This window comes from Streptomyces sp. NPDC057623 (assembly GCF_042800355.1).
Lineage (GTDB): Bacteria > Actinomycetota > Actinomycetes > Streptomycetales > Streptomycetaceae > Streptomyces.
In genome coordinates, this window is the sequence record NZ_JBHVGZ010000045.1 from 1 (window position 1) to 56,146 (window position 56,146).

At 71.4% G+C, this 56,146-nt stretch carries 52 protein-coding genes (1 of these 52 cut by a window edge); 36 read left to right on the forward strand and 16 right to left on the reverse strand.

Annotated elements, in window-relative coordinates; genetic code table 11:
- Positions 1-630 (forward strand): ATP-dependent DNA ligase (locus tag ACFU95_RS33640; protein ID WP_383835578.1); only part of this gene is annotated, 630 nt, incomplete at its 5' end.
- Between the two features lie 64 nt (positions 631-694).
- Here ACFU95_RS33640 and ACFU95_RS33645 read toward each other — a convergent pair.
- Entirely contained in the window at positions 695-1,885 is a 1,191-nt protein-coding gene (locus ACFU95_RS33645; protein ID WP_383835581.1) for a zinc-dependent alcohol dehydrogenase, read from the reverse strand.
- A 262-nt stretch (positions 1,886-2,147) separates the two neighbouring features.
- Between ACFU95_RS33645 and ACFU95_RS33650 the strand changes: the two genes are divergently transcribed.
- On the forward strand, positions 2,148-3,110 hold the full coding sequence (locus ACFU95_RS33650) for a DUF3048 domain-containing protein (RefSeq protein WP_383835584.1): 963 nt from the start codon (positions 2,148-2,150) through the stop codon (positions 3,108-3,110).
- A 65-nt stretch (positions 3,111-3,175) separates the two neighbouring features.
- Here ACFU95_RS33650 and ACFU95_RS33655 read toward each other — a convergent pair whose 3' ends face one another.
- On the reverse strand, positions 3,176-3,640 hold the full coding sequence (locus ACFU95_RS33655) for a MarR family winged helix-turn-helix transcriptional regulator (protein ID WP_383835587.1): 465 nt from the start codon (positions 3,638-3,640) through the stop codon (positions 3,176-3,178).
- A 209-nt stretch (positions 3,641-3,849) separates the two neighbouring features.
- Between ACFU95_RS33655 and ACFU95_RS33660 the strand changes: the two genes are divergently transcribed.
- Genes ACFU95_RS33660 through pcaD form a run of 7 tightly spaced genes read left to right on the forward strand, consistent with a single transcriptional unit; the run spans position 3,850 to position 10,322 of the window.
- A complete protein-coding gene (locus tag ACFU95_RS33660; protein ID WP_383835590.1) occupies positions 3,850-4,629 on the forward strand; it encodes a CoA transferase subunit A in 780 nt (259 codons plus the stop codon).
- Between the two features lie 2 nt (positions 4,630-4,631).
- Positions 4,632-5,276, forward strand: a complete 645-nt coding sequence (locus ACFU95_RS33665) for a CoA transferase subunit B (RefSeq protein ID WP_383835593.1) — start codon at positions 4,632-4,634, stop codon at positions 5,274-5,276.
- The gene (locus ACFU95_RS33670) at positions 5,273-6,475 is read left to right on the forward strand and encodes a thiolase family protein (protein WP_383835596.1); all 1,203 of its coding nucleotides are present in this window, start codon (positions 5,273-5,275) and stop codon (positions 6,473-6,475) included. Before ACFU95_RS33665 ends, ACFU95_RS33670 begins: the two co-directional genes overlap by 4 nt.
- A gap of 18 nt (positions 6,476-6,493) precedes the next feature.
- Entirely contained in the window at positions 6,494-7,267 is a 774-nt protein-coding gene (gene pcaH / locus ACFU95_RS33675) for a protocatechuate 3,4-dioxygenase subunit beta (protein WP_383835599.1), read from the forward strand.
- Positions 7,268-7,273: 6 nt separating this feature from the next.
- Positions 7,274-7,879, forward strand: coding sequence for a protocatechuate 3,4-dioxygenase subunit alpha (gene pcaG / locus ACFU95_RS33680; protein ID WP_383835602.1), 606 nt, complete (start codon positions 7,274-7,276; stop codon positions 7,877-7,879).
- Positions 7,876-9,207, forward strand: a complete 1,332-nt coding sequence (gene pcaB / locus ACFU95_RS33685; RefSeq protein WP_383835605.1) for a 3-carboxy-cis,cis-muconate cycloisomerase — start codon at positions 7,876-7,878, stop codon at positions 9,205-9,207. Before pcaG ends, pcaB begins: the two co-directional genes overlap by 4 nt.
- The gene (gene pcaD, locus ACFU95_RS33690; protein ID WP_383835608.1) at positions 9,204-10,322 is read left to right on the forward strand and encodes a 3-oxoadipate enol-lactonase; all 1,119 of its coding nucleotides are present in this window, start codon (positions 9,204-9,206) and stop codon (positions 10,320-10,322) included. Before pcaB ends, pcaD begins: the two co-directional genes overlap by 4 nt.
- Before the next feature lie 37 nt (positions 10,323-10,359).
- Here the strand turns inward: pcaD and ACFU95_RS33695 are convergent, their stop codons facing one another.
- Positions 10,360-13,035, reverse strand: coding sequence for an ATP-binding protein (locus ACFU95_RS33695; protein ID WP_383835611.1), 2,676 nt, complete (start codon positions 13,033-13,035; stop codon positions 10,360-10,362).
- 212 nt (positions 13,036-13,247) lie between these two features.
- Between ACFU95_RS33695 and ACFU95_RS33700 the strand changes: the two genes are divergently transcribed.
- The 3 genes from ACFU95_RS33700 (at position 13,248) to ACFU95_RS33710 (ending at position 16,876) form a co-directional block, all read left to right on the forward strand.
- Positions 13,248-14,588, forward strand: a complete 1,341-nt coding sequence (locus ACFU95_RS33700; protein ID WP_383835614.1) for an MFS transporter — start codon at positions 13,248-13,250, stop codon at positions 14,586-14,588.
- Between the two features lie 4 nt (positions 14,589-14,592).
- Positions 14,593-15,747, forward strand: coding sequence for an anhydro-N-acetylmuramic acid kinase (locus tag ACFU95_RS33705; RefSeq protein WP_383835617.1), 1,155 nt, complete (start codon positions 14,593-14,595; stop codon positions 15,745-15,747).
- A gap of 94 nt (positions 15,748-15,841) precedes the next feature.
- Positions 15,842-16,876 carry a DUF2510 domain-containing protein gene (locus tag ACFU95_RS33710; RefSeq protein WP_383835620.1) on the forward strand — a complete coding sequence of 345 codons (1,035 nt, stop codon included), beginning with the start codon at positions 15,842-15,844 and terminating at the stop codon, positions 16,874-16,876.
- Between the two features lie 163 nt (positions 16,877-17,039).
- Here ACFU95_RS33710 and ACFU95_RS33715 read toward each other — a convergent pair whose 3' ends face one another.
- The gene (locus ACFU95_RS33715) at positions 17,040-17,654 is read right to left on the reverse strand and encodes a TetR/AcrR family transcriptional regulator C-terminal ligand-binding domain-containing protein (RefSeq protein ID WP_383835623.1); all 615 of its coding nucleotides are present in this window, start codon (positions 17,652-17,654) and stop codon (positions 17,040-17,042) included.
- A gap of 215 nt (positions 17,655-17,869) precedes the next feature.
- On the opposite strand from ACFU95_RS33715, the gene ACFU95_RS33720 reads away from it, so the two are divergent.
- Together ACFU95_RS33720 and ACFU95_RS33725 are read left to right on the forward strand one after the other, a co-directional pair.
- Positions 17,870-18,676, forward strand: a complete 807-nt coding sequence (locus ACFU95_RS33720; protein ID WP_383835625.1) for a phosphatase PAP2 family protein — start codon at positions 17,870-17,872, stop codon at positions 18,674-18,676.
- The gene (locus ACFU95_RS33725) at positions 18,673-19,653 is read left to right on the forward strand and encodes a hypothetical protein (protein WP_383835628.1); all 981 of its coding nucleotides are present in this window, start codon (positions 18,673-18,675) and stop codon (positions 19,651-19,653) included. Before ACFU95_RS33720 ends, ACFU95_RS33725 begins: the two co-directional genes overlap by 4 nt.
- 6 nt (positions 19,654-19,659) lie before the next feature.
- Here the strand turns inward: ACFU95_RS33725 and ACFU95_RS33730 are convergent, their stop codons facing one another.
- On the reverse strand, positions 19,660-21,711 hold the full coding sequence (locus ACFU95_RS33730) for a phosphocholine-specific phospholipase C (protein ID WP_383835631.1): 2,052 nt from the start codon (positions 21,709-21,711) through the stop codon (positions 19,660-19,662).
- 161 nt (positions 21,712-21,872) lie between these two features.
- On the opposite strand from ACFU95_RS33730, the gene ACFU95_RS33735 reads away from it, so the two are divergent.
- The 3 genes from ACFU95_RS33735 (at position 21,873) to ACFU95_RS33745 (ending at position 24,053) form a co-directional block, all read left to right on the forward strand.
- On the forward strand, positions 21,873-23,171 hold the full coding sequence (locus ACFU95_RS33735; protein ID WP_383835634.1) for an MFS transporter: 1,299 nt from the start codon (positions 21,873-21,875) through the stop codon (positions 23,169-23,171).
- An 18-nt stretch (positions 23,172-23,189) separates the two neighbouring features.
- Complete coding sequence (locus tag ACFU95_RS33740) at positions 23,190-23,774, forward strand: hypothetical protein (protein WP_383835637.1); 585 nt, start codon at positions 23,190-23,192, stop codon at positions 23,772-23,774.
- Positions 23,775-23,930: 156 nt separating this feature from the next.
- Entirely contained in the window at positions 23,931-24,053 is a 123-nt protein-coding gene (locus tag ACFU95_RS33745; RefSeq protein WP_383835640.1) for a hypothetical protein, read from the forward strand.
- A 98-nt stretch (positions 24,054-24,151) separates the two neighbouring features.
- Here ACFU95_RS33745 and ACFU95_RS33750 read toward each other — a convergent pair whose 3' ends face one another.
- The 6 genes from ACFU95_RS33750 to ACFU95_RS33775 form a co-directional block, all read right to left on the reverse strand.
- Positions 24,152-25,174, reverse strand: a complete 1,023-nt coding sequence (locus ACFU95_RS33750) for an Ldh family oxidoreductase (protein WP_383835643.1) — start codon at positions 25,172-25,174, stop codon at positions 24,152-24,154.
- A gap of 59 nt (positions 25,175-25,233) precedes the next feature.
- Positions 25,234-27,267, reverse strand: coding sequence for an FAD-dependent oxidoreductase (locus ACFU95_RS33755; protein ID WP_383835646.1), 2,034 nt, complete (start codon positions 27,265-27,267; stop codon positions 25,234-25,236).
- A 148-nt stretch (positions 27,268-27,415) separates the two neighbouring features.
- Complete coding sequence (locus ACFU95_RS33760; RefSeq protein WP_383835649.1) at positions 27,416-28,924, reverse strand: aldehyde dehydrogenase family protein; 1,509 nt, start codon at positions 28,922-28,924, stop codon at positions 27,416-27,418.
- A 14-nt stretch (positions 28,925-28,938) separates the two neighbouring features.
- Complete coding sequence (locus ACFU95_RS33765) at positions 28,939-29,838, reverse strand: dihydrodipicolinate synthase family protein (RefSeq protein WP_383835651.1); 900 nt, start codon at positions 29,836-29,838, stop codon at positions 28,939-28,941.
- An 89-nt stretch (positions 29,839-29,927) separates the two neighbouring features.
- Positions 29,928-31,316: an NAD(P)/FAD-dependent oxidoreductase gene (locus ACFU95_RS33770; RefSeq protein WP_383835654.1), complete on the reverse strand. Its 1,389-nt coding sequence runs from the start codon at positions 31,314-31,316 to the stop codon at positions 29,928-29,930.
- A gap of 142 nt (positions 31,317-31,458) precedes the next feature.
- Complete coding sequence (locus tag ACFU95_RS33775; protein ID WP_383835657.1) at positions 31,459-32,829, reverse strand: MFS transporter; 1,371 nt, start codon at positions 32,827-32,829, stop codon at positions 31,459-31,461.
- A gap of 339 nt (positions 32,830-33,168) precedes the next feature.
- Here ACFU95_RS33775 and ACFU95_RS33780 point away from each other — a divergent pair, with 339 nt between their 5' ends.
- The gene (locus ACFU95_RS33780; protein WP_383835660.1) at positions 33,169-35,019 is read left to right on the forward strand and encodes a helix-turn-helix domain-containing protein; all 1,851 of its coding nucleotides are present in this window, start codon (positions 33,169-33,171) and stop codon (positions 35,017-35,019) included.
- A gap of 50 nt (positions 35,020-35,069) precedes the next feature.
- Here the strand turns inward: ACFU95_RS33780 and ACFU95_RS33785 are convergent, their stop codons facing one another.
- Positions 35,070-35,735 carry a GntR family transcriptional regulator gene (locus tag ACFU95_RS33785; RefSeq protein ID WP_383835662.1) on the reverse strand — a complete coding sequence of 222 codons (666 nt, stop codon included), beginning with the start codon at positions 35,733-35,735 and terminating at the stop codon, positions 35,070-35,072.
- Between the two features lie 94 nt (positions 35,736-35,829).
- Here ACFU95_RS33785 and glyA point away from each other — a divergent pair, with 94 nt between their 5' ends.
- The 9 genes from glyA to ACFU95_RS33830 all read left to right on the forward strand — a co-directional run bounded on the left by glyA (position 35,830) and on the right by ACFU95_RS33830 (position 45,498).
- Positions 35,830-37,131, forward strand: coding sequence for a serine hydroxymethyltransferase (glyA, locus tag ACFU95_RS33790; protein WP_383835665.1), 1,302 nt, complete (start codon positions 35,830-35,832; stop codon positions 37,129-37,131).
- Positions 37,128-38,348, forward strand: coding sequence for a sarcosine oxidase subunit beta family protein (locus ACFU95_RS33795; protein WP_383835668.1), 1,221 nt, complete (start codon positions 37,128-37,130; stop codon positions 38,346-38,348). The genes glyA and ACFU95_RS33795 overlap by 4 nt, the downstream gene beginning before the upstream one ends.
- Before the next feature lie 24 nt (positions 38,349-38,372).
- The gene (locus ACFU95_RS33800) at positions 38,373-38,669 is read left to right on the forward strand and encodes a sarcosine oxidase subunit delta (RefSeq protein ID WP_383835671.1); all 297 of its coding nucleotides are present in this window, start codon (positions 38,373-38,375) and stop codon (positions 38,667-38,669) included.
- Positions 38,666-41,518, forward strand: a complete 2,853-nt coding sequence (locus ACFU95_RS33805) for a sarcosine oxidase subunit alpha family protein (protein WP_383835673.1) — start codon at positions 38,666-38,668, stop codon at positions 41,516-41,518. The genes ACFU95_RS33800 and ACFU95_RS33805 overlap by 4 nt, the downstream gene beginning before the upstream one ends.
- A complete protein-coding gene (locus ACFU95_RS33810; protein ID WP_383835676.1) occupies positions 41,511-42,131 on the forward strand; it encodes a sarcosine oxidase subunit gamma in 621 nt (206 codons plus the stop codon). The genes ACFU95_RS33805 and ACFU95_RS33810 overlap by 8 nt, the downstream gene beginning before the upstream one ends.
- A gap of 98 nt (positions 42,132-42,229) precedes the next feature.
- Complete coding sequence (gene purU, locus ACFU95_RS33815; RefSeq protein ID WP_383835679.1) at positions 42,230-43,114, forward strand: formyltetrahydrofolate deformylase; 885 nt, start codon at positions 42,230-42,232, stop codon at positions 43,112-43,114.
- Between the two features lie 178 nt (positions 43,115-43,292).
- On the forward strand, positions 43,293-44,363 hold the full coding sequence (locus tag ACFU95_RS33820) for a Rieske 2Fe-2S domain-containing protein (protein WP_383835682.1): 1,071 nt from the start codon (positions 43,293-43,295) through the stop codon (positions 44,361-44,363).
- The gene (locus tag ACFU95_RS33825) at positions 44,360-44,563 is read left to right on the forward strand and encodes a hypothetical protein (protein WP_383835685.1); all 204 of its coding nucleotides are present in this window, start codon (positions 44,360-44,362) and stop codon (positions 44,561-44,563) included. The genes ACFU95_RS33820 and ACFU95_RS33825 overlap by 4 nt, the downstream gene beginning before the upstream one ends.
- Positions 44,560-45,498, forward strand: coding sequence for a PDR/VanB family oxidoreductase (locus tag ACFU95_RS33830; RefSeq protein ID WP_383835688.1), 939 nt, complete (start codon positions 44,560-44,562; stop codon positions 45,496-45,498). The genes ACFU95_RS33825 and ACFU95_RS33830 overlap by 4 nt, the downstream gene beginning before the upstream one ends.
- Here the strand turns inward: ACFU95_RS33830 and ACFU95_RS33835 are convergent.
- Positions 45,413-46,264: an IclR family transcriptional regulator C-terminal domain-containing protein gene (locus tag ACFU95_RS33835; protein WP_383835775.1), complete on the reverse strand. Its 852-nt coding sequence runs from the start codon at positions 46,262-46,264 to the stop codon at positions 45,413-45,415. The two genes, ACFU95_RS33830 and ACFU95_RS33835, sit on opposite strands and share 86 nt — an antisense overlap.
- Positions 46,265-46,431: 167 nt before the next feature.
- On the opposite strand from ACFU95_RS33835, the gene ACFU95_RS33840 reads away from it, so the two are divergent.
- The 4 genes from ACFU95_RS33840 to ACFU95_RS33855 are packed head-to-tail and all read left to right on the forward strand — an operon-like array spanning position 46,432 to position 49,804.
- The gene (locus ACFU95_RS33840) at positions 46,432-47,400 is read left to right on the forward strand and encodes an ABC transporter substrate-binding protein (RefSeq protein ID WP_383835691.1); all 969 of its coding nucleotides are present in this window, start codon (positions 46,432-46,434) and stop codon (positions 47,398-47,400) included.
- Complete coding sequence (locus ACFU95_RS33845) at positions 47,397-48,170, forward strand: ABC transporter permease (protein WP_383835694.1); 774 nt, start codon at positions 47,397-47,399, stop codon at positions 48,168-48,170. Before ACFU95_RS33840 ends, ACFU95_RS33845 begins: the two co-directional genes overlap by 4 nt.
- The gene (locus ACFU95_RS33850) at positions 48,170-48,946 is read left to right on the forward strand and encodes an ABC transporter permease (RefSeq protein ID WP_383835778.1); all 777 of its coding nucleotides are present in this window, start codon (positions 48,170-48,172) and stop codon (positions 48,944-48,946) included. The genes ACFU95_RS33845 and ACFU95_RS33850 overlap by 1 nt, the downstream gene beginning before the upstream one ends.
- Before the next feature lie 24 nt (positions 48,947-48,970).
- Positions 48,971-49,804, forward strand: a complete 834-nt coding sequence (locus ACFU95_RS33855; protein ID WP_383835697.1) for an ABC transporter ATP-binding protein — start codon at positions 48,971-48,973, stop codon at positions 49,802-49,804.
- Positions 49,805-49,822: 18 nt separating this feature from the next.
- On the opposite strand, the gene ACFU95_RS33860 is transcribed toward ACFU95_RS33855, so the two are convergent.
- The gene (locus ACFU95_RS33860; protein WP_383835700.1) at positions 49,823-50,485 is read right to left on the reverse strand and encodes a hypothetical protein; all 663 of its coding nucleotides are present in this window, start codon (positions 50,483-50,485) and stop codon (positions 49,823-49,825) included.
- A gap of 223 nt (positions 50,486-50,708) precedes the next feature.
- On the opposite strand from ACFU95_RS33860, the gene ACFU95_RS33865 reads away from it, so the two are divergent.
- The 3 genes from ACFU95_RS33865 to ACFU95_RS33875 all read left to right on the forward strand — a co-directional run bounded on the left by ACFU95_RS33865 (position 50,709) and on the right by ACFU95_RS33875 (position 52,260).
- The gene (locus ACFU95_RS33865) at positions 50,709-51,359 is read left to right on the forward strand and encodes a helix-turn-helix domain-containing protein (RefSeq protein ID WP_383835703.1); all 651 of its coding nucleotides are present in this window, start codon (positions 50,709-50,711) and stop codon (positions 51,357-51,359) included.
- A gap of 39 nt (positions 51,360-51,398) precedes the next feature.
- The gene (locus ACFU95_RS33870) at positions 51,399-51,923 is read left to right on the forward strand and encodes a toxin-antitoxin system, toxin component (RefSeq protein ID WP_383835781.1); all 525 of its coding nucleotides are present in this window, start codon (positions 51,399-51,401) and stop codon (positions 51,921-51,923) included.
- 106 nt (positions 51,924-52,029) lie between these two features.
- Positions 52,030-52,260 carry a hypothetical protein gene (locus ACFU95_RS33875; protein ID WP_383835706.1) on the forward strand — a complete coding sequence of 77 codons (231 nt, stop codon included), beginning with the start codon at positions 52,030-52,032 and terminating at the stop codon, positions 52,258-52,260.
- An 18-nt stretch (positions 52,261-52,278) separates the two neighbouring features.
- On the opposite strand, the gene ACFU95_RS33880 is transcribed toward ACFU95_RS33875, so the two are convergent.
- Complete coding sequence (locus tag ACFU95_RS33880; protein ID WP_383835709.1) at positions 52,279-52,959, reverse strand: 4'-phosphopantetheinyl transferase; 681 nt, start codon at positions 52,957-52,959, stop codon at positions 52,279-52,281.
- Positions 52,956-53,816, reverse strand: a complete 861-nt coding sequence (locus ACFU95_RS33885; RefSeq protein WP_383835712.1) for a metallophosphoesterase family protein — start codon at positions 53,814-53,816, stop codon at positions 52,956-52,958. The genes ACFU95_RS33880 and ACFU95_RS33885 overlap by 4 nt, the downstream gene beginning before the upstream one ends.
- A gap of 296 nt (positions 53,817-54,112) precedes the next feature.
- Between ACFU95_RS33885 and ACFU95_RS33890 the strand changes: the two genes are divergently transcribed.
- Together ACFU95_RS33890 and ACFU95_RS33895 are read left to right on the forward strand one after the other, a co-directional pair.
- Positions 54,113-55,240, forward strand: a complete 1,128-nt coding sequence (locus ACFU95_RS33890) for an ATP-grasp domain-containing protein (protein ID WP_383835715.1) — start codon at positions 54,113-54,115, stop codon at positions 55,238-55,240.
- Between the two features lie 116 nt (positions 55,241-55,356).
- Positions 55,357-56,146: the 5' end (the start) of a carbohydrate binding domain-containing protein gene (locus tag ACFU95_RS33895; protein WP_383835718.1), read on the forward strand. 905 nt of this gene lie beyond the right edge of the window; 790 of the gene's 1,695 nt are visible here — the first part of the coding sequence; the start codon lies at positions 55,357-55,359; its stop codon lies beyond the right edge, outside the window.

A 56,146-nucleotide genomic window follows, 5' to 3' on the forward strand; every position in this document is an offset into this window, starting at 1 on the left:
GCGCCGGTCCATGTGGCGCCGGCGACCACCGACATCGACACGGCCCAGGGATGGTTCGAGCAGTACGAGGGCGCCGGTCTGGACGGTGTCATCGCCAAGCCGCTCACCTTGCGCTACCGCCAGGACGAGCGGGCCATGTTCAAGATCAAGCACGAGCGGACCGCGGACGTCGTCGTCGCGGGCTACCGCCTCCACAAGAGCGGGCCGATCGTGGGCTCCCTGCTGCTCGGTCTCTACGACGACCGGGGCGCACTCCAGCACGTGGGTGTGTCGGCGGCCTTCCCCATGAAGCGGCGTGCCGAACTGATCGAGGAGCTGGAGCCGCTGCGCATGGCGGATGTCGCGGGGCACCCGTGGGGGGCATGGGCCGACGAGGCGGCCCATGAGTCGGCCCGGCTGCCGGGCGCGCCGAGCCGCTGGTCGGGCAAGAAGGACCTGTCCTGGGTGCCGCTGCGACCGGAGTGGGTGGCCGAGGTGGCGTACGACCACATGGAGAACGGTGCCCGCTTCCGGCACACGGCCCGCTTCCGCCGCTGGCGCCCGGACCGGACCCCCGAGAGCTGCACCTACGCGCAGTTGGAGGAGCCGGTCCGCTACGACCTGGCGGAGATCTTCGCGCCGCGGACCTGACGGGCGCCGCAGACCTGACGGGCGTCCGCGTCCGCCGGGCGCGACCGGCAGAGCGGAGCGGGGCTCAGGGCTTCATCAGCACCTTGACCGCGCCCTCCTGCTTGCGCTGGAACATCTCGTACGCGTGCGGGGCGTCACTCAACGGCACGCGGTGGGTGGCGAAGTCGTCGACGCCGAGGGGGTCCTCGTCGGTCAGGAACGGCAGGATGTCGTCGGTCCAGCGGCGCACGTTGGCCTGCCCCATCCGGATCTGGATCTGCTTGTCGAACAGGGTGAGCAGCGGGATCGGGTCCGCCATGCCGCCGTACACGCCGGACAGGGAGATCGTGCCGCCGCGCCGCACCAGGTCGATGGCGGTGTGGAGGGCGGCGAGCCGGTCGACGCTGAAGCGTTCGGCGAACGGACCGCTGATCTTGCGGGGCAGCATCGCCGAGGCCGACTGGGCCAGCCTGGCGGCGGCACTGCCGTGGGCCTCGGTGCCGACCGCGTCGATCACGGCGTCGGGGCCGCGGCCGTCCGTCATGTCGCGGATGGCGGCCACGAGTTCCTTCTCGTCGTCGAAGCTCCTCAGGTCGTACGTCTCGACACCCCGCGCGCGTGCCCGTCGCAGTCGCTCGGGCACCAGGTCCACGCCGAACACCTGCTCGGCGCCCTGCAACCGGGCGACCCGGCAGGCCATGTCGCCGATGGGACCGAGGCCGAGCACGGCGACGCTGCCGCCTTCCGGGACCTCGGCGTAGCGGACCGCCTGCCAGGCGGTGGGCAGCACGTCGGAGAGGTAGACGAACCGGTCGTCGTCCGGCCCTTCCGGGATCTTGATCGGGCCGTACTGCGCCTGGGGGACGCGCAGGTACTCGGCCTGGGCGCCCGGCACCGCGCCGTACAGACGGGTGTAGCCGAACAGGGCGGCGCCCATGCCCTCGCCGGTGACCTGGGTGGTCTCGCACTGGGTCGGCAGTCCGGTCAGGCACATCCAGCAGTTGCCGCAGGCGATCTGGAACGGCACCACGACCCGGTCGCCCGCCTGAAGGTCCGGGACCCCGGCGCCGACCTCCTCGACGATGCCCATCGGCTCGTGCCCGAGGATGTCCCCCGGAGTCATGAACGGCGTCAGTACCTCGTACAAGTGCAGGTCGGAGCCGCACAGTCCGGTGGACGTGATGCGGATGACCGCGTCGGTCGGCTCCTGGATCGTCGGATCGGGCACGTTCTCCACGCGCACGTCGCGCTTGCCCTGCCAGGTCACTGCCCTCATCGCCCCGCGCTCCCTCCGTGGCGTGTGCGTCCGCTGGTGCGGTGGGCGCCGGGTACCCCCGCGCTCCCGCGCCGAATCGCTCGTACGGCCGACGGGTCGGCGGTGTGGGCCGATCGGCGGATTCACGGGGCCGGTCGTCACCGAGCGGGTATGTGCACCTATGAACAGATAAGCGCACAATTGATGACACGGACTGGGCGGGTGGCTGCGGGTGGCGACGGTGGGCAGGCGACGAGGGACGCGCACGAGACGCGCCACGACCATGGCGGGGCTGCTGGCCGCCGCACTGACGGCTTCCCTCGCAGCGGGCTGCACGACGTCCGACGGGCGGCGTGACGACGGCCGCGGCAAGACACCTGCGCCCTCGTCGTCGAACCAGAGCGGGGACAGGAACGAGAGCCGCGCGGACAGCCCCTCGGTGCTCGCCGTGAAGATCGACAACGCCCGTGCCGCCCGGTCCCACACGGGCCTGAACGCCGCCGACGTCGTGTACGTCGAGGAGGTCGAGGGCGGACTGAGCCGCCTGATGGCGGTGTACGCGACGAAGCTGCCCGAGTCCATCGGGCCGGTGCGCAGCGCACGTGAGAGCGATCTGGAGCTGCTGCGCCAGTTCAACCGGCCGACGCTCGCCTTCTCCGGGGCGCAGGGCAAGCTACTGCCCCTGATCGACAAGGCTCCTTTGCAGGCGGTGCCACCCGAGAAGGCGGCCGGCGCGTACTTCCGCGGCAAGTACCGTCCCTCGCCGCACAACCTGTATCTGCGGCCCCACCGGCTGATGGCCTCCGCCCCCGGGGCGCAGGCCCTGACGACCGGCTTCCGCTTCGGCGCCGCCCCGGCCGGCGGCAAGGCCACCACCTCGCAGACGGTGCGCTACTTCGCGGCCCGGCACACCTTCACCTGGTCCGAGAGCCGGCACCGCTGGCTCGTCGCCATGGACGGCAAGGCCGCCGAGACGACGGACGGGAAGCCGGTCGCGGCCGGGACGGTCGTCGTGCAGTACGTGAAGGTGCGCAAGTCCACCTTCCACGACTCCCTGGGCAAGAACACGCCGTACACCGAGACGGTGGGCTCCGGGAAGGCGCGGGTGCTGCGCGACGGGCGCGCCTACGACGTCGACTGGAAGCGTCCGAAGGCCACGGACGGCACGACGTTCACGACCAACGACGGGAAGCCGGTGAACTTCCAGCACGGTCAGGTGTGGGTGGTGTTCGCGAACGCGTCCTGAGCGACGGGCGCGAGCGGGCCGACGAACCGGCCGACGAACGGGCGCGTGACCGTCCGGACCGAGGATCAGGATTGTGCGACGAGGGGTTCCGAGGGGTTGCGGAGCCCCTCGGCCGCGTCCGCGACGCGCCGGATCAGATCGAAGAAGAGTGCCTGCTCATCGGTGGCGAGCGGGGCCAGGAAGACCTGGTTCATCCGAGCCGTGCGCACGGTCAGCTTCTTGTGCGTGCGCAGCCCCTCGTCCGTGAGGCGCAGCAGGAAGCGGCGGCCGTCCTGCGGATCGCGGACCTTGTCGAGCAGCCCGCGGCGGCCGAGCCGGCTGATCACCTCGGCGATCGTGGACCGGTCGAGCCCCACCCGCTCCCCCACCGTCCGCTGGTCCAGGCCCGGCTCGGCGACGAGCGCGTTGAGGACGGCGAACTGGGGCGAGGTGATCTCCTCGGAGACCATCGTGTTCCACAGCAGGTAGTGCGCCTGCTGGAGCCGCCGGGCCAGATGCCCGGGGTGGGTGGTGAGGTCCACGGCGCCCATGCGCGCTCCCTGGTCGTAATCGTCGGTGCACTGAACAATACCGGACCGAGGTGGGGCTGTCTTCGGGATGAACGGGTCATGGGTTTCGCATTTACCGAGGTCTTGACGGCTTCTCGCTCCAGTGGCAGCGTGAGGGCCAACCTCGTATAAATAATCAGTGCCCTGACTATTCCGGGTGCTGAGAGCTCGGAAGGGATGGGGCTTCTCGGATGGACAAGGTGGTCGCCACGGCCCTAGAGGCGGTGGCCGATGTGGGTGACGGCACGTCGCTGGCGGTGGGTGGTTTCGGGCTGAGCGGTGTGCCGAACGTGCTGATCCAGGCGCTGTACCAGCGCGGCGTGTCCGGGCTGTCGGTCGTCTCCAACAACTGCGGGGCGATGGAGTCCGGCCTGGCCGTGCTGCTCGCGGCAGGGCGCATCGCCCGGGTGACCGGCTCCTACATCGGCGCGAACAAGGAGTTCGCCCGCCAGTACCTGTCCGGGGAGCTGGAGGTCGAGATGATCCCGCAGGGCACGCTCGCCGAGCGGCTGCGGGCCGGCGGCGCCGGCATCCCCGCCTTCTACACCCCCGCCGGAGTGGGCACACAGGTCGCCGACGGCGGACTGCCCTGGCGCTACGACGGCTCCGGCGGGATCGCGCTCGCCTCACCGCCGAAGGAGGTACGGGAGTTCGACGGCACCGAGTACGTGCTGGAGCGCGGCATCCGTACCGACTTCGCCCTGGTGCGGGCGGCCAAGGGGGACCGGCACGGGAACCTGGTGTTCAACAAGTCCTCCCGCAACTTCAACCCCCTCGCGGCGATGGCGGGCAAGGTCACGATCGCCGAGGTCGAGGAACTCGTGGAGCCCGGTGAGATCGATCCGGACGCGGTGCATCTGCCGGGGATCTTCGTGCAGCATGTCGTCGCGCTCACCCCGGAGCAGGCGGCGGACAAGGGCATCGAACGGCGCACGGTTTCCGCGCCCGAGGCACGAGGGACGGTGGGCTAGCCATGGCGTGGACACGGGAAGAGATGGCGGCGCGGGCCGCGCGCGAACTCCAGGACGGGCAGTACGTCAATCTCGGCATCGGTCTGCCGACGCTGATCCCGAACTACCTCCCCGAGGGTGTGGAGGTGATCCTGGAGTCGGAGAACGGCATCCTGGGCACCGGCCCCTACCCCACCGAGGACCAGGTCGACCCGGACCTGATCAACGCCGGGAAGGAGACCGTCACCGTCCTGCCGGGCGCGTCCTTCTTCGACTCGGCGCTCTCCTTCTCGATGATCCGCGGCGGGCACATCGATGTCGCCGTGCTCGGCGCCATGCAGGTCTCCGCCTCCGGTGACCTGGCGAACTGGGCCATCCCCGGCAAGATGATCACCGGGATCGGCGGCGCGATGGACCTCGTGCACGGGGCCCGCACGGTCATCGTGGTGATGACCCACAACGCCAAGGACGGCTCGGCGAAGATCCTCACCGAGTGCGCGCTGCCGCTCACGGGCAAGGCGTGTGTGAACCGGGTCATCACCGACCTCGGCGTCATCGACGTGACACAGGACGGGCTGGTTCTCGTCGAGACCGCTCCAGGCGTGGCCGTTGACGAGATCATCGCCAAGACCGACGCAAAACTCACCGTCGCGGAGAATCTGCTGTGAACACCGTTTACATCGTGGACGCGGTCCGCTCCCCGATCGGACGCTACAACGGCACCCTCGCCTCCGTCCGCCCGGACGACCTGGCCGCCCACGCCCTGCGTGAACTCCTCGTCCGCACCCCCGACCTGGACCCGGCCCTCATCGAGGACGTCTACTTCGGCAACGCCAACGGCGCCGGCGAGGAGAACCGCAACGTGGGCAGGATGGCCGCGCTCCTCGCCGGCCTTCCCACCTCCGTGCCCGGCGTCACCGTCAACCGGCTGTGCGCCTCCGGCCTGGAGGCAGTCATCCAGGCGGCCCGCGCCATCGCCGCCGGCGACGCGCACATCGCCGTGGCCGGCGGCGTCGAGTCGATGACCCGGGCGCCGTACGTGCTGCCCAAGTCCGACAAGCCCTTCCCCGCCGCTCACACGGAGCTGTACTCCACCACCCTGGGCTGGCGCATGGTCAACCCGCGGATGGCACCGCAATGGACCGTCCCGCTGGGCGAGTCGGCCGAACTCATCGCCGAGAAGCACAAGATCAGCCGCGAGCAGCAGGACGAGTACGCGCTGGCCTCGCACCAGAAGGCGGCCGCGGCCCAGCAGCGGGGTCTCTTCGATGCCGAGCTCGCCCCCGTGTCCATCCCGCAGCGCAAGGGCGACCCGCTCCTCTTCGCCGCCGACGAGTCCGTACGGGCCGACGCCTCCCGCGCGGCGATGGCGAAGCTCAAGCCGTCCTTCCGCGAGGAGAACGGCACGGTCACCGCGGGCAACGCCTCGCCCCTCAACGACGGAGCCGCCGCCCTGCTCCTCGTCGACGAGGAGGGACTGAAGGCCACCGGCCGCGAACCGCTCGCCCGGATCTCCACCACCGGCGTGCACGCCCTCGACCCCGACTACTTCGGCCTCGCCCCCGTCGAAGCCGTCAACCGAGCCCTCACCAAGGCGGGCAGGACGTTCGACGACCTGTCGGTCCTGGAACTGAACGAGGCCTTCGCCGCCCAGGTGCTGGGCTGTGTCGCCGAATGGCCCGAGTTCGACCCGGCGATCCTCAACCCCCAGGGCGGTGCCATCGCCCTGGGTCACCCCCTCGGCGCCTCCGGAGCCCGCCTCGCCGGCACCGTCGCCCACCAACTAGCCCGCAAGGGCAGCGGCGTCGGCGTCGCAACCCTCTGCATCGGCGTCGGCCAGGGCCTCGCCCTCGTCCTCGAACGTTAAGGAAACGCGGGATCCCCCATGACTCTCACTCAGCACGACATCGACCAGGAGATCGCGGCCGAGCGCGCCGCCTACGAGAAGCGCGTCGCCGACGGTGGCCCCGTCGAGCACCAGCCGCGCCGCGACTACACGCCCTACCGCTCCTCGGTGCTGCGCCACCCCAAGCAGCCGCCGATCGCGATCGACGTCAGCAAGGACCCGGAGCTGGTGGAGCTGCACTCCCCCGCCTTCGGCGAGCGGGACATCACCGAGATCGACAACGACCTCACCCGGCAGCACAACGGCGAGCCGGTCGGCGAGCGCATCACCGTCGAGGGCCGGCTCCTCGACCGTGACGGCCGTCCGCTGCGCGGCCAGCTGATCGAGGTCTGGCAGGCGAACTCGGCCGGCCGCTACGCCCACCAGCGCGAGCAGCACGACGCCCCGCTGGACCCGAACTTCACGGGCGTCGGCCGCACGCTGACCGACGACAGCGGCTTCTACCGCTTCACCACCGTCCAGCCGGGCCCGTACCCGTGGCGCCAGCACGTCAACGCCTGGCGGCCGGCCCACATCCACTTCTCACTCTTCGGTACAGCGTTCACCCAGCGGCTGGTGACACAGATGTACTTCCCGAGCGACCCGCTGTTCCCGTACGACCCGATCATCCAGTCGGTGACGGACGACGCGGCCCGGCAGCGGCTGGTCGCGACGTACGACCACAGCCTGTCGGTGCCGGAGTTCTCGATGGGCTACCACTGGGACATCGTCCTCGACGGACCGACCGCCACCTGGATCGAAGAGGGACGCTGACCTGCTATGACGAAGATCGACACGAGCCGCCCGGAGACCGTGCTCCCGACCCCGTCGCACACGGTCGGCCCCTTCTACGGGCACGCCCTGCCCTTCCCCGGCGGCGGCGACATCGCGCCCCTCGGACACCCGGACGGCATCGCCCTCCAGGGCTACGTCCACGACGGCGAGGGAAACCCGCTTCCCGACGCGTTCGTGGAGCTGTGGAGCGCCGACCCCGACGGCAACGTCCCGCAGGTCGACGGCTCGATCCGGCGCGACCCGGCGACCGGCGGCTACCTGGGCCGCAACGGCGTGGAGTTCACCGGGTGGGGCCGCGTCCAGACCGACGCCAACGGGCACTGGACGGCGCGGACGCTGCGGCCGGGCGCGCGCGGGCGGAGCGCCCCGTACATCAGCGTGTGCGTGTTCGCGCGCGGCCTGCTGGTGCATCTGTACACACGGATCTACCTGCCGGGCGACGACGCGGCCCTCACCGCGGACCCGCTGCTCGCCCGGGTGCCGGCGGAGCGGCGCGACACGCTGATCGCGCGGGAGCAGCGCGATGGCACCTACCGTTTCGACATCCGCCTTCAGGGCGAAGGCGAGACGGTCTTCCTGGAGTTCCAGTGACTTCTCCCGATCCGGACACCGGCCTGCTCGCCCCCGGGTGGGCAGGCTCCCCCGCCGCCTCCGCGACCGGCGACGGCGCCTACCTCCAGGCGCTGCTGGACGCGGAGGCCGCGCTCACCCGGGCGCAGTCCGCGCTGGGCCTGGCCCCGGCCGAGGCGGCGACCGCGGTCACCGAGGCCGCCGACGCCGGCCGCTTCGCCGTACGGTCCCTCGCCGAGCGTGCGCGCTGCGGCGGCAACCCCGTCATCCCCCTGGTCGCCGATCTGACCGGGGCCGTCGGTGCGGAGTACGGCCCGTATGTCCACCGGGGTGCGACCAGCCAGGACATCCTGGACACGGCCACGATGCTGGTCGCGCGTCGCACGCTGGACGTCGTACTGGCCGACCTCGACCGCACCCAGCGGGCCCTGGCCCGGCTCGCCGCCGACCACCGCGACACCGCGATGGCGGGCCGGACGCTCACCCAGCACGCCGTACCGACGACGTTCGGGCTGAAGGCGGCCGGATGGCGGTCGCTGGTGCTGGACGCGCGGGACCGGGTGACGGCCGTACGGGACTCGCTGCCCGCCCAACTGGGCGGCGCGGCAGGGACGCTGGCCGCGTTCGGGGCGTACGGCGCGAGCGAGCCGACCGCGCTGCCGGCGGCGTACGCCCGCGAGCTCGGCCTGCGGACGCCCGAGCTGCCCTGGCACACCCTGCGGACGCCGATCGCGGATCTCGCCGGATGCCTCGCCGTCACGGCGGGCGCGCTCGGCAAGGTCGCCGTGGACGTCCTGATCCTGGCCCGCACCGAGATCGCCGAGGTCGCGGAGGGCAGCGGCGGGGGTTCGTCCGCCATGCCGCACAAGTCCAATCCCGTACGGGCCACCCTGATCGACTCCGCGGCACGGCGGGCGCCTCAGCTGGCGGCCACCCTGTACGGGTCGCTGGCCGCGCAGGACGAGCGGCCGGCCGGCGCCTGGCACGCCGAGTGGGAGCCGCTCAGGGACCTGCTGCGGCTGGCCGGCGGGGCCGCCCGGGACGCCGCGGAGCTGACCGAGGGGCTGCGGGTGAGGCCCGACGTCATGCGGGAGCACCTCGACCTCACCCACGGACTGGTCGTCTCCGAGCGGCTGTCCGCCGAGCTGGCCCCCGTGCTGGGCCGGGCCCGCGCCAAGGCCCTGCTCACGGACCTCGCCCAGCGGACCTACGCCGAAGGGCGCAGTCTGCGTGAACTGCTCGCCGAAGAGCCCGAGTTGAAGAACGTCGACCTCGACGAACTCGCCGACCCCGCCCGATACACCGGCTCCGCCGGAACCCTCACCGACCGTGCTCTGGAGCGACGTTGACCGAGAAACTCCTCAACCACCGTGCCGAGGGCTCCGCTTCCGCTCCGCCGCTGCTTCTCGGCCCCTCGCTCGGCACCTCGTACGCCCTGTGGGACAAGGTCGCGCCCGAGCTGTCGATCACCCATCGGGTGGTCCGCTGGGATCTGCCGGGGCACGGGGGTTCGGCGGCCGATCTCATCGGCGCGGGCGCGACGGTCGGCGACCTCGCCGACCTGGTCCTCGCGCTCGCCGACTCGCTCGGCATCGGGCGGTTCGCGTACGCGGGGGTGTCGCTGGGTGGTGCGGTGGGGCTGCACCTGGCCGTGCACCATCCCGAGCGGGTCTCCTCGCTGGCCGTGATCTGTTCATCGGCGCACTTCAACGGCGCCAAGCCGTGGGAGGAGCGGGCCGCGGTGGTGCGCGGTCACGGGCTGGCGAGGCTCGCCGCGGGCGCGAACGACCGCTGGTTCACCTCCGGCTTCACCGTGCCGGAGCTGGTCCGGGACCACCGCGACGCCGATCCGGACGCGTACGCCGCCTGCTGCGACGCGCTGGCCGCCTTCGACCTGCGCGAACGGCTGGCCGAGATCTCAGCGCCCACGCTGCTGATCGCGGGACGGGAGGATCCGGCGACGCCGCCGCCGCATCTGCGGGAGATCGCGGACGCCGTTCCCGGTGCCGCGCTCGTCGAGCTCCCGGGGGCCTCGCATCTGGCCCCGGCGCAGTGCCCGCAGGCCGTGCTGAGCGCCCTGCGCGCGCACCTCGGCGAGGGCGCCAAGCGGGGCATGGAGGTGCGGCGCGAGGTGCTCGGTGACGCCCACGTCGACCGGGCACAGGCCCGCCAGACGCCGTTCACGGCACGCTTCCAGGACTTCATCTCGCGCTACGCCTGGGGCGAGATCTGGACCGACCCGACGCTCAGCCGCCGCGAGCGCAGCATGATCACCCTGACGGCGCTGGTGGCCCACGGCCACTACGACGAGCTGGCCATGCATGTCCGGGCGGCCCGGCGCAACGGGCTGACCCCTGAGGAGATCGGGGCCGTACTGCTCCAGACGGCCGTGTACTGCGGGGTTCCGGCGGCGAACTCGGCCTTCGCGGCGGCCCAGCGCGTCCTTGCGGAAGAGGAAGGGTGACTCTGCCGGCCCCGTACCCGGCCTGCGAGCAGCCGTCTCACACCACGCCCGACAGCAACGCCGCCTCCGCCTGGGCAACCAGCCCGTCCGCCCCGCACGACCGCGCCAGCGTCAGCCCGCGCTGGAGTTCCGCGGTCGAGCGGGCGGCGATGCCGTACTCGACGCGGGCGGCCGCGTGTTCGTACTGGCAGGGCGATGCCTCCAGGTAGGTGACGGCCTGCTCGGCGAGGCGTACCGCACGCTGGCCGGTCTCCAGGGCGGCGGCGCAGCGCAGGGCCTCGCCGATGGCGGTGTCGGTGCCGAGCCGCTCGGCGTGCCGGCGGACGTCGGTGGCCAGCCGGGCGGCGCGCGGCGGGTCCTCGTTGGCCAGGGCACGGGCCAGGTCCACGGCCCAGGGGACCAGCACCGGGTTGTGGTGGCCCCGTACGGCGGCCGCCTTCTCCGCCGCCTCCAGCTCGTTGATGCCGTCCTTGGTGCGGCCGACAGCCAGGAGCAGGCGGCCGCGGACCGAGCGCGGGTCCGGCAGGACGATGGTGGACGGGTAGGGCGGGGCGAAGCCGTACTGCTCGGCGATCTCCCAGGCCGCGTCGACGTGCCCGCGGGCGAGCAGCGTGTCGACGAGGTTGCAGGTCGCGGACCAGTGCAGGGGCAGTCGGCGGCCGACGCGCTCGGCGAGCGCCAGCGACTTGCGCAGGGATGCCTCGGCCTCGCGGAGCCGGCCGCGCCTGCGGTGTCCCACGCCGACGTAGGCGTGGGCCAGGGCGAGGTGGCCGCCGCTCCAGCCGGCGGACTCGTAGGCGCGCAGTGCCTCGTTGTAGAGGGACTCGGCCCGGTCCAGGCGGTCGGTGAAGGCGTAGGAGTTGGCCAGCATCATCAGCAGCTCGATGCCCCACTCCGGGTCGGTCCAGCCGAGTCCGGGGGCGAGGCGGCCGTTGACGAGGGCTCGGTCGCAGAGTTCGGCGACCTCCTCGGCGCTCTCGCCGCGGGCCATGACGTCGAAGCCGCGCAGGATGAGCAGGGCGCGCTCGGAGTTGTCACGGCCGGCGCAGGTCCCGGCGAGTTCGGCGAGGCGTGCGGAGCGCTCCGGGGAGGTGGCCTCGCCCGCGTGGATGCCCTCCCACATGAACTGCACGGCCTGGAGCCGGAGCCTGGCGGGGCCGGCCTGGTGCCGGGCGGCCTCCGCCTCGACGGTGCGGACGGCCTCTTCCAGCTGGTCGTTGTGGAGCAGGGCCTGGGAGAGGCGGTAGACGGCGTCGACGCGTTCGCCGCCGTCGAGACCGGGCATGGCGAGGGCGGTCTGGAGGTGGTCGATGGTGGTGGCGGGCGCGGTGAGGAGGGTGGCGCAGCCCAGTTCGTGGAGCACGCGGGCGTGGGCCTCGGGCAGGGGCGGTTCCAGCAGGGCGCGCTCCAGACAGCGGCGGGCCGCGTCGGGGGCGCCGACGGCGAGGTGTTCGCGGGCCGCCTCGCGCAGCTGCTCGACGAGTTCCTCGTCGTTGTCCGGGTGGACCTCCAGGAGGTGGCGGGCGGCGACCGCGGCGCCGCGGCCGTTGTCGGTGACGACTCGGGCGGCGATGCCGTGCATCGCGGTGCGCAGTGCGTCGGGGATGGAGTTGTAGACGGCGGTGGCGATCAGCGGGTGGACGAACTCCAGCTCGCCGTCGTGCGGTTGGGCGCCGGCCGGGTCGGGCACGGTGAGGATGCGGGCGGTGCGCAGCAGGTCGGCGCAGCGCACTGCCTCGTCCACGCTCATGGTGGCGAGCTCGGCCACCAGGTCGACGGAGATGCCGGTGCCGAGGATCGCGGCCGCCCAGGCGAACCGGGTGGCCTCGATGCCGAGCGTCTCCAGGCGGGCGACCAGGCCGCCGCCGCGCGCCGCGCGGTTCAGGGCGCGCAGCTCGCCGGCGGCGGACTCGGTCGGCTCGAACTCGCTGTCCTGCACCTTGGCGAGGAGTTCGACGGTCTCGTACGGGTTGCCGCCGGTCACCGCCCAGACCTCGCGGCAGAAGGGGGCGTCGGCGTGCGCGCCCAGGGTGGTGCGGGTGAGACCGGCGGTGGCGTCCGGGGTGAGGGCGCTCAGGGTGGCGACGGAGCCGCCCGCGGCGGCGACCGCGTCGAGGTGGCGGGCGCTGTCGCCGCTCACCTCGCCGGGGCGGCGGGCCACCACGACCAGGACGTTCTGCTCGCCGAGGCGCTCGGCGAAGGCGGCGAGCCAGCGCAGGGTCTCCTGGTCGGCCCAGTGGGCGTCGTCGACCATCAGCACCAGCGGCCAGTCGCGCCGGGCCAGCCGGCGTACCGCCGCCACCAGCCCGTCGCACACGCCCTGCGGGTCGGCCTGGCGCTCGCCGGGTTCCGTGATGCCGAGGGCGGGTCCGGCGATGTCGTACCAGTCGCCGAGGTACTCGCGTGCCTCTTCGGGCATCAGTGACAGCAGGGCGGGCTGGAGCAGCTGCCGGACGACGTTGAAGGGAACGGAACTCAGGGTCTCGCTGCCCCGGGCGGACCACACCTGGCAGCCGCGGGCCTCCGCGATACGGCGTGTTTCGGCCAGCAGCGCGGTCTTGCCGATTCCGGCCTCGCCCCGAAGCACCAGGAGACTGCCCGAGGAGGACCTGTCCGCGCACAGGGTGTCGAGTGCCCGCTCGACGGCGGCGACTTCCTCGTCGCGCTCCCACAGGGAGGCCGAGGCGGCCTGTGTGGGCCGTACCTCCGTCATCCCGCTACCTCCCCAAGTCGCCCGAACGACGTACAGACCTCGAGCGTAGCCGTCCTATTGGCTAAGTGGAGGCGGGTCCGGGCAGCTGTTGCCGTGATGGGTGACAACGGGTGCGCGCGGGCGACGCGCAGGGCCCGCAACCAGCCCGGGCGAAACTGACTGACAGTCAAAATCCAGCCGCTCAACCGCTCTTCGAGACAGGAGCCACGGACATGGCGCCGACATTCTCCGACCGGGTCCCGGCCCGGCCCCGCAAGGCACTCGTCGCGGGTTCGGTCGGCAACTTCATCGAGTGGTACGAGTTCGGCGTCTACGGCTACTTCGCGACGATCATCGCGGCGCGCTTCTTCACACCCGAGGGCGGCAGCGAGGCCGAGGCACTGGTGAGGACGTACGCGTCGTTCGCGCTGGCGTTCTTCTTCCGGCCGGTCGGAGCGGCCGTGTTCGGCCGGCTCGGCGACCGGATCGGCCGGCGTCCGGTGCTGATCCTGGTGATCGCGCTGATGACCGGGGCGACGACACTGATCGGCGCGCTGCCCACGTACGACACGGTCGGCGCTCTCGCCCCGTGGCTGCTGACGTTCCTGAGGGCGCTCCAAGGTCTGTCGGCGGGTGGGGAGTTCGGGGGCGCGGTGTCGGTGATGACCGAGTTCGCGCCACCCGGGCGACGGGGTCTGTACGGCTCGTGGCAGTCGTTCACGGTGGCTCTGGGGCTGCTGGCCGGCGCGGGGGCGGCGGCACTGCTGGCCACGGTGCTCACCGAGGCCCAACTGGGCGACTGGGGCTGGCGGTTGCCGTTCCTGCTGACGTTGCCGCTGGGACTGGGCGCTCTGTGGCTGCGGCTGCGGCTGGACGAGACGCCGGTGTTCCGCGAGGAGCGGGCGGCCGAGCGGCCGAGGGGGTCCGAGGTCGCGGCGGCGATCGCGCTGGGCGCCGGGCGGATCATGGGATGGGCGGCGGCCGGGTACACCTTCCTGGTCGTGCTGCCGTCGTACCTCCAGTCCACGCTGGACGCGTCCTTCCAGCAGGCGCTGGTCGCCACGGTGCTGGCCAACCTCGGTTTCGCGGTGACGATCCTGCCGGCTGGGTGGCTCAGCGACCGGATCGGACGGCGGGCGGTGATGCTGACGGGGGCGGTGCTGGTGGTGGTGCTCGCGGTGCCGCTGCTCAACCTTCTCCAGGACCCCGGCGTTTCCCTCACCGTGAAGGGTGCGGCAGTGTGGGGCGCGGGTGCCGTGGTGGGGCTGATGGCGGGACCGGGTCCGGCGATGCTCGCGGAACTGTTCCCGACGAACGTCCGTCACACCGGGCTGGGACTCGCCTACGCCCTGTCCAATGCGGTGTTCTCGGGCTGTGCCGGACTCATCATCACGGAGACGGTCGAACGGACCGGGAACGTGGACATCCCCGCGTACTACGCGGCCGCGACCTGCGCGGTGAGCGTCCTCGCGCTCGCCACCGTACCGAAGGCGTGGGTGCGGGAGCCGACGGCCGCGGCCGAGGGGGCGCGGAAGGCGACGCGAGCGAAGGAAGCGAAGGGAAAGGCGGGTTGAGCGAATGCGGGTGATCGGTCTGATGTCGGGCACCTCGTACGACGCCGTCGACGCCGCGGCCGCCGATCTGAGCCTCGTCGGCGACGGCCTGGTCCTCAAGCCGCTGGGGCTGGTGAGCGAGGTGTACGACGAGGCGCTGCGGGAGGAGCTCGGGGCGGCGCTGCCGCCGGGGACGACCTCGATGGCCGAGGTGTGCCGGCTCGACACGCGGATCGGGCAGGCCCTCGCGTCGGCGGCCGTCCGCGCCGACCGTGAACTGTGCGACGGGCGCGCCGAGTTGGTCGCCTCGCACGGGCAGACGGTCTACCACTGGGCCGAGGAGGGGAAGGTCCACGGCACTCTGCAACTCGGGCAGCCCGCGTGGATCGCCGAGGCGACCGGGCTGCCCGTGGTCGCCGACTTCCGGCCACGCGACATCACGGCCGGCGGACAGGGCGCCCCGCTGGTCAGCCTGGTCGACCTGCTGTGGCTGCGCGGCCGGCCCGGCACCCCCGTCGCCCTCAACATCGGCGGGATCGCCAACCTCACCGCACCCGACGGCACGGCCTTCGACACCGGGCCGGGCTGCGCGCTGATCGACGCGGCGGCGCGGGGGTTCAGCGGCGGACGGCTGGCGTACGACGTGGACGGGGCGCTGGCCGGTCGCGGCACGGTCCATGAACCGCTGCTGCGGCGCCTTCTGGAGGAGCCCTACTACGCGCTGCCCGCCCCGAAGACGACCGGCAAGGAGCTGTTCCACCTGGGCCATCTGCGAGACGCGCTGGCCGGGTTCGCGACCCTGCCCGCCGAGGACGTCGTCGCCACGCTGACCATGCTCACCGCGTGGACGGTCGCCGACGCCGTGCGCGCGGCGGGCGCCACCGAGGTGGTCGCCTCGGGTGGCGGCACCCGTAACCCCGTCCTGATGACGATGCTCGGACAACGGCTGCCCGGGGTCGTGCTGCGCACGTCCGACGCGCTGGGGCTGCCGGCCGCGGCGAAAGAGGCGTACGCCTTCGCCGTACTGGGCTTCCTGACCGCACACGGGCTCCCCGGAACCGCACCGTCGGCCACGGGCGCCCGCCACGCGCGCGTGCTCGGCTCCATCACCCCGGGCCGGGACGGGCTGCGGCTTCCCCCGCCCGCCGAAAGGCTCCCGGTACGGCTCGTCCTGGAGTGAGCCCGGCCGAAAGCGCGGGTGCGGGGCCGGATTCCGTGGGTCCGGGGCCGGTTCCTCTCATCCGACTTTCACCGACACCTCATACGGTGGGCGCATGACGCAGGTGACTCCTCCCGGCTGGTACCCCGACCCGGGGCAGAAAAGTGATGGTCCGCCCACCGAGCGCTGGTGGGACGGCAAGGCATGGACGGACCAGGTCCGGCCCGCGGGGTCGACCGACGTATGGGGTCCTCCGGAGCAGTTGGCGGCCGGCGGGGCGTATCCGGTGCATCCCGGTTATCCCGGCCGGCCACAGTCCGGCGGGCGGCGCGGTCTGCGCACCGGGATAGCCGTGGGAGTGGCCGCGGTGGTCCTCGCGAGCATCGGCGTCGGCGTGTACGCGCTGACCGCCGACGACGGCTCGGGCGGCGGCAGCGCCAACTCCCAGCAGCAGGGGCAGGGCGGCTCGGGCGGACAAGGTGGTCAGGGCGGCCAGGGCGGGCCCGGAGGAGGTCAGGGCGGCCCCTTCGGCGACTCCGGTGGTGGCAACGGCGGCTCCGGGGGCGGCGAGGGCGGTTCCGGCGGACAGTCGCCCGCACCCGACCAGTCCGAGGCGCCGAAGGTGGACAGCGGTTCGGTGACCGACGCCGTGAGCGGGATCAGCCTCCCCATCCCGGACGGCTGGTACGGCCAGCAGATCAACTGGGGTGCGCATGTCGGGTCGGACGAGACGTACAAGTGCCCTTCCGACACCTCCCAGACCTGTATGAAGGGCGGCGCCTACTCGGCACCCGCGCTCGCGCACGGCACCAAGGGCGACACGGCCGAGGAAGTCGCCAAGGCGGACATCGCGGCCAACGCCGACGAGTCGTACGGCAAGGGGTACGGCGAGATCACCTCGCACGAGGTGCTGGCCTCGAAGGCGGTCACCGTGGCCGGTCAGAAGGGCTACATGGTCCGCTGGAAGGCGGTGACGAGCAAGGGATCCGACGGCTACGTCGAGTCGCTCGCCTTCCCCTCGCCGGTCAGTGAGCGGCAGATCGTCGTGGTCCGACTCGGCGTCGACGTGAGCGAGGGACAGTCGGTCCTCGACGAGATCGCCAAGGGCATCAAGGTGTCCACCGGCGGCGGCAACGGCCAGGACGTCTGACGCGCCCTCTGTCCCACGCACCCCGGACATGATGCGGCCGGGTGGGGCGCCTCTCCGCTCAAGAGGAACCCCACCCGGCCGGGGGGTGCGCGCCGCCCCCGTCCCCACGGTGCGGCGCGGAACAGGTCGCCGTCCAGTCATCCCGTGGACGGCGGCCTGAGTCTCAGGTGAGGCCCAGTGCCGGCAGCACGGCGGCCTCCACGAAGCGGACGAGATAGTCGGGGTCGGCGTCCTCGCCCTCCAGTACGGGCCGGGCGCGCAGCACTCCGAAGATCTGGACCGGGATGTACTCCAGCGCGGGATGATCGGCGGCGACCTCCCCGCGTTCCACCCCACGCCGGAGAACCTGGCGCAGCGCGTCGATCTCGGGGTCGACGAGGGCCTCGCGCAGCGCGCACTTGAGTTCCGGGTCCTCCATCACGGCGTGTCCCAGCGCCTGGAACAGCCGCGTGTCCTTGCCGGACCACGCCCCTGCGGCCCGCGCCGCCTCGCGCAGGTCACCGGCGAGCGTGCCGGTGTCGATGCCCTCGAAGCGGGTGAGCCGGCTCGCGCGCAGGGCCGCCGCCACGAACTGGGGCTTGGTCTTCCACTGCCGGTACAGCGTGGACTTGCTGCATCGCGTGCTGCTGGCGACGCCCTCCATGGTGACGGCGTCGTAGCCGCACGCGCGGATCTGTTCGAGCACGGCGTCGAAGAACTCCTGCTCACGCTGGGGCGTGATCTTGGAGCGGCGCGAGGCGGCGACCGTCTCCGGTCCGTCCGCGGCCTGCGACGTCATCGGCTCTCCTCCTCACTCGCTGCGGCGGCCCCGCGGTGTGTCCGAGGCCGCGCTTCCAGTGTGTCGCACGTCTATCGATACGCCACTGTACCGGAACGCCGCCGTATCGGTACAGTGGCGTATCGGTACACCAGCGTTTCGGTACCGAGACGTATCGGTACGCTGCCGTACCGATGCTCCAGCACCACCCACCGTTCAGCGAAAGGGCCGGGGGAATGAATGGCCGCACCGAGCCTTCTCAGGCGGATACCGACGCGATAGCGCGGCCTCCGCTCGTCCGGGAGCTCCTGCTCGTCGTAGGGCTCTTCCTCGTCTACAAGTTCGGCCGGCAGCTCGCCACGGGCCACACCGGCGAGGCGTTCCGCAACGCCGACCGCGTATGGGACCTGGAACGAGCCGTCCATCTGCCCGGCGAGGGCTCGGTGCAGCGCCTCCTGCTGCACGGCGACACGCTCGTACACGTCGCGAACACCTACTACGCGACCGTTCACTTCCCGGCCACCGCGGCCTTCCTGGTCTGGCTGTATCTGCGCCGCCCCGCCCACTACGTCTGGGCCCGCCGCGTCCTCGCCGCGGTCACCGCCGCCGCCCTGGTGGTGCATCTGGCGTTCCCGCTGGCCCCGCCGCGCATGCTCGCCGCGACCGGCCTGATCGACACCGGGCAGGTCTTCGGCCCCTCCGTGTACGGCTCACCCGAGACCGACCACCTCTCGAACCAGTTCGCGGCGATGCCCTCGCTGCACTTCGGCTGGGCCCTGCTGGTGGCGATCGGCCTGATCGTGGCGACCCGCTCACGGTGGCGTTGGCTGTGGCTGCTGCACCCGCTGCTGACCCTGCTGGTCATCGTCGGCACGGCCAACCACTACTGGCTCGACGCGATCGTGGCGACGGCCATGCTCGGCATCGCGCTCGCGGTGATCAACCTGCCGCGGCGCACCGCGACCACAGCCGGACGCGGCGCCGACCAGCTCGTACCGGCAGCCCGGGACGAGGAATCCGTACTCGTGGGAGCGGGCCGATGAACGCCACCCTTGTCGCCGTCGTCCTGTCCCTGTTCTCCGCCGCCGCCTACGCCGCCGCGGCCGTCGCACAGGAGCGACTGGCCGCCCGCGCACCCGGGTCGGGGCTGCGCCGGCTGGTGGGCTCCGGCGCCTGGTGGGGATCGGTCCTCCTCAACGGCTCCGGCGCCCTGCTGCACGTCGTGGCCCTGAAGTACGGTCCGCTGACCGTGGTGCAACCGCTCGGTGCGCTCACCCTGGTGGCCGCGGTGCCGCTGGGCGCGCGCATCGCGGGGCGGCGGGTCAGCGCGGTCGAGTGGCGCGGCACGGCGCTGACGCTGCTCGGCCTGGCGGCGATCCTCGTCACGGCGTCCGCGCACGCGCCCGACGAGGTACTGAGCACGTCCGAGGCCCTGGCGGTGGCCGCGGTGACGGTGATGCTGATCGGCATGCTGTCGCGGGGGGGGGGAGGGGGGGGAGGGGGGGGAGAGGAAGAGTCCGGCTTCGCCTCCGGGGTCGGCTCGGCGCTCACACAGACCGTGACGGTGGCCGTGACGGACCACTCCGCCCCGCTGCTCAGCCTCCAGGTGGCCGGGGTGGCGCTGCTGGTCGCGGCCCTCGCGGCGAGCGGACTGCTGCTGTCGCAGACCGCCTACCGGGGTGGCCTGGGCGCCCCGCTGGCCGTGGTGACGCTGGCCAACCCGCTGGCCGCCGCGGTGATCGGGCTCGTCCTGCTCGGCGAGCGGCTGCAGGGCGGCGCGGCGGGCATCCTGCTGGCGCTGGCCGGGGCGGGGCTGGCGTCCTGGGGCGTGGTGCTGCTCAGCCGGGCGACGCCCGAGCCCGGCGTCACGCACTCCCCAGTCCCGGACGTCACGCACTCCCACGCGACCGGCGACGAGCACCCGGTGGCCGCCGTACTGGCCCTGGAGCCCGAGTCGGCGGCACAGGAGCCGGCGTTGATGCCCCGCCAACCGCGGCCGGGGCATCTCACACCGCTGTGAACCCGGCTACTCCGTGATGATCGCCGGGTCGCTCACACCCGGCCGCCCGTTCTCGACGTGCCCGGCGAACCGCCGCAGGAACGCCGGGTCGGCGTCGGCGGTGACGGTCAGGTCGTACCAGCGCCGGCTCCCGGCGAGGTCGACCGTGCGGCACACGGTGGCGCCGGGCCGCACGGTCACCGTCGTGGCGCGACCGCCGTACCCGTTGGCGACCTTCAGACGAACGCTCGCCGCCCCCTTGTTGGTGAAGGTCAGCTCGACGTCGTCACCCGAGTGCCGGGCGGTGACCTCGGCGCCCGCCGCCTTGTTCGACCCCTTGAACCAGCGCACGAAGCCGGCCGGGCCGTGCACGGTCAGGTCGTACGAGCCGTTCGAGTACGCCGAGTTCCAGGTGTCCGCGATGCTCTTGCCGGCCTCCGTGGTGTACGTCCAGGGGCCGTCGGTGCGGTTGCCGGACGTGACGTGGAAGGCGGCACCGGCCTTGGCCCCCGAGGCGAAGGCGAGCGTGAACCTGCCGGCCGCGGCGTCGACGGAGCCGTCCACGTGCGGGGCGTACTTGAGCGGCCGGGTGGGGCGCGGGCCGCGCTCCTGGCGGGGCATGTCCGGGTCGGCCGGCGGTGTCGGCTTGTAGTCGGGGTGCCGCTCGCGGTCCTGCGGCTCGTACTCGTCCGTCTCCGGCAGCGCGGCGGGGCGGCTGTCCTTGCGGGAGAAGTCGAAGGCCGAGGTCAGGTCGCCGCAGATGGCCCGGCGCCAGGGCGAGATGTTCGTCTCCTTGACGCCGAAGCGGCGCTCCATGAACCGCAGGATCGAGGTGTGGTCGAGGGTCTCGGAGTTGACGTACCCGCCCTTGCTCCACGGGGAGACGACCAGCATCGGCACCCGCGGACCGAGGCCGTAGGGGCCGGCCGGGCGGTTGCTGTCGCCCTTGTAGAGGTCGAGCGAGACGTCGACGGTGGACTTGCCCCGCGAGGCGTCCTTCGGCGGGAGCGGCGGCACCACGTGGTCGAAGAATCCGTCGTTCTCGTCGAAGGTGACGAACAGGGCCGTCTTCGACCAGACCTCCGGGTTGGAGGTGAGGGCGTCCAGGACCTGGGCGATGTACCAGGCGCCGTAGTTGGAGGGCCAGTTCGAGTGCTCGGAGAAGGCCTCGGGGGCGGCGATCCAGGAGATCTTCGGCAGCTTCCCGGCCTTGACGTCGGCCTTCAGCAGGTCGAAGTAGCCGTCGCCGTTCTTGGCGTCGGTGCCGGTGCGGGCCTTGTCGTACCAGGGCTCACCGGCCTTGGCGTCGCGGTACTTGTTGAAGTACAGCAGCGAGTTGTCGCCGTAGTTGCCGCGGTAGGCGTCCTGGATCCAGCCCCAGGAGCCGGCCGCGTCCAGGCCGTCGCCGATGTCCTGGTAGATCTTCCAGGAGACGCCCGCCTGCTCCAGGCGCTCGGGGTAGGTCGTCCAGCCGTAGCCGAGCTCGTCGTTGCCGAGGACCGGGCCGCCGCCGGTACCGTCGTTGCCCGTGTGGCCCGTCCACATGTAGTAGCGGTTCGGGTCGGTCGAGCCGATGAAGGAGCAGTGGTAGGCGTCGCAGACGGTGAAGGCGTCGGCGAGGGCGTAGTGGAAGGGGATGTCCTCACGGGTCAGGTACGCCATGGTCGTGGTGCCCTTGGCGGGGATCCACTTGTCGTACTTGCCGCCGTTGTAGGCCTGCTGGCCGTCGGTCCAGCCGTGCGGGAGGCCCTCCAGGAACTGCATGCCCAGGTCGTCGGCGTCCGGGTGGAACGGCAGGATGTCCTTGGTGCCGTCCGACTGGTGCCAGTTCGACCTGCCGTTGTCCAGCTTCACCGGGCGCGGGTCACCGAAGCCGCGGACGCCGCGCAGCTTGCCGAAGTAGTGATCGAAGGAACGGTTCTCCTGCATCAGGACGACGATGTGCTCGACGTCCTCGATCGACCCCGTGCGGTGGTTCGCCGGGATGGCGGCGGCCCGCTGGATGCTGCTCGACAGAGCGGTGAACGCCGTGGTCGCGCCCGCGAGTTGGAGGAATCTGCGGCGATTGACTTCGGGCATGAGTGTGGGACCTCTTCCCATAGGGGGGATTTGACCGGCCGGCTGGTGACGGAAGCCGCGCGGAAGGAGTGTTCCAGGAGCACCAAACGTCAGGGAAGGGTCCGGTGGCGCTCGTGTGAAAGTCGTCGGTACGGGAGGTGTGCCGGGGCCGGGGTGCGGGGATGGTCGCGATCATGACAGAGACGACGCGCACGGATTCCCCGCCGACCTCACGGCCCGTACGCCAGCTCCTCGCCGCCTCGGTCGGCAACGCCGTGGAGTGGTACGACTGGTACGCCTACACCTTCCTCGCCACCTACATCGCGGCCGAGGTCTTCCCCAAGAGCGCGGACAACTCCCTGGTGCCGCTGCTGTCGACGTTCGCGGTCTTCGCGGTGGGCTTCTTCATGCGGCCGGTGGGCGGACTGCTCATGGGCGCGATCGCGGACCGCCGCGGCCGGCGCTCCGCCCTGACGGTCACCATCCTGCTGATGGGCGGCAGCAGCCTCCTGGTCGGCCTGACCCCGGCCTACGAGACGGCCGGCGTCCTCGCTCCGGTGGTCCTGGTCCTCGCGCGGCTGCTCCAAGGGCTGTCGGTGGGCGGTGAGTTCGCGGCGTCGACGACCTTCCTGGTCGAGTCGGCGGGACCGGGCCGGCGCGGGCTGTTCTCCAGCTTCCAGTACGTGTCGACGACCGTCGGGCAGCTGGTCGCGTCCGGCATCGCGACCCTGCTCGTGGACACGTTGAACGACGGGCAGATGAACGGCTGGGGCTGGCGGGTGCCGTTCGTCCTCGGTGCCGTGCTCAGCCTGGTCGGCTTCTGGATCCGCCAGGGCGCCGAGGAGACGAGGAGCACCGAGCAGCGACAGGCGCCGCGCCCCGGCCTGTTGGAGGCGCTGCGCCGCCACCCGCGCCAGTCCCTGCTGATCTGCGGCATCACCGCGGGCGGCACCATCGCGTACTACACCTGGACGTCGTACCTGCCGACCTACGCCGAACTCAACGCGGGCATCGAGAAGTCGGACGCGCTGCTCGCGGGCACGATCTCGCTGGCTTTCTTCGCCCTGCTCCAGCCCCTCGGCGGCCTCCTCTCCGACCGCTTCGGCCGCCGTCCCCTCCTGCTCTTCTTCGGCCTCGGCTTCACCCTCCTCACCGTCCCGCTGCTGCACGCCCTGCACGACTCCTTCGCGGTGCTGCTGCTCGTGCAGTGCGCGGGCATGGTGCTGCTGACCGGGTTCACCTCGGTCAGCGCGGCCGTGAACGCCGAGGTGTTCCCGCCCCGGGTGCGGGCGGCGGGCATCGGGTTCCCCTACTCGCTGACGGTCGCGATGTTCGGGGGTACGGCGCCGTACGTCGGGACGCTGTTCAAGGAGCTGGGTCACGCGGACCTCTTCCCCTGGTACGTCGCCGCACTGTGCCTGTGCTCGTCGCTGGTGTACCTGCGCCTTCCGGAGACCGCGCACAAGCCGCTTCAGCGGTGAGCCTGGCAGGATGCCCGTATGGCGCACACCCAGGCGGTTTCCGCTGTTTCCCATGTCCGGATAGCCGAAGTCCTCACCGGCCTCGGAATGATCACCGAGGACGAGGCCCGGAGCGTCCTGGACGAGGCCGCCGCCTACGCGGCCGAGCCGATCGGGCGACGTCACGAAATCGCCGAAGCCCTCGAATCCTTCGGAGTGGCCGTGTCCATCCACTCCGAGGACGTCGACTTCGCCGACGAGCACTACGAGTGGCTGCTGAACGAGGCCGCGGCGCTCACCGGCGGCAAGGTCACCGTCTCCGACTACCGCTTCGAGAAGTCCCACCCGGACGACGAGGACTGCGGCCTGGGCCGGATGCACTTCGTGTGCAACGGCAAGCAGTTCTCCTTCGGCATCGAGCAGGAGTCGAACGACTACCTCGACATGGGAGCGGCGCAGCAGGCCATCGAAGCGCTCAGCCCCGACGACGACCCCAGGGACTTCCGCTGTGTCGAGCAGGAAGGCCCGCACCTGGACGACGACTTCATGGTCCTGGCCACCGCCGAGCAGCGTGAAGGTCTCCGCCGCCACCTGGGCCTCAGCTTCGAGGCTCCTTCGGGGTGAGCCGAGGCTGAACCGAAGCCGAGCCGAACATGACCTCGCGTGGTCAGCCGTCGCGCGGCCCGGCGATGGTCCCGCGCACGACGAGCCGCGGGATGAGGACCACCCCTCGGGGCTCGGTGCGGTTCTCGTCCAGGCGCTCCACGCGGCGGCGACCGCGTGCCGGGCCTGCTCCCGGGCCTCCTGGCTGACTGTCCGCACGACCGGACCCTCACCGACGCGCTCGACATCCGCAAGGAGAACGGTCTGACCTCGGTGGAGGTCAACACCGGCGGTCGATGAAGTCGGCCTTCGAGCGGGATTCCGGCGGCCCCCTGGAGGAGTCGGCTCTCTCGGCCCCGGCGTCCGCGATGACGGCGTCCCCCACGACAACGCTCCCTTCAACCTTGGCGTGTCGCCGCGAGGAGACGCTCGGCCAGGCCGGGGGCCAGCCGGATCGTCTTCGGGGGCTGGGGAGAGGCGGTCCAAGTCGGCAGCCGCACGGAGTGCTCGTCGTGCAGGCGTTGCATGTGGTGTTCCATGCGGTCCGCGGATCCCGGGAACGTGGCCGGGGACAGGCACAGGACGAACACGCCGATGCCGGGCGGATCGGATCCATGGTCGAAGGGGGCCGCGTCGATCGAGAAGGCGGCCCCGGCCAGGGTGGCCAGCAGCTCGCCGAGCAGCGCGATGTTGCCTCCCCGGTGACCGCCGAACGGCAGCAGCGCACCCCGCAGTGCCTCGTCCGGGTCGGTGGTCGCGGCTCCGTCCGGTCCGACGGCCCAGCCCGCGGGAAGGGAAGTCCCGGCCTGTGCCGCCTGACGCACATTGACGTACGCGGTCTGGGAGGACGCCTGGTCGATGACGAACGGCCCGCGGCCGGCGCGCGGTACGGCGTAGGCGGTCGGGTTGGTCCCGAGCACCCGTGTGGCGGAGCCCCCGAGTGCCATCAACGCGGGACTGTTGGCGCACGCCACGGCGATCAGTCCCGCTTCGGCCAGCCGGCGCGGGTAGTGGCCGAGCTCTCCGCAGGTGTAGGAGTTGCGGATCCACAGAGTCGCCGTCCCGAGGCGCGCCGTCGTCTCCACCAGATCCGTGAAGGCGTCGTCGAAGGCGACCTGGGCGAGACCGTCACGGGCGTCGGCCACGAGGCAGGCCGGCGCGGGTCGGAGCACCTCCGGTGCGACACCGACGGCGATCCGACCGGCCTCGTAGGACTCGAGGTAGTCAAACAGGTGTGCGACACCGACGGCCGTGTTGCCCGCGCCCTCGGCGGCGACGGTGGCCCGGGCGAGTGCCCGTGCGGCACGCGGATCGGCGCCCGCGGCTGCCGCGGCCCGCGTGCAGAGTTCGACCAGCCGATCGTGGTCGACCGTCACGGTCTCGGCATCGCCCCGGGCGATGCCACGTGTCTGTTGTGCCATGCGCGTTCGTTTCCTTGTGATCGGCCGTGACAGACGACCCAGCCGCTCTCCGGCGGGTTTCAGATCGTCCGGCAGAGGCGGGCGGCGTCCAGCATCGCGGCGTGGACGTTTCTGCTCGCCACCGCGTCACCTATGCGGAACAGTTGGAACGAGCCGTTCTCGTCGTGCGTCACCGATTGGGGCCTGCGCGCGAGGAGGTCCGCGAGGTCGACGGCTCCCGCGTTGGTCGAGGAACCGAGCAGCTCGTCATAGAGCTCCTGGACCGGGTCGGTGCCCATCTCGGCCACGACGGCGTCGACCGTGCGCCGCTCGCGGAACCCGAAGCCGTCCAGGCCGAGTTCCACCTCCAGACCCTCCTGTGTCCTGGTGACCCCGCGCAGCCGTCGCAGGACGGTGACGGCGACGCCGTTCTCCGCCAGGGAGTTGAAGTAGCCGGACGCCGTGAGCGAGCCGACGTCGGGTGAGAGGGTTCGCTCGGGTGTGACGACCTCGACCGAGGCGCCCCCTCGGACGAGGGCCTCCACCGCGTCGAGCGCCTGGTTGCCACCGTGGTCGTCGTAGACCAGCACGCGCCCCGGCGGCCGTCGCGCCCCGGCGAGCACGTCCCAGGTGTCATGGACCAGATGTGCCCCCGGTACGCGGGGTGCCGCGGGGGTGCCGCCGGTCGCGACGATCACCACGTCCCAGGACTGCTGGAGGAGCGTTCGGCCGTCGACGTATGTGTTCAACGAGATCGGAACGCCGAGGCGGGCAAGCTCCTCGGTCCGCCAGTCGATGATGCCGCGCAGGTCGCGGCGGCGTGGGGCCAGCGAGGCCAGGAGCAGCTGGCCGCCGGCCCTGTCCGCCGCCTCGAAGAGCCGCACCTCGTGACCGCGTTCCGCGAGGACACGTGCCGCCTCCAGCCCGGCGGGTCCGGCTCCGACCACCGCCACGCGTCTGACCCGGCCGGCCCGGTCGATGCGCTGGGGCACCTCCGACTCGCGCCCGGTGGACGGGTTGTGCATACAGAACGCCGCACCCGAGGCGTAGATGCCGTCGATGCACATGTTCGCGCCGACGCACGGACGGATCCGGTCCGGGCGGCCGTCGCGGACCTTGTTGGGCAGCTCGGGGTCGGCCATCAGCGCCCTGGTCATGCCGACCAGATCGAGCAGGCCCTCGGCGATGGCGTACCGCGCGGTGGCCACGTCGCTGATGCGGGCGGCGTGCATCACGGGGACCGAGAGCTTCTGCCTGACCCGCCCGGCGAACTCCAGGTGGGGCGAGGCCGGCGTGGACATCGGCGGGATGGTGCGCGCCAGGTCGGCGTCGGTGCCGATCGAGCCCTTGATCAGGCTGATGAAGTCGATGCCGGCCTCGGTGACGTCCTCGGCGATGCGCAGGGCCTCGGGCGTCTTGAGGCCGCCCTCACGTTCCTCGTCGAAGGTCATGCGCGCGCCGATGACGAAGTCGGGGCCGACCGCTTCGCGTACGGCGCGGATGACCTGGAGCGGCCAGCGCATCCGGTTCTCGTAGGAGCCGCCGTACTCGTCGTCGCGGTGGTTCCAGAACGGCGTCCAGAACGAGTCCAGGAGATGGCCCCAGGCCATGAGCTCGATGCCGTCGAGCCCCGCTGCTCGGCAGCGTTGCGCCACGTCGACGAAGTCCCGCAGCACCCGGTCGAGGTCCCACTGCTCGGCCGCCTTCGCGAACGCCCGGTGTGCCGGTTCGCGGACGTTGCTCGCCGAGATCGCCGGGAGCCAGTTGTCGGTGTAGTTGCTGGTGCGGTGTCCGAGGTGGGTGAGCTGGGTCATCACGGCCGCGCCCTGCTCGTGGACCTCGTCGGCGAGCCGCCGCAGCCAGGGTTCCGCCTCGTCCTTCCAGAGCTGGAGATTGCCGAAGGCGGGTGCGCTGTCGCGGCTGACGAGAGCACTGCCGCCGATCATGGTCAACGCGACGCCGCCGCGGGCCTTTTCCACGTGGTAGGCGCGGTAGCGGTCCTTGGGCAGACCGTCCTCGCTGTAGGCCGGTTCGTGGGAGGTGCTCACGATGCGGTTGCGCAGCGTCAGGTTCTTCAGGACGAACGGGGTCATCAGGGGGTCGTCGGCGGTCACTGCGCGTCTCCTAGGAGGTTCTCGAGGGCTGCCGGGTCGGCCGAGGCGATGCCGTGGCCGACCGCCCGGGACTTGCGGCACTCGCGCACTGTGTCTGCCTCCTGAGCGGTCGGTGACGGTCACCCCGTGCGTCCGGGGAAGGACGGGGTCAGCGCTCGTGGTTGTGCATGACGTGCTTGGTGCGCGAGTAGTCGTCCAGCGCGTAGAGGGACAGGTCGCGTCCGTAGCCGGATCCCTTGAAGCCGCCCCAGGGGACCTCGCCGGCCAGCACCAGGTGGGAGTTGACCCAGACGGTGCCGAAGTCGAGGCGCGCCGCGATGTCGTGGCTGCGGCGGGCGTTCTCGGTCCACACCGACGCCGAGAGCCCGAGCGGGACGCCGTTGGCCCGCCGTACGGCCTCCTCCTCGTCGGAGAAGGTCTCGACCGTGATCACCGGGCCGAAGATCTCCTCACGGGCGACCTCGGCTCCTTCGGGGACGTCGACCAGCACGGTCGGGGCCACGAAGTAGCCGGGACCGTCGAGGGCCCCGCCTCCGGTCGCCACCCGGACGCCCTCCTTCGGCGCCCGCTCCAGGTAGCCCGTGACACGGTCGAAGTGCGCCTTGGAGACCATGGGGCCGACCTCGACGTCGTCACCCGCCTGGGGCTCACCGACGGACAACGCCCTTACCTCGCCGACGAGTTGCTCGACGAATCGGTCGGCGACGGATTCGTGGACGAGGACGCGGCAGGCGGCCCCGCACTCCTGGCCCGAGTTCCAGAAGCCGGCCACGCGCAGGGACGAAGCGGCAGCCGCGAGATCGGCGTCCTCGAAGATCACCACCGGCGCCTTGCCGCCGAGTTCGAGGTGTACCCGCTTGAGGCTGTCGGCGGCGCCCCGGGCGACGGCGCGACCACTGTTGACCGAGCCGGTCAGGGCGATCATGTTCACGTCCGGGTGCTCGGCGAGTCGGGCACCCGCGCCCGCGCCGTAGCCGTTCACGACGTTCAGCACGCCGGGCGGCAGGAAGTCCTCGACGAGTTCGGCGAACTTCAGGGTGCTCAGCGGGGTCTGCTCGGACGGCTTGATGACCAGGGTGTTGCCCGCGGCGAGGATGGGGGCGATCTTCCAGGCCGCCATCAGCAGGGGGTAGTTCCACGGGGTGACGACGCCGATCACGCCGAGCGGTTCCCGCAGGATGAGCGACAGGTGGTTCTCGGCGTAGTCACCGGCGGCTATGGACGTGGTCGCGCGCACGGCGCCGGCCATGAAGCGGAAGGTGTCGACGGTCATGTCGACGTCGTCCCGCGACACCGCGAGCGGCTTACCGGTGTTCGCCGACTCCAGCCTGCTGAGGAGATCGGCGTTGTCGGCCACGCGGCCGGCGATGGCGTGCAGCAGCTCGGAGCGCTTCCTGGGGGTCATCCGGCCCCACTGCCCCTTGGCCGCCACCGCGGCGGCGACCGCTCGGTCGATGTCCTCGGCGGTTCCCTCGGGAATCCGGGCGATGACGTTCTCCGTACACGGGTCGACCACGTCGATGACGCGGCCGGTCGACGGGTCCACGAAGGTTCCGTCGATGAAGTGCCGGGCCGGAGGAAGGTCGTCCTCGGTGATCAGGGACGGTGCGTCGGCCGCGCGTCGAACCGTCGTCGTGGTGCCGGCTGCGATGGTCATGATCAGTGACTCCTCTACTGTGCGGCCGACAGCTGCGGCAGCGCCTCGACAAGGGCGGAGATCCTGGCGTTCGTGGCTGCGTCGAGACCGAGCAGGGGTTCGCGGACCTCGCCGACGGGAACCCCGGCCGCGTTGAGGGCGGCCTTGACCGCCTGGATGAACGGAGCGGACATGATGGCGTCCAGCAGCGGGTGGACGCGGGCCCATTCGGCCTGTGCGCGGGCGAGGTCGCCGGAGGTCAACGCGCGGTGGATCGAGACGAGTTCGGCGGGCAGGACGTTCGCGGTGCCGGCCATGACGCCTGCGGCCCCTTCGGAGATCGCCTGGAGCAGGAGGCTGTCCCAGCCGATGAACGTGGAGATCACGTCGCCGTGACGGTGGATCAGCTGCCCGGCCTGGGCCATGTCGGCGCTGGTGTCCTTGATGTACTGGATGTTCTCGACCTCGCGGGCGAGCTGTCCGACGGTGTCCGGGTCGAGGTTGAGGCCGGTGGCCCCGGGCAGGTTGTAGAGCATGACCGGGATGCCCACGGAGCCGGCGACGGTGCGCAGGTAGTGCAGCGTCTCGTCCAGGGTGAGCGTCTCGTAGTAGGGGGCGACCACCATCAGGACCGAGGCTCCGGCGGCCTCCGCGTGGCGGGACAGCTCGACCGCCTCCTTGGCGGTCATCGCACCGGTCTGCGCGACGACCGGCACCCGTCCGGCCGTCTGGTCGAGGACGGTCTCGACGATCAGCCGCCGCTCCGCGCCGCTCATCGACGCGAACTCACCGGTGGAGCCACAGGCGACGACGCCGTCGACCCCGCCGTCGATGCTGCGGTCGACCACACGGCGCAGGATCTTCTCGTCGATCCGGCCGCCCGACGCGAAGGGTGTGGCAAGTGCGGTCAGGACGCCGCTCAGCTGTGCCGACATTCTGGAATCTCCTAGGGTTCGGGTGAAGCTGGGCCAGGTGAGGGGGTCGTGGTCCCGGAGCGGCCCGGACTCGGGACGTGGCGGTGCGGTTACGACGCCGTCCGCGCCGGTGTCCGCTCGCGCGCCGCGGCCTGGCGTTCGGTGGCCAGCAGGCTCCGCACCTCGTGCGCCGCGGACAGGCCGGTCCGGATCGCGGTCTCGGTGTAGAAGGTGCCGAGATAGTCACCGGCCAGGAACACCCGGCCGCTGCGGCGCGTCAGCGTCCGCTGGAGCTTGCCGCGGCCGGGGAAGCAGTACGGCGCGCCCGTGGGCCAGCGCTGCACCTCGGCCTCCACGACGTGGTCGGCGAAGCCGGGCAGGACCTGGTCCAGGTCGTCGAGGTAGATCCGGCGGATCTTGTCGTCGTCGTGTTCCAGCAGTTCGCGCGCCAGACTCCCCGGGGAGAAGGTCATGATGCTGCTGCCCGGGCGGCGCTCGCGCTCGTAGCCGTGCACGACGTTCGACATGTTCAGCGCGACGTTGAAGGAACGCTTCGGCGTCGCGATGCCGTAGGCGTCGTCCCAGACCTGGCGGCGGGTCTCGTCGCTGAGGAACGCGGCGCTGACGTAGGGGCCGTAGACGATCTTCGACAGGGCCTCGCGGATGTCGCTTTCGAGATCGACCGCGATCCGGTGGCTGACGGTCGCGGGCGTGGCCAGGACCACGCAGCGCGCCTCGACCTCCCGCTCGGTGCCGTCCTGCCGGTAACGGACGACGACCGAGCCGCTCTTGTGGACGATCTCGTCGACGGTCGCATTGGTCCGCACCCGGTCCGACAGGGACGCGGCGATGCTCTCGGTGAGGGTGGACGGACCGCCGAGGATGCTCTGCGAGAGGCCGCCGCCGATGCCCCAGACCAGGCTGAAGTAGCCGACGCCCGCGCCGGCCGAGAGCTGGTCGATGTCGGCGGCGGAGCGGGTCACCGTGGGCTTGAACAGGGCTTCCGCGTCCTCGGGCAGGTCGCCGATGAAGTCCTTGAAGGAGCGGTCGTTCATGAAGTCGTAGATGCGCTGCTGATGCTGCGCCGCGGACTCGCCCGCCCGCCGCTGCACGATGCGCGCGTAGCGGGCCACGTGCAGGGCGACCCTGGCACCCGCCTTGACCATGCCGACCCGCGACCGCATCGGCATCGGAATGCGGAACGGGTAGGTCTCCACCCGGCCCTTGAGCAGCAGCTTGCCGTTCATCGACAGCCCGGCCAGCGAGCCGGGCACCGGCACCGACTCGACACCGGTGTTGGTCAGCAGCCAGGACGTGGCCGAGTTCCCGCCGGCGTAGACGTGCCCGCCCCAGTTGAGCCAGTACGGTCCGCGTCGCTCCGACCGGATGCGCCCGCCGACCCGTCCCTCGGATTCGAGCAGGAGCGTGTCCCAATGCCGCAATCGCCAGCCGGCGGCCAGTCCCGCGATGCCGCCTCCGACGATCACTACATCTTTCATGGGTAACCTCCTGCGGATCCACGGGTGAGGATGTCGGCTGCTCGAAGTGCCCAGCCGTGCGATGTCCCGGACATGCCGTGCCGTACGGCAGCCGGGGCCGCCCGGGCCCCCAGCCGGTGGGGGCCCGTTTCGACGGTGACGGTCAGACAGCGGCGGGTCGGCCGGCGGGCTCCGACCTGGGTGACAGTGCGGCGGCCTCGTGCAGGGCCATGCCGCGGGTCTCGGGCGCCCACAGGACGGAGACGACGGCGCCAACGAGACTGATGGCGGCGGCCGCGAGCATGGTGCCGCCGACGCCCCAGCCGGTCAGCGCCATCGGGACGAGGTACGTGCCGACGGCGGCGCCGATACGGCTGGCGGAGGAGGCGAGGCCCACCGCGGAGCCGCGTACCTCGGTCGGGAACAGCTCGTTGGGGTAGATCCACTGGAGGATCTGGGTGCCGCCGATGATGAGCGCGTACAGGGCGAACAGGGTCATGATCACGCCCGAGGGGGCGTCGGGGAAGATGCCGAGCAGCAGCAGGGCCAGTCCCGACCAGACGAAGCTGTGGATGACCAGCGGGCGTCGGCCCATGCGGTTCACGAAGAGCAGGGCGACCACACACCCGATGAGGAACATCACCGTGATCATGGCCTCGCCGATGTTGGCCAGACCGCCCTCCAGCTTCAGGGCGTCCAGGATCTTCGGGCCGAAGGCGTAGATGGCGAAGAGGGGCACGATGGAACAGGTCCAGAAGACGGTGATGTAGAGCATCCGTCCGCCGTAGCCGGACCGCAGGATCGCCTTGATGTCGACGTTCTCGCGCTCCTCCGCCTCGTCCGGCATGTCGGCGACCGTCACGTCGGGGCCGTAGACCTTCCGCAGGACGGCGTCGGCCTCGTCGGTGCGGCCCTTGTTGGCCAGCCAGCGCGGGGACTCGGGGGTGCCGTGGCGCAGCAGCACGATGATCGTGGCGGGCAGCGTGGCGCTCGCCAGCATCCACCGCCACGCGTCGTCGCCGAGCGACGACAGCATGACCTCGCCGACGATGTACGCCGCGGCGGCGCCCACGAACCACATGACGACCAGTGCGCCCAGCAGCGGGCCCCGGTAGCGGCGCGGTGTGAACTCGGCCAGCAGCGAGGTGGCGATGGGGTAGTCCGCGCCGACCGCCATGCCGATCAGCAGGCGCAGGATGAACAGCCACACCGGGTCGGTGGCCCAGAACTGCGCGACGGAGCAGACGATGATGGCGATCAGGTCGATGGTGTAGAGGAGCTGCCGGCCGAACCTGTCGGTCAGCCAGCCGCCCACGAACGCGCCGAGGAAGATGCCGATCAAGGCGGACGCGCCGATGAGGCCCTGGGCGGAGTCGGAGAGGTCGAGCTGCGGCGAGATCTGCACCATGGCGACGCCGATGATGCTCAGGACGTAGCCGTCGAGGAACGGGCCTCCGGAGGAGTACATCGCCAGTTTCTTGTGGAAGCGCGACAGGGGCGCGTCTTCCAGTTTGTTTCCTGCGTCTTCGGTCATCACGGCCTCCGGGAGCGGGCCCGGACATACCTGTTGAGGGGATATGTCCGTTCCAGGGTCGAGGTTGATGTCTTGTCGTCGGTACCGGACGCCCGGCCGCCGTCTTGGTTCGGCGGGCCGGGCCAGGAACACTGCGTTCCGATGTGGCGAGTGCTGCCGGGTGAGCGTTGTCGGCTCGGGCTCGTGGGGAGGCGAACTCGCGGTTTCTCGGGGACACCGGCGGCATGGCCACCTGATGGCACCGAAGTATGTGAAGGCCGCCGCCGACCAACAATGCCCTCGCTGCCGCATCGACCAGGGGGGTGTGGACGAGTCAGAAGTTCGGCTACGTTTGACGGCATGGCCGGCCGTCCACGAGGCGCCGTGGTCCTCACCGAGGACGAACGGGCCGCACTCCTGCTGTTGACCCGCAGTCGCACCTGCTCCCAGGCCCGGGCGCTGCGTGCACGGATCGTGCTGGCCTGCGAGAACGAGCCCACCAACACCGCCGTGGCCGAACGCCTCGGTGTCTCCCGCGACATGGTCGGCAAGTGGCGCTCCCGCTTCCTGGCCGACCGGATGGACGGCCTGGACGAGCAGCCCCGCCCCGGCCGGCCTCCCACGGCCGACGACGACGCCGTGGCGCACGTCCTCGTCCGCACCCTCACGCCACCGCCGCCCGATGCCCGGCGGGGCTGGTCGACCCGTTCCATGGCGGCCGAGACCGGCCTGAGCCAGAGCACGGTGAGCCGGATCTGGCGGACCTACCGCACCCGGCCGGGCGAGCGGGTCACGGCCGGAGCGCGCCCGGCCTGGTCCCTGCCGGATCACGCCGACGAGGTGGTCGGCCTGTTCATCGCCCCACCGGTGTGCGTGCTCGCCGTGACGGCCAGGGCGGGACGCGGTGGTTCCGTGCGGACCTCGGGAGCAACGGCCGCGGGACGGCTGTTCGGCCAGGACCACGACTCGGCCCATGTGCTGGCCGTGGCCTCCGCCTTCGCCGCTCTGCGGGGCAAGCCGCACCTCCACGACCCGCCCGGGACCGACGACGGGGTCCTGTCCGCGTTCCTGGAGCAGGTGAGGTCGGCGACGGGCGCCGGGGCGAGCGTCCACCTGCTGGCGTACGGCGTGACGACGGAGAGCTGCGACGACTCCGGGCGACCGGACACCGCCGCGCCGCCGAGCCCGCGCTGGCACCGCGCACCGAGCCCCGAAGCGTGGACCGCCGAGGCTCGGCGCTTCCTCGCCGCCGACGACCGGCTCCCGCACGAGGCATCCGACCCGCCCCGCCTGCGTGACGCGCTGCTCAGCTGGTCCACCACCTGGACCCCGACCGCGGCACCCTTCACCCGGGTCGCCGCTCCGCGACCGTCGTACGCGACCCCGGCCATCTGCGGCCCTGGCAACGACTCGAACGGCCAGGACCCGCGCGCACTGGACGGTCAGGCACGGTTCGGCGCGGCGCAGGTCACCGTCGCGGACGCGTCCCCCGGTGCTCCGGTCACCACCGATCCCGTCGTCGGCCTGCTGCGTGCAGCGCTCCTCGCCGGTGGCTACCGGTCCGGCGACCGGATCCGGGAGGCGCCGCTCGCGATGCGCCTCGACCTCTCCCGTCGGGTCGTTCGCGCGGGGCTGCACACGCTGGCCGAGGAGGGCATGCTCGAACCGCTCCCGGGTGGTGCGACCGCGATCCCCGTCATCACCGCGAAGGACGTGCTCGACCTCTACGCCCTGCGCGCGAGTCTCGGTGCGCTGCTCATGCGCCGGATCGCCATGCTCGGCCCCGACAACCTCTCCCCCGCCTCGGCCGCCCTCGCCGAGGTGCGTGCGGCAGCCCGGGACAACGACCATCTCCGCATCCGCGAGGTCGACTTGAGGTATCAGGACGCCCTCGCCCGGATCGCGGACCTTCCGCAGGCCGCGGGTACCTTCGAGCGCCTGACGGCCCGTCTGCGCATGTTCGTCGCGGTCCTGGACATGAACTACAGCCAGGCCTGCGACACCATCGCGAACGAGGACGTGGCCGTCCACGAAGCGTTGCTCGACGCCGACGGGAACGAGGCGGCACGTCTGTGGCGGGTCAAGATCGAGCGGTGCGTCCGCTACATGATCGCCCAGCTGTCGGAGGACGACGTCGCCCCGTACCTGTGGACCACTCTGGCGGGCAGGCCCCGCATGCGTCCTGCGGACTCACGGGGCGCCGCGCACTGAGACGGGGAACCCGGCGCGTCACATGGCCGGCCCGTCACATGGCCGTTCCTTCAGATGGCGGCGCGCACGGCCCGCTCGAAGCCCGTGACGTGGTTGCGAGCCAGCTGTGCCGCCCGCTCGGGATCACCGGCGACGATCGCCTCGATCAACGGTCCGTGCTCCCCGACGTGGCCGGCCATGTCGGGGAGGCGGTCGATGAACAGGCACCAGATGCGGGTGGCCAGGTTGTCGTAGCGGACGAGGGTGTCGTCCAGATACGGGTTGTGCGTGGCGGCGTAGACGGCGCGGTGGACCTGGAGGTCCAGGTGCAGGAGCTCGGTGGCGTTCTGTCGCCGGGGGTCCGCGCGGTCGAGTTCCCCTCGTAGCGCCGTCAGGGTCTCCCGGTCCGCCGCCGTGGCGCGCCGCGCGGCCTGGGCTGCGGCCAGTGGCTCCAGTTCCTGGCGCACTTCGGAGATGTGGGCCAGGTCGGTGATGTTGACCTCGGTGGCGAAGGTGCCGCGCCGGGGGTACGTCGCGATCAGGCGCTCGTACTGCAGTCGCTTGAGTGCCTCGCGCACCGGCGTCCGCCCGACGCCGAGGGACTGCCCCAGCTGCTCCTCGTTGATCGGAGCGCCCGGACGGATCTCCAACAGGACGAGCCGGTCGCGGATGGCGCGGTAGGCGCGCTCGGCGAGGGAGAACTCCTCGTTCCTGGGCTCGGTCGCCACCTGCTGCATGAGGCCCCCTTGACCTGTCCGGCGAGCTCACATACTTTACCGCAGGGGCTGATATATCAGTCGCCTTTCAGTCGTCTCCCAGGATGGTGTGCAGATGGCAACCACCCCGTCGACCACGGTCACGCCCGCCCTCTCCGTCCCGCTCAGCGAACTCGACCCGGACGTCGCCACGGCGGTGAACGCCGAGCTGCACCGCCAGCAGTCGACGCTCGAGATGATCGCGTCGGAGAACTTCGCCCCGGCCGCGGTCATGGAGGCCCAGGGCTCGGTCCTGACCAACAAGTACGCCGAGGGCTACCCGGGCCGCCGCTACTACGGCGGCTGCGAACACGTCGACGTCGTCGAGCGGTTGGCCATCGACCGGGTGAGGGAACTCTTCGGCGCCGAGGCCGCGAACGTCCAGCCGCACTCGGGTGCCCAGGCCAACGCGGCCGCGATGTTCGCGCTGCTGCAGCCCGGCGACACGATCCTCGGCCTGGACCTGGCCCACGGCGGTCATCTGACCCACGGCATGCGCATCAACTACTCCGGCAAGCTGTACAACGTCGTGCCCTACCACGTGCGCGAGTCCGACATGCGGATCGACATGGACGAGGTCGAGCAACTCGCGCTCGCCCACCGGCCCAGGATGATCGTCGCCGGCTGGTCGGCCTACCCGCGCCGGCTGGACTTCGCCGCGTTCCGGCGGATCGCCGACGCGGTGGGCGCGTACCTGATGGTGGACATGGCGCACTTCGCCGGGCTGGTCGCCGCAGGTCTGCACCCGAGCCCGGTGCCGTACGCCGACGTCGTCACGACCACCACCCACAAGACCCTCGGCGGCCCGCGCGGCGGTGTCATCCTCAGCCGCGCCGACCTGGCCAAGAAGATCAACTCCGCGGTCTTCCCGGGCCAGCAGGGCGGCCCGCTGGAGCACGTCATCGCCGCGAAGGCCGTGGCCTTCAAGGTGGCGGCCGGCGAGGAGTTCAAGGAGCGCCAGCGGCGCACGCTCAAGGGCGCGAAGATCCTCGCCGGGCGCCTGCTGGCCGATGACGTGGCGGAGGCCGGGATCACGGTCCTGACCGGCGGCACGGAGGTCCATCTGATCCTCGTCGACCTGCGGAGGTCCGCTCTCGACGGGCAGCAGGCCGAGGACCGGCTGCACCGCATCGGCATCACCGTCAACCGCAACGCGGTGCCGTTCGACCCGCGCCCGCCGATGGTGTCGTCGGGCCTGCGGATCGGCACGCCCGCCCTGGCCACCCGTGGCTTCGGCGAAGCGGAGTTCCGGGAGGTCGCCGACATCATCGCCGAGGCCCTGAAGGGCGAACGACCCGACGACGAACTGCGCGCCCGGGTCGAGAAGCTCGCCGCCGGCTTCCCCCTCTATCCCCACCTGAACGGAGCCGCGGCATGACCGCCACACCGCTCCCGGAGCACCCGGACTGGCTCTGGCGCAATCCCGAGCCGAAGCGCTCCTACGACGTGATCATCGTCGGCGCGGGCGGTCACGGTCTGGCCACCGCCTACTACCTCGCCAAGAACCACGGCATCACCGACGTGGCCGTCCTGGAGAAGGGCTGGCTGGCCGGCGGCAACATGGCCCGCAACACCACGATCATCCGCTCCAACTACCTGTGGGACGAGAGCGCGGCGATCTACGAGCACGCGCTCAAGCTGTGGGAGGGACTCCCGCAGGAGCTGGACTACGACTTCCTGTTCAGCCAGCGCGGTGTCCTGAACCTCGCGCACACCCTCCAGGACGTACGGGAGGGCACGCGCCGGGTAAACGCCAACCGGCTCAACGGAGTCGACGCCGAGTGGCTGGAGCCGGACGAGGTCGCCAAGGTCTGCCCCATCCTCAACGTCTCCTCCCGCACCCGCTATCCGGTCCTGGGCGGCACCTTCCAGCCCCGGGCCGGAATCGCCAAGCACGACCACGTCGCCTGGGCGCTGGCCCGCCGCGCGGACGAGCTGGGCGTGGACCTGATCCAGGGCTGCGAGGTCACCGGCTTCCTCAAGGACGGCGACCGGGTCGTGGGCGTGGAAACCAACCGCGGCCGTGTCCTCGCCGGCCGGGTGGGCCTCGCGGCGGCCGGCCACAGCAGCGTGCTGGCAGAACGGGCGGGCATCCGGCTGCCGGTGCAGTCGCATCCGCTCCAGGCGCTGGTCTCCGAGCTGCACGAGCCGGTCCACCCGACGGTCGTCATGTCGAACCACGTCCATGTGTACGTCTCCCAGGCCCACAAGGGCGAGCTGGTGATGGGCGCGGGCGTGGACTCGTACAACGGCTACGGCCAGCGCGGCTCCTTCCACGTGATCGAGCAGCAGATGGCCGCCGCCATCGAGCTGTTCCCGGTCTTCGCCCGCGCGCATGTGCTGCGGACCTGGGGCGGCATCGTCGACGTCTCCCCGGACGCCTCCCCGATCATCAGCGCGACCCCGGTGGAGAACCTCTACGTCAACTGCGGCTGGGGAACGGGTGGCTTCAAGGCGACCCCGGCCGCCGGCTGGACGTTCGCGCACACCATCGCCACGGGCGAGCCGCATCCCCTGAACGCCCCGTTCGCCCTCTCCCGCTTCGCGACGGGCGCCCTGATCGACGAACACGGCGCGGCAGCCGTGGCCCACTGAAAGCCCGCCTGAGAGAAGGACACCGTGCTGCTGATCCGCTGCCCATGGTGCGGTCCCCGTGACGAGACCGAGTACCACTACGGGGGACAGGCCCATGTCCCCTACCCGCAGAACCCCGCGGACCTCACCGACGAGGAGTGGGCCGAGTACGTCTTCTACCGCGACAACCCCAAGGGCCCCTTCGCCGAGCGGTGGATGCACAGCACCGGCTGCCGCCGCTGGTTCAACGTCCTGCGCGACACCGTCACCAACGAGCTGCTCGCCGCCTACCGGCTCGACGAGCCCCGCCCCGTACTGCCCCAGGCCGGAGGGAACCGATGACCGACCAGCACTTCCGGCTCCCGCAGGGGGGACGCGTCGACCGCGGCACCGTGCTGCGGTTCAGTGTCGACGGACGGGAGCTGACCGGCCACCCCGGCGACACCGTCGCCTCCGCGATGCTGGCGAACGGGATCGTCGAGGTCGCCCCGTCGCTCTACCGCGGCCGTCCGCGCGGCATCGTCTCGGCGGGCGTCGAAGAGCCCAACGCGCTGTTGCAGATAGCCGGTTCCTGCTCGGAGGGCATGCTCCCGGCGACGACCGTCAACCTCTACGACGGCCTGAGCGCCACCACGCTCTCCGGCATGGGCCGGCTCGACCCCGCTCCCGACCCCGCCGCCTACGACAAGAAGTACCTCCACACCGACGTCCTGGTCGTCGGCGCCGGCCCCGCCGGACTCGCGGCCGCCGCCGCTGCCGCCGGGTCCGGCGCGCGGGTGGTCCTCGTCGACGACCAGCCCGAGCCGGGCGGTTCGCTGCTCGCCGGTACGGAGACCGACCTCAGGTGGGTCTCTGACGTGCGGGCGGCGCTCGACTCCGCACCCGAGGTGGTCGTCCTGCAGCGCACCACGGCGTTCGGGTCGTACGACGACAACTACGTACTGGCCGTCCAGCGCCGCACCGACCACCTCGGAGCCGACGCCCCCGGCCCCCGCGAAGGCGTCTCCCGCCAGCGGCTGTGGCACATCCGGGCCCGCCAGGTGATCCTCGCGACCGGCGCTCACGAACGCCCGCTGGTCTTCGCCGGCAACGACCGGCCCGGGGTGATGCTCGCCGGCGCCGTGCGCACCTACCTCAACCGGTACGGCGTGCGGGCGGGTTCGCGGGCCGTGGTGAGCACGACCAACGACAGCGCCTACGACACGGTCGTGGATCTCCATGCCGCCGGGGTCGCGGTGACCGCGGTCGTGGACGCGCGCCCGGAACTGTCCCACAGGGCCTCGGAGGTGGCCGCCGCGACCGGCGTGCGGGTGCTGGCGGGCAGCACCGTCGTCGGCACCACCGGAGACACCCGGATCACCGGCGTCACGGTGCGGGCGCTCGACGCGGACGGTGGACTCACGGGTACCGCCCAGTCGTTGGACTGCGACCTGCTCGCCGTCTCCGGCGGCTGGAGCCCGGTGGTGCATCTGCACAGCCAGCGCCAGGGCAGACTCCGCTGGGACGCCGCGCTGGTCGCCTTCGTCCCCGAGGCCGACGTACGGGACCAGCAGGTCGTCGGCGCGGCGCGCGGGACGTACACCCTCGACGGGTGTGTGGCCGAGGGTGCGCGAGCCGGTGCGCTGGCCGCGACGGAAGCCGGGTTCCCGGTGGCGGTCCCGACGGCGTCGCGCGAGGAAGCACGCTCCGACGTCCGCGCGCTGTGGTGGGTGCCCGGCCAGGAGGACGACTGGGACACCCACTTCGTCGACCTCCAGCGTGATGTCACGGTCGCCGACGTCCGGCGCTCCACGGGCGCGGGCATGCGCGGTGTGGAGCACGTCAAGCGGTACACCTCGCTCGGCACGGCCAACGACCAGGGCAAGACCTCCGGTGTCAATGCGATCGGCGTGATCGCGGAGACCCTCGGCGGTTCCCTGGGGGAGATCGGCACCACGGCGTACCGCGCGCCGTACACGCCGATCGCCTTCGCCGCCCTCGCCGGCCGGGAGCGCGGCGAGCTGTTCGACCCGGAGCGCATGACCTCCCTCCACAGCTGGCATGTGGCGCACGGCGCGGAGTTCGAGGATGTCGGTCAGTGGAAGCGCCCCTGGTACTTCCCCCTGCCCGGTGAGGACATGGACACGGCCGTCGCGCGTGAGTGCCGGGCGGCCCGTGAGGGCGTGGCGGTCATGGACGCCTCCACCCTCGGCAAGATCGAGATCTGGGGCGCCGACGCGGGCGAGTTCCTGAACCGGATCTACACCAACGCCTTCAAGAAGCTGAAGCCCGGCATGGCCCGCTACGGCGTCATGTGCAAGCCCGACGGCATGATCTTCGACGACGGCGTGACCCTGCGCCTCGACGACAACCGCTACTTCATGACCACCACGACCGGCGGCGCCGCCGGCGTCCTTGACTGGTTGGAGGAGTGGCTCCAGACCGAGTGGCCCGAACTCGACGTCCACTGCACCTCGGTGACCGAGCAGTGGGCGACGATCGCCGTCGTCGGCCCGAAGTCCCGCGAGGTCGTCGCCCGACTCGCCCCGGATGTCGACCTGTCCGCCGAGGCGTTCCCCTTCATGGCCTTCCGCGAGACCACCCTGGCCTGCGGCATCCCGGCGCGAATCTGCCGGATCTCCTTCTCCGGCGAACTCGCCTACGAGATCAACGTCTCCGCCTGGTACGGCCTCTCCGTCTGGGAGCAGGTGTACGAGGCCGGGCAGCCGCACGGCATCACCCCGTACGGCACCGAGACCATGCACGTGCTGCGCGCCGAGAAGGGCTACATCATCGTCGGCCAGGACACCGACGGCACCGTCACCCCGCAGGACGCGGGCATGTCGTGGGTGGTCTCCCGGCAGAAGGACTTCATCGGCAAGCGGTCCTACTCCCGCGCCGACACCTCCCGCACCGACCGCAAGCAGCTGGTCGGCCTGCTGCCGGGCGACCGTACGACCCGGCTGCCCGAGGGAACCCAGCTCGTCGCGCCGGACGTCAGCCTGGAGACGGTGCCCGTGCCGATGCTCGGCCACGTCACCTCCAGCTACCACAGCCCGGCCCTCGGCCGACCCTTCGCTCTCGCCCTCGTCGCCGACGGCCGGGCACGGATCGGCCAGACCCTGCTCGCCCCTGTGGGCGAGGACCTCGTCTCCGTCGAGGTGACCGACTTCGTCCTCTACGACCCCGAAGGGACCAGGCGAGATGGCTGAGCCGACCGCCACCGACACCGCAGCCCTGCGCACCAGCCCCCTGGCACATCTGGCGGGACGGATGCGCGCCGCCACCGTCACCGGCGACCGGGGTGTCACGCTGGCCGAGTGGCCGTTCGTCACCATGGTGAACGTGCGCGTCGACGTCCCCTCCGAAGCGGCCGACCGCATCGAGAAGGCCCTGGGGGCGGCGCTCCCGACGGAGTGCGGCAGCACCACCGCGTGCGGCCCCCACACGGTCGTATGGTTCGGTCCCGACGAATGGCTGGTGCTCTCCCAGGCCGAAGCGACCTCTGTGGTGGCGGAGTTGCGGGCGGCACTGGCATCGGCCCCGGGCTCGGTCATCGACGTGTCGGCGAACCGCACCACCCTGGAGCTGAGCGGCCCCGCCGCCCGGCAGGTACTGGAGAAGGGTTGCCCACTCGACCTGCACCCCCGGGCCTTCGGGCCGGGCCGGGCGGTGTCCACCACGGTGGGCCCCGTCCCGGTGCTGCTCTGGCAGACCGACGACGCTCCGACGTACCGGCTCTTGCCGCGCCCCTCGTTCGCCGACTACCTGGCCCGCTGGCTCGTCGACGCGATGAGCGAGTACCGCGGCCCGGAGATCCCCTGACGGCGCCGAGCGCGTCCGGCCTCTGCCCGCCTGTGACGGCTCGCACAAGGAAACCGCCCGTGGCGGCCTCGCCGTCAACGTCATCGAATGCGGACACCATGACTGAACTCCCCCAGGCCCGCGCCACGGCGCCGGCCGAGCACGTCCTCACCCTCGACTGCCCCGAGGCCCCCGGCATCGTCCTCGCCGTCTCGCGGTTCCTGGTCGACCACGGCGGCGACATCATCGACAACCAGCAGTTCGGCGACCGCCGCGACGGCCACTTCTACATGCGGGTGCACTTCGCAGGCTCCGTCGGTGCCGACACCACGCAGACCCTGCGTCGCGAGTTCGCCGCCGTGGCCGCCTCCTTCGCCATGCGGTGGCATCTGGAACCGGTCGCCGCCCGGCGCCGGGTGCTGATCATGGTGTCCCGCTACGGCCACTGCCTCAACGACCTGCTCTACCGCGCCCGCAGCGGCGACCTCCCGATCGACGTGGTCGGGGTGGTCTCCAACCATCGCGACCACGAGGCGCTCGTCGCCTGGCACGGCATCCCGTTCTTCCACGTCCCGGTCACCGCCGCGACCAAGCCCGACGCGGAGGCCCGGCTGCTGGAGTTCGTCGACTCGCTCGACGTCGAACTCGTCGTGCTGGCCCGCTACATGCAGGTGCTCTCGGACGACCTGTGCACCCGGATGGCCGGCCGGGTGATCAACATCCACCACTCGTTCCTGCCCAGCTTCAAGGGCGCCAAGCCCTACCACCAGGCACACGACCGCGGCGTCAAGCTGGTCGGCGCGACGGCCCACTACGTCACCGCCGACCTCGACGAGGGCCCGATCATCGCCCAGGAGGTCATCGACGTCGACCACAGCCACACCGCCGACGGCCTCGCCGCCATCGGCCGCGACGCGGAGTCGGCCGCGCTCGCGCGCGCGGTCCGGTGGCACTGCGAGGGCCGGGTGTTCGTCCAGGGCAGGCGTACGGTCGTGCTCCGCTGAGGCGCGGGAGTGCCAAGCCCGGGTTCTCCTCCCCTGCCTCCCATCGGAATGTCGACTCCCATCACCCCTCTCACCAGGCACTTTCCAGCTGGCCTTCCGTGACACGGAAGCCTTCTTGCGCACCCCCGGAGCCCTTCCCGACGATGACACCACGATCCAGGGACGGGAGCCGAACGCCATGCCTCACACCACCGCCTTCGCCAGGAACCAGTGGTACGTCGCCGCCTACAGCCACGAGGTCGGGCGGGAGTTGCTCGGCCGGACGATCCTCGGTGAGACCCTCGTGCTGTACCGCACGGAGGAGGAGGGGACGCCGGTCGTCCTGCACGACCGCTGTGTGCATCGCCGCTACCCGCTGTCCGAGGCGCCGACCCGGCTCGACGGCGACCGGATCGTGTGCGGGTACCACGGTTTCACGTACGACACGACCGGTACGTGTGTGTATGTCCCCGGACAGAAACGTGTCCCGCGGACGGCGCGCGTGGCCTCCTACCCCGTCGTGGAGCAGGACTCCCTGATCTGGGTGTGGATCGGCGACCCGGCGCTCGCCGATCCGCAGGGCATCCCGCGGGCCAGGCACCTCGACTCCCCCGGCTGGGTCACCGTGCGCGGCATGGAGCCCATCGACTGCGACTACGGCCTGCTCGTCGACAACCTCCTGGACCTGTCCCACGAGACCTACCTCCACGGCGGCTACATCGGCACCCCCGAGGTCGCGGAGACGCCGATCACCACGGAGGTCGACGAGGGCGCCGGCATCGTCCGGGTGAGCCGGCACATGGACGACGCCGAGTGCCCGCCGTTCTACGCCAGGTCGACCGGCATCGAGGGCCGGATCACCCGCTGGCAGGACATCGAGTACCACGCCCCCTGCCTGTATCTGCTGCACAGCCGGATCGCCCCGGTCGGCGTACTGCCCGAGGCGGACGGCAGCGACCCGAACGGCTTCCACACCGAGATCACGTACGCCATCACGCCGTCCGGCGACGGCAAGGTGTACGACTTCTGGGCGGTCTCCCGGGACTGGGCGACGGAAGACGCCGAGGTCACCGAGTTCCTGCGCGGCAACAACCACACCGTCGTCATGCAGGACGTCACCGCCCTCAACCTGCTCCAGCGGACCCTGGGCACCGAGCGGCACGGCTACCAGGAGCTGAGCATCAACATCGACACCGGCGGCCTGGCCGCCCGCCGTATCCTCGCCCGGCTGGTCGAGGAGGGCGACAAGCCCGTGGAGAAGGTCCTGTGAGCGGCAGCCCCACCGGGGAGATCTACCGCATCGACTGGCTGCCGGGCACCGACGTCCTGCACGGCACCTGTCACTGCGGCCGCGAGCACACCTCGCAGGACCCGATCGAGATGTGGGAGTGGATGCTCGCCCACCCCCAGGGACACCGGCCACAAGCACACCAGCCGCAGGGACACGAGCCGCAAGGAAACAGCTCATGACCGTGTACGAAGCCGAACTCGTCGTAGCGCGGCGGGAGTTCGCGGCCGACGGCGTGCTCGCACTGACCCTGCGCCACCCGCTGGGCGAGGAGCTTCCCGCGTGGGAGCCGGGCGCGCACATCGATGTCGTCCTCGGTCCGGAGCTGGAGCGGCAGTACTCGCTGTGCGGCGATCCCCGCGACCGCTCGGCGTGGCGGATCGCCGTGCTGCGGGAGCCGGAGGGGCGGGGCGGATCCGCCCGTGTGCACGAGGAGTTGGGGCAGGGCGACAAGGTTCGGGTGCGCGGGCCGCGCAACCACTTCGCCCTGCGGCCGGCCCCCCGCTACCGCTTCATCGCGGGCGGCATCGGCATCACGCCGATCCTGCCGATGCTGGCGGCGGCGGAGGCCGCGGGGGCCGAGTGGAGCCTGCTGTACGGCGGACGGACGCGCCGGTCCATGGCGTTCGCCGAGGAGTTGAGCCGTTACGGCGCCGACCGCGTCACCGTCGCCCCGCAGGACGAGACCGGCCTGCTGGACCTCGCCTCGGTGCTCGACGGCGTTCCCGAGGGCACGCTCGTCTACTGCTGCGGGCCCGGGCCCCTGCTCGACGCGGTGGAGGCGCGGTGCCCGGCCGGGCTCCTGCACATGGAGCGGTTCACGCCGAAGGAGCAGGAGGGCGGCGAGAACACGGAGTTCGAGGTCGAGCTCGCGCAGAGCGGCAGGACGCTCACCGTGCCGGCGGACGTCTCCGTGCTCGACGCCGTGCGCGGCGCCGGTGTCGAGGTGCTGTTCTCCTGCACCGAGGGCACCTGCGGGACCTGCGAGACCGATGTCCTGGACGGCACTCCGGACCATCGGGACTCCGTCCTCACGGCCGAGGAGCAGGAGAGCGGCGAGACGATGATGATCTGTGTGTCCCGGTGCCGTGGGAAGCGGCTCGTGCTGGACCTGTGATCCGCAGGTCGGCCTCGATCCGGGCCGCCGCCGCGAGCAGATGCGGCAGCAGGTCCGCACGGATCGAGTCCAGCGAGGTACGGCCGGCGTGCACCGCGATGTTCACGCCGGCCACCACCTCACCGTCCGGCTCCCGCACCGGGGCGGCCACCGACCGGAGCCCTTCCTCCAGTTCCTGGTCGACGATGGCGTATCCCTGCCGCCGGACCCGCCGCAGCTCCGCCCGCAGGGCTTCCGGCGAGCTGATCGTGCGGGCGGTCAGCGACTTGAACTCCGTGCGGGCGAGCCGGAGTTGGGCCTCGTCCCGCGGCAGATGGGCGAGGATCACCCGGCCCACCGACGTCACGTACGCCGGGAACCGGGTGCCGACCGTGATGGACGCCGTCATGATGCGCCGGGTCGCCACCCGCGCCACGTAGACGATGTCGTCGCCGTCCAGGACGCACAGCGACGACGACTCCCTGACGTGCGCCACGAGTTGGTCGAGATGGGGCTCGGCGAGCTGCGGCAGGGTGACGCTGGAGAGGTAGGAGTAGCCGAGCTCCAGCACGCGCGGGGTCAGACGGAAGAGCCGGCCGTCCTGGTGGACGTAGCCGAGGTCGACGAGGGTCAGCAGCAGGCGGCGGGCGGCGGCCCGGGTCAGGTCGCAGGTCTGGGCGACCTCGCTGAGCGTGCGGGCGGGATGCTCGGCGTCGAAGGAGCGGATCACGGCGAGGCCGCGCTCGAAGGACCTCACGAAGTGCGGTGCGCGGTCTCCCGGAAGCATCGCCACCTCTCACCACCTCCCATAGTGTCAACAATGTTGTCGGCGTACTCATTGACCCGGCTCCGTTGAGACTTCTACCTTCCCGCTGAGCCTTTCCGCGCACTACTGTGCGCCTTGCGCACAACCTGTCGGAACACCGTTGCACCGTTGTCTGTACAGGAGGAGCCATGCGTCGTCTGTCGGCCGGTCTCACCGCCGGCGCCCTGCTGCTCGTCGGGACGGGCTGTGGCTCGTCCGACGACGGTTCGTCGGACGCGGGCGCGTCGTCCGGCGGTGTCACCACCGTCAAGCTCGGACTCATCCCGATCGTCGACGTCGCGCCGCTGTATCTCGGCCAGAAGCGGGGTTTCTTCGAAAAGCACGGCCTGAAGCCGGAGTTCACCACCGCGCAGGGCGGCGCCGCGATCGTGCCCGGCGTGGTCAGCGGGCAGTTCCAGTTCGGGTTCAGCAACGTGACGTCCCTGATGGTCGCCCAGACCAACGGCGTTCCCGTGCGGGCCGTCGCCAACGGCATCGCCTCGACCGGCGTGCGGGGCAAGGACTTCAACGGCCTGATGGTCAAGAAGGACAGCCCCGTCAAGTCGCCGAAGCAGTTGGAGGGCAAGAAGGTCGCCATCAACACCCTGAAGAACATCAACGAGACCGCGGTCCGCCAGGCGGTGCGCGAGGCGGGCGGCGACCCGGACGAGGTGGAGCTCGTCGAGATGGCCTTCGACCAGATGCCGGCCGCGCTCGACCAGGGCCAGATCGACGCCGCGTGCGTGGTGGAGCCGGCGGCCGCCACCATCCGGAGCCAGGGCGGCCGGGAGATCGCCTCGCCCCTGGTCGACGTCGCGCCGGACGTCACCGTCGCGATGTACTTCACCTCGACGCAGTACGCGCAGCAACACCCGGACCTGGTCAAGAAGTTCCAGCAGGCCACCGCCGAGTCCCTCGCGTACGCCGAGGCCCACCCGGACGAGGCCCGGCAGATCGTCACGACGTACACCAAGATCCCCGCGTCGGTGCTGGAGCAGGTGATCCTGCCGAAGTGGCCGAGCGAGCCGAACCGCGCCTCCATCGAGGCCCTCATGAAGCTCGGCGAGGAGGACGGCCTCTTCAAGAAGACGCCCGACCTGGACGCGCTGCTGCCGTGAGGGGCAAGAACGCCGTGCTCGGAGTGGCCGGGCTCGCGGCCTTCCTCGCCCTGGGCGAGGCGGTGCCGCGGCTCGGCCTGGTCAACGAGGCGTACTTCCCGCCGACGAGCCGTATCGCCGAGGCCCTCGTGGACGAGGCCGCCGACGCCGCCTTCTGGAGCGCGCTCGGCGACACCCTCACCGGCTGGGCGCTGGGCCTCGCGATCGCGTCCTGCGCGGGCGTCGTGATCGGCGTGGTCGTCTCCGTCGTGCCGTATCTGCGCGAGGCGACGGCTTCCACCATCGAGTTCCTGCGTCCGATCCCGTCCGTGGCACTGATCCCGCTGGCGGTGCTGCTCTACGGCACCGAACTGAGGTCGGTGCTCCTGCTGGTGGTGTACGCCTCCTTCTGGCAGGTACTGATCCAGACCCTGTACGGCGTCCAGGACGTCGACCCGGTCGCCGAGGAGACGGCACGCAGTTACGGCCTGGGCACCTGGGCGCGCGTCCGCCATGTGCTGTGGCCGACGGCCCTGCCGTACGTCATGACGGGTGTGCGGCTCGCCGCCGCGGTGGCGCTGATCCTCGCGATCACCACCGAACTCGTCATCGGCGCCCCGGGGTTGGGCCGGCAGATCGCGGTGGCGCAGACCTCGCAGGCGGTGCCGCAGATGTACGCGCTGATCGTGGTCGCGGGGCTCCTGGGGCTGCTCGTGAACGTCGGCGCGCGCACGGTGGAGCGGCGGGCGCTGGCCTGGCACCAGTCGGTGCGCGGGGAGGTGGCGGTGTGATCGGGCGGCTGCTGCTGAGACTGCTCCTCGTCGTCGCGCTGCCCCTGGTGCTGGTCGCCGTGTGGTGGGCGGCGTCGGACGGCAGCAAGGACCCCTTCTGGCCGCCGCTGCGGACGATCGTCGACACCTTCCCGGACGTCTGGACGGCCGACCGCCTGCGCGCGGACGTCGTGCCCAGCCTGCTGCGCCTCCTGGGCGGCTGTGCGACGGCTGCCGTGGCCGGCGTCGCCCTCGGCACGGTCATCGGCTCCTACCGCGGGGTACGCGCGGTGTGCGAACCGGTCCTGGAGTTCCTGCGGGCGGTGCCGCCGCCCGTGCTGATCCCCGTCATCATGCTGTTCGCGGGCATCGGCGACACCATGAAAGTCGTCGTCATCGCGAGCGGCTGCGTCTGGCCGATCCTGCTCAACACCGTGGAAGGGGTGCGGGCGGTCGACCCGGTGATGCTGGAGACGGCCCGCTCGTACGGCGTCACCGGGATCGCCCGCCTGCGCCATCTGGTGCTGCCCTCCGCGAGCCCGCAGATCTTCGCCGGACTGCGCCAGGCGCTGTCGATCGGCATCATCCTCATGGTCATCAGCGAGATGTTCGCCGCGAACAACGGCATCGGCTTCACCGTCGTCCAGTTCCAGCGCAGCTTCGCGATCCCCGACATGTGGACCGGGATCCTCGTCCTCGGTCTGCTCGGCTTCCTGCTCTCCGTCGTCTTCCAGCTGGTCGAGCGCCGGGTGCTCGGCTGGTACCGCGGGCTGCGCGCGACCACCCGGCGGTCCTGAGTGAACACCGTGAAGGGGCGGTCCATGCTCGACGTACGCGGCCTGAAGAAGGTCTACGAGGGTTCCGGACGGCGCGTGGAGGCGGTGCGCGACCTCACCTTCACCGTCGACGCGGGGGAACTGGTCTGTCTCGTCGGCCCGTCGGGCTGCGGCAAGACGACCCTGCTGAAGTGCATGGGAGGACTGCTCACGCCGACCAGTGGTCAGGTCCTCCTGGAGGGGAGGAAGGTGAGCGGCCCGCCGCCCGGGATGGCGTTCGTCTTCCAGGAGTACGGGCGCAGTCTCTTCCCCTGGATGCGCGTCGGCCAGAACGTCGAACTCCCCCTGAAGCAGAAGGAGATGCCCAGGGCACGGCGACGCGAACTGGTGCGGGACGCGCTGGAGTCGGTAGGGCTGGCGGATGCCACAGGGGCCTATCCGTGGCAGCTGTCCGGCGGCATGCAGCAGCGGGTCGCCATCGCCCGGGCACTGGCGTACGAGCCCCGTGTGCTGCTGATGGACGAGCCGTTCGCGGCGGTGGACGCGCAGACCCGGGCCGATCTGGAGGACCTCGTCCGGGGGCTGTGGCGGGAGCGCGGCATCACGATCCTGTTCGTCACCCACGACATCGACGAGGCCGTCTACCTGGGTGAACGGGTGCTCGTGCTGTCCGCCTCCCCCACCGTCGTACAGGAGCAGCTGAAGGTCGACCTGCCTGCCGGGCGCGACCAGCTGCACACCCGCGTGGACCCGCGCTTCGCCGAGCTGCGTACCCATGTGTACGAGCAGATCCAGGCGGCCAAGCGCGGGGGCGTTCACGACGCGGTCATGAAGTCGAGGGATCCGCGCGACCCTGACGGGGCGCCGCCGGCGACCTGAACGCCGACGGTGCCCCGTTCAGTCCTCGGGGGTGGGCACCACGCGCAGGTGGGCCGGGGCACGCCGGGCCCCCCGGGCCCTCGACCGGTCGCGGCGTACCTCGCGCAGCACCAGCGTCAGCCGGGTGTACCCGATCTCGTGCAGGGTCCGGGGCGTCTCGTCGACGACCCGGCAGTCGGTGGCGCCCCAGCGCGGGTCCGGGTGCAGCAGCGGGCGTACGGCGCCGTCCTGCGCGACCGCCCGCTCGCCGACCGCGCGGATCCAGTGCGGCAGGCCCTGCCGGTAGGCGGCCTCCATGATCGGGTCCTGGGCGATCTCCCGGCGGATGGCCTGGAGGCCGTGGTCGTGGCCGTGCCGCTCCAGCGCCGCCGCGAAGTGGGCCAGCATCGGCAGGCACCAGCTGGACTCGTGCTCACCGAGGACGGTGCCCGCGTCCGGATGGAAGAGCACGAACCTGAGGAGGTTGTCGTCGGGCATGGCCGTCGGATGGGCGCCCACGCCGCGGAAAAGTGACGCGAAAGCGGTGTTCGCCAGGACGACGTCCCAGCGGTGGTCGACGATGACGGACGGGAAGGGCACGGCCTCCACGAGGGTGGCGTAGTCACGTAGATACGCCTCGGCCTCGGGCCGCTCGGGGACGGGCCGCGGTACGGACCGCTGCCCACCTGCCTGATATGCCATCGGGAGGTCACCCCTCTTGCCTATGCGGCCTTCACGCGGCGCCTTGATCCTGCTGCCCACGTCGGATCCATGTCAACTATCGTGGCATTTCATGCCGGTTGACGGCTGAAATTGGACACAGTTGTGGCGAGACCTGGATGTCAGTTCGAACTACCCGGTAATCTCCGTCGAGTTCACGGCAACCGCTTGTGAGAAGCCTGTGAGAGACGTAGGAGATCTGTCGGTGACGGATGGCATCGAGGGTCCGGGCGCCACGCCGACGGCTGAGCTGCCCGCCGTCGTCGCTCGTGTCACCGCGCTCGCCGACCGGCTCGGCGTGCCGCACGCGGAGGTCTTCGACTGCGGCCGTGTGTCCGTCGCCTCCGGCGTCCCGGTACCCGTGGTCAAGGCCCTGCTCGGCGGGCGCCCGGCGGGTGAGCCCGACGTGCAGGCCCGCTTCCTCCAGCGGCTCGACCTGCTGCGCCGCACCCGCCTCAAGCCGAACGGCCGCAAGTACACCCAGCAGGAGATCGCGGACGGCGCGGGCATGTCGCGGCAGCAGGCGGGCGCCCTCATCAACGGCGACCGGCGCCCCACCATGGAGCACTGCGACGCCATCCAGCGCTTCTTCCGCGTCCACGCCGGATTCCTCACGGCCGAGGACCCCGAGGCGCTCGCGGGTGCCCTCCAGCGCACCGAGCAGGACCTGCTGCAGAGGCTCGCGGAGCGCGAGGCGGCCCAGGCCGCCGAGGATCCGCTGGAGAGACTTCTCCAGGACCACGGTGTGCGCGGTATCGCCTGGCGGGCCGCCCAACTGCCCACCGACCAGCATCGCGACAAGGTCGCGGAGTGGCTGGACATGCTCCTGGAGAGCGTCAAGCGGCCCGAGTCGTGATCCGGGGAGAACGGGAGACCTGTGGGCATCGGTAGGGAAATGCGCCGCCTGTGCGGCGAGTTGGTCGCGGAGCTGGCGTTTCCGGCGCCCGCGCCGCCGGAGAAGGTGTACCGCGCGCTGTGCGAGTCGATGAGCAGACGCCGCGGCCGCCCGGTCCACTTCCGTACGGCCGTGTTCCCGCCCGGCACGGCCAGCGGGCTGTGGCTCGACATGGCCGACCAGGACCTCGTCGTGATCGAGGAACGCACCGCCCCCGACCATCAGCTGGTCATCCTCGGCCACGAGCTGTGGCACATGAAGGCCGGGCACAGCAGTCACAGCATCGAGGGCGCCAACGTGGCGGCCCGCCTCCTCGACGACACCGCCGATCTGCGGTCGACGGTTCTCAAGGTCGCCGCCCGCGACCACTTCGACCAGGCCGAGGAGAGGGAGGCCGAGAGCTTCGGCCTGCTGCTCGCCAGCAAGTGCCGTACCTGGCTGGCGGTTTCCTCGGCGCGGGGACAGCGCGACCACTTGGCGGGGCGGATCGAGGCGTCACTGGGCTACCTGGGGCCACAGGGCTGACCCTCCGCCCCGCCGGGGGCCGATTGTCAGTGGTGGACGGCAAGCTGGTGGTACGCCCCGTGTGCGGGGCGTGACGCGACGACGCCGATCCGGGGAGAGCCGACCGATGCCCACCGCCGTACTGACCGACCGCGAGCGCACCGCCGTCCAGGCCTATCTGCGGCTGTTGCACACCGTACGAGCCGCGTTCGACGGTCCGCCCGGGGCGAGCCGACCGTCCGTCGTACCGCCCGCCGTTCTCGCCGAGGCGGAGCAGGCACTGGCGGACGCGGGGCTGAGCGGCAACGAGGAGGTGTTCTTCCGGATGCTCCGCAGCTGGTGTCCGGCGGAGCCGTAGCGGACGTCGCAGCGGGCCCTAGGTGTGCGGCACGCTCACGGCTGTCGCCACCAACCCCCGCCGGACGGTCCATCGGCCCTCGAACCCGTCGAGCTGACGGTCCCCGACCCACGGGCCGGGGACGAGGAGCCGGGCGCGGAAGCCGCCGCCGCGCTGGTCGCCGGGGTCGGTGAAGACGTCGATGTCGGCCTCGGTGAAGTCCAGCCACTTTCCCGTCAGGGGGAACCACGCCTTGTAGACGGATTCCTTGGCGCTGAACAGAAGCCGGTCCCAGTGCACGCCGGGGTGTTCGCCGGCCAGGCGGCGCAGCCGTTCCGCCTCGGCGGGCAGGGCGACGGCGGGCAGGACGCCGTCCGGGAGCGTCTGGTGGGGCTCGGCGTCGATGCCGAGGGAGGCCAGGTCGACGGCGCGGACCAGCGCGGCGGCGCAGTAGCCGTCGCAGTGGGTCATGCTGCCGACCAGTCCGGCCGGCCAGAGCGGGGCACCGCGTTCGCCGGGCAGGATCGGCTGTGGTGGCACGCCGAGCTTGTCCATGGCGCGACGTGCGCAGGAGCGGACGACGGCGAACTCGCGGCGGCGCTTGCCGACCGCCCGGGCCACGACCGCCTCCTCCTCGGGGTAGAGGGCCGTACCCGCGGGCTCCTCGTCGCCGTACGCCTCGACGGTGACCACCGAGGCCGGCAGCAGTTCCTCGATCAACGGGTGCCGTCCTCCCTGGGCAGGATCCGGCGCAGCCGTCCGGGCGGGTCCGGTCGCTTGCTCCACTCGCGGGGGTATCCCACCGACACCTCCTCGAAGCGGACACCCTCGTGCCAGGTGGTCCGCGGGATGTGGAGGTGGCCGTAGACCATGGTCTCGACCCGGAACCTGCGGTGCCAGTCCGCGGTCAGCCGGGTGCCGCACCACATGGCGAACTCGGGGTACCACAGCACGTCCATGGGATGCCGGTCCAGCGGGTAGTGGTTGACGAGGACGGTGGGCAGGTCCTCGGGCAGTGCGGCGAGCCGGCGCTCGGTCTCGGCGACCCGGGCCGCGCACCAGGCCTCCCGGGACGGGTACGGGTCGGGATGCAGCAGGTACTCGTCGTTGCACACGATCCCGGTCCCGTTGGCGTACGTCAGCCCCTCCTCCTTGGTGGCGCAGCCGGAGGGCAGGAACGAGTAGTCGTACAGCAGGAAGAGCGGCGCCACGGCGACCGGGCCGCCGGGTCCGTCCCAGACGGGGTAGGGGTCCTCGGGGGTCGTCACGCCGAGTTCCCGGCACAGCTCGACCAGGTGCTCGTAGCGGGCGACGCCGCGCAGGGTGACGGAGTCCTTCGGGTGGGTCCACAGTTCGTGGTTGCCGGGCACCCAGACGACCTTGCGGAAGCGGCCTGCGAGCGTTTCGAGGGCCCAGCGGATGTCCGCCACGGTCTCCGCCACGTCACCGGCGACGAGCAGCCAGTCGTCGTCGGAATCCGGGCGCATCTTCTCGACGAGGGCGCGGTTCTCCTCGTAGCCGATGTGCAGGTCGCTGATGGCCAGCAGTTGTCCGGCACCGCCGACCGTCGACGTCACACCTTGCCCCTTTCGATCACACGAACGACACCACGAGAACACAGGATGTGTTCACGGTACAAGGGGGATCGCGGCGGCGCCCCGGCGGGGCCGGGCCGGGCGGCCGGGACGGTCAAAAATGATCCGCGATTCCGTAACACGTACGTTGCACGCGGCACCCCTTGAAAGCCGTATGATCGCCCCAACACCACCGCCTGAACTTCCCTTCGCACGGGGCGGTTTGGTGTCCCTCCAAACACCCTGCCCGGGCACGGGCCTGTTTTGCCCTGCCCGCGAACCCGAAAGGACGGCCCTGCATGGTCTCTCGCGTACGCGTCTGGCTCAACCGCACGTACGCGGAGAACGTGTTCTTCATGGATCAACTGCGGCGAAATCCCAGTGATCGGGCCGTCGAGATCCATGCGACGCACGGGGACGCCGACTCCCCCGTGCTGGCCGCCGCCGACACCGCCGAACTGGAGCCCGAGGGCCTGTCCCCGGCCGGATACGTCGAGTACGCCCTCGCCCAGTGCCGGCGCCGCGGCATCGACGTGTTCGTGCCCCGGCTCCACCAGTCGGCGATCGTGGCGCACCGCGCGGACTTCGAGGCGGTCGGTACGGCGTTGCTGGCGCCGCCGCCGGAGGCCGTTGCGGTCTTCCACGACAAGGTGATCGCCTACGAGGCCGTGCAGGCGATCGGGGTGCCGGTGCCGCCGTGGCGGCGGGTGCGTGACGCCGATGAACTCATCGCGGCGGTCGAGGAGTTGGAGGCGGGCGGTCACAAGGCCTGCTTCAAGCCGGCGTCCGGTGCGGGCGGGGTGGGCTTCCGCGTGATCACGCGCGCCCCCTTCTCGCTCACGCACCTCAGCGGGTTCCCGACTCCGTATGTGCAGCTGGATCTCGTCGTGGACGCGTTGCGGCGGGCCGACGAGCCGGTGGACTGGCTGGTCATGCCGCGGCTGGAGCAGCCCGAGGTGTCGGTGGACTGCCTCACCGGCCCCGACAACCGGGTCCGGCTGGCGATCGGCCGGATCAAGAACGGCCGCCGTCGTGGATTCACCCTTCAGGAGCAGTGGCTGGAGCCGGCGCGGCTGATCGCGGAGGGGTTCGGGCTGCACTACCTGTCCAACATCCAGTTCCGGATGTTCGGGGAGACGCCGGTGCTGATGGATGTCAACACACGGCCGGCCGGCGGGCTGCACCAGCTGTCGCTGTGCGGGGTCAATGTGCCGTGGCTGGCTGTTCAGCTGGCGCTCGGTGAGGATCCGGGAGTGGTGGCTCCCCCGTTCCTGGGACAGGACTACACGGTGGTGGCCGGGCTGCGGCCGCTGCGGCCGGTGTCCATTCCGCAGCAGCGCTCGGAGGTCGAGGGACCGTTGCTGCCGGCGATGCCGGCGCCGGTCGACTCGGTCGGGAGCGGGGCGGCTCAGGCGCTGCCTCTCTGACTCCACTCCGGTATGGACCAATCCCGGCGTCACACCTTGACACCGGGATTGGTCCATACCAACTTGGTCTGCGCATCACTGCACTCCCGAACACCCCACATTCCCAGGGAGATCGCGTGCGCAACCAACCTCTCGACCAACCTCTCAGACGGCTCAGACGTCGTCTTCTCGCTCTGCTCGGCTCCATCGCCCTCGCGGTCACCGGAGCCGTCGCCCTTCCGGGTACGGCCCACGCGGCCAACCTCCTGTCCAACTCCGGTTTCGAGTCGGGCGGGCTCTCGCCGTGGTCCTGCGGCGGCAACCTGGGCTCGGTCGTCTCCTCCCCCGTGCACGCCGGGTCCAAGGCCCTCGCGGGGGCGGCGAGTTCCAGTGACATCGCCCGGTGCGCCCAGACCGTCCCGGTCCAGCCGAACACGACGTACACACTCGGCGGCTGGGTGCGCGGGTCGTACGTCTACCTCGGTGTGGACGGCGGTGCCTCCACGTGGACGTCGTCGCCGTCGGCGTACAGCAAGCTCACCGTGTCCTTCACGACCGGCGTCTCCCAGACCAGCGCCACCGTCCATGTCCACGGCTGGTACGCCCAGGGCACCTACTACGCCGACGACATCAGCCTCGACGGGCCCGGCGGCGGTTCGGACGGTCAGGCGCCGTCCGTGCCGGGCGGCCTGCGGTCCACCGGCAAGACGTCGTCGAGCGTGTCGCTGACCTGGAACGCCTCGACGGACAACGTCGGGGTGACGGGGTACGACATCTACCGTGGCTCCAGTCAGGTGCTCAGCGTCTCCGGTACGAGTGCCACGGTCAGCGGTCTGTCACCGAGCACCAACTACTCCTTCACGGTGAAGGCGCGGGACGCGGCCGGGAACGTCTCGGCGGCCTCCGGCGCCGTCAGCGTCACGACGG

Coding starts and splice junctions, on each gene's coding strand:
- ACFU95_RS33650 (WP_383835584.1), top strand. CDS start 2,148: ATGGCGGGGCTGCTGGCCGCCGCACTGACGGCTTCCCTCGCAGCGGGC.
- ACFU95_RS33775 (WP_383835657.1), bottom strand. CDS start 32,829: ATGACCGAAGACGCAGGAAACAAACTGGAAGACGCGCCCCTGTCGCGC.
- ACFU95_RS33760 (WP_383835649.1), bottom strand. CDS start 28,924: ATGACCATCGCAGCCGGCACCACGACGACGGTTCGACGCGCGGCCGAC.
- ACFU95_RS33810 (WP_383835676.1), top strand. CDS start 41,511: ATGGCTGAGCCGACCGCCACCGACACCGCAGCCCTGCGCACCAGCCCC.
- ACFU95_RS33735 (WP_383835634.1), top strand. CDS start 21,873: ATGGTCGCGATCATGACAGAGACGACGCGCACGGATTCCCCGCCGACC.
- ACFU95_RS33665 (WP_383835593.1), top strand. CDS start 4,632: ATGGCGTGGACACGGGAAGAGATGGCGGCGCGGGCCGCGCGCGAACTC.
- ACFU95_RS33875 (WP_383835706.1), top strand. CDS start 52,030: ATGCCCACCGCCGTACTGACCGACCGCGAGCGCACCGCCGTCCAGGCC.
- ACFU95_RS33785 (WP_383835662.1), bottom strand. CDS start 35,735: ATGCAGCAGGTGGCGACCGAGCCCAGGAACGAGGAGTTCTCCCTCGCC.
- ACFU95_RS33710 (WP_383835620.1), top strand. CDS start 15,842: ATGACGCAGGTGACTCCTCCCGGCTGGTACCCCGACCCGGGGCAGAAA.
- ACFU95_RS33695 (WP_383835611.1), bottom strand. CDS start 13,035: ATGACGGAGGTACGGCCCACACAGGCCGCCTCGGCCTCCCTGTGGGAG.
- ACFU95_RS33660 (WP_383835590.1), top strand. CDS start 3,850: ATGGACAAGGTGGTCGCCACGGCCCTAGAGGCGGTGGCCGATGTGGGT.
- ACFU95_RS33770 (WP_383835654.1), bottom strand. CDS start 31,316: ATGAAAGATGTAGTGATCGTCGGAGGCGGCATCGCGGGACTGGCCGCC.
- purU (WP_383835679.1), top strand. CDS start 42,230: ATGACTGAACTCCCCCAGGCCCGCGCCACGGCGCCGGCCGAGCACGTC.
- ACFU95_RS33870 (WP_383835781.1), top strand. CDS start 51,399: ATGCGCCGCCTGTGCGGCGAGTTGGTCGCGGAGCTGGCGTTTCCGGCG.
- ACFU95_RS33740 (WP_383835637.1), top strand. CDS start 23,190: ATGGCGCACACCCAGGCGGTTTCCGCTGTTTCCCATGTCCGGATAGCC.
- ACFU95_RS33655 (WP_383835587.1), bottom strand. CDS start 3,640: ATGGGCGCCGTGGACCTCACCACCCACCCCGGGCATCTGGCCCGGCGG.
- pcaH (WP_383835599.1), top strand. CDS start 6,494: ATGACTCTCACTCAGCACGACATCGACCAGGAGATCGCGGCCGAGCGC.
- ACFU95_RS33820 (WP_383835682.1), top strand. CDS start 43,293: ATGCCTCACACCACCGCCTTCGCCAGGAACCAGTGGTACGTCGCCGCC.
- ACFU95_RS33830 (WP_383835688.1), top strand. CDS start 44,560: ATGACCGTGTACGAAGCCGAACTCGTCGTAGCGCGGCGGGAGTTCGCG.
- ACFU95_RS33715 (WP_383835623.1), bottom strand. CDS start 17,654: ATGACGTCGCAGGCCGCGGACGGACCGGAGACGGTCGCCGCCTCGCGC.
- ACFU95_RS33645 (WP_383835581.1), bottom strand. CDS start 1,885: ATGAGGGCAGTGACCTGGCAGGGCAAGCGCGACGTGCGCGTGGAGAAC.
- ACFU95_RS33855 (WP_383835697.1), top strand. CDS start 48,971: ATGCTCGACGTACGCGGCCTGAAGAAGGTCTACGAGGGTTCCGGACGG.
- ACFU95_RS33835 (WP_383835775.1), bottom strand. CDS start 46,264: ATGCTTCCGGGAGACCGCGCACCGCACTTCGTGAGGTCCTTCGAGCGC.
- ACFU95_RS33720 (WP_383835625.1), top strand. CDS start 17,870: ATGAATGGCCGCACCGAGCCTTCTCAGGCGGATACCGACGCGATAGCG.
- ACFU95_RS33700 (WP_383835614.1), top strand. CDS start 13,248: ATGGCGCCGACATTCTCCGACCGGGTCCCGGCCCGGCCCCGCAAGGCA.
- ACFU95_RS33750 (WP_383835643.1), bottom strand. CDS start 25,174: ATGGCACAACAGACACGTGGCATCGCCCGGGGCGATGCCGAGACCGTG.
- ACFU95_RS33725 (WP_383835628.1), top strand. CDS start 18,673: ATGAACGCCACCCTTGTCGCCGTCGTCCTGTCCCTGTTCTCCGCCGCC.
- ACFU95_RS33860 (WP_383835700.1), bottom strand. CDS start 50,485: ATGGCATATCAGGCAGGTGGGCAGCGGTCCGTACCGCGGCCCGTCCCC.
- ACFU95_RS33840 (WP_383835691.1), top strand. CDS start 46,432: ATGCGTCGTCTGTCGGCCGGTCTCACCGCCGGCGCCCTGCTGCTCGTC.
- ACFU95_RS33780 (WP_383835660.1), top strand. CDS start 33,169: ATGGCCGGCCGTCCACGAGGCGCCGTGGTCCTCACCGAGGACGAACGG.
- ACFU95_RS33705 (WP_383835617.1), top strand. CDS start 14,593: ATGCGGGTGATCGGTCTGATGTCGGGCACCTCGTACGACGCCGTCGAC.
- ACFU95_RS33890 (WP_383835715.1), top strand. CDS start 54,113: ATGGTCTCTCGCGTACGCGTCTGGCTCAACCGCACGTACGCGGAGAAC.
- ACFU95_RS33795 (WP_383835668.1), top strand. CDS start 37,128: ATGACCGCCACACCGCTCCCGGAGCACCCGGACTGGCTCTGGCGCAAT.
- ACFU95_RS33805 (WP_383835673.1), top strand. CDS start 38,666: ATGACCGACCAGCACTTCCGGCTCCCGCAGGGGGGACGCGTCGACCGC.
- glyA (WP_383835665.1), top strand. CDS start 35,830: ATGGCAACCACCCCGTCGACCACGGTCACGCCCGCCCTCTCCGTCCCG.
- ACFU95_RS33730 (WP_383835631.1), bottom strand. CDS start 21,711: ATGCCCGAAGTCAATCGCCGCAGATTCCTCCAACTCGCGGGCGCGACC.
- ACFU95_RS33765 (WP_383835651.1), bottom strand. CDS start 29,838: ATGTCGGCACAGCTGAGCGGCGTCCTGACCGCACTTGCCACACCCTTC.
- pcaG (WP_383835602.1), top strand. CDS start 7,274: ATGACGAAGATCGACACGAGCCGCCCGGAGACCGTGCTCCCGACCCCG.